50 protein-coding genes are annotated in these 47,980 nt (G+C 44.0%); 28 read left to right on the top strand and 22 right to left on the bottom strand.

The window, feature by feature from the left end; all coding sequences use genetic code 11:
* The first annotated feature begins 16 nt into the window (after window positions 1–16).
* The 3 genes from DWY79_RS18110 to DWY79_RS18105 all read left to right on the top strand — a co-directional run bounded on the left by DWY79_RS18110 (window position 17) and on the right by DWY79_RS18105 (window position 1,379).
* On the top strand, window positions 17–688 hold the full coding sequence (locus DWY79_RS18110; protein WP_036650939.1) for a sugar transferase: 672 nt from the start codon (window positions 17–19) through the stop codon (window positions 686–688).
* An 84-nt stretch (window positions 689–772) separates the two neighbouring features.
* Complete coding sequence (locus DWY79_RS23115; RefSeq protein WP_005862749.1) at window positions 773–922, top strand: hypothetical protein; 150 nt, start codon at window positions 773–775, stop codon at window positions 920–922.
* Window positions 894–1,379 carry a DUF6169 family protein gene (locus DWY79_RS18105; RefSeq protein ID WP_005862747.1) on the top strand — a complete coding sequence of 162 codons (486 nt, stop codon included), beginning with the start codon at window positions 894–896 and terminating at the stop codon, window positions 1,377–1,379. The genes DWY79_RS23115 and DWY79_RS18105 overlap by 29 nt, the downstream gene beginning before the upstream one ends.
* Before the next feature lie 32 nt (window positions 1,380–1,411).
* On the opposite strand, the gene DWY79_RS18100 is transcribed toward DWY79_RS18105, so the two are convergent.
* Window positions 1,412–1,858, bottom strand: coding sequence for an N-acetylmuramoyl-L-alanine amidase (locus DWY79_RS18100; protein WP_008772314.1), 447 nt, complete (start codon window positions 1,856–1,858; stop codon window positions 1,412–1,414).
* A 12-nt stretch (window positions 1,859–1,870) separates the two neighbouring features.
* Entirely contained in the window at window positions 1,871–1,966 is a 96-nt protein-coding gene (locus tag DWY79_RS22610) for a smalltalk protein (protein WP_005855736.1), read from the bottom strand.
* Window positions 1,967–2,038: 72 nt separating this feature from the next.
* On the opposite strand from DWY79_RS22610, the gene DWY79_RS23315 reads away from it, so the two are divergent.
* Window positions 2,039–2,173 carry a hypothetical protein gene (locus tag DWY79_RS23315; RefSeq protein ID WP_255420292.1) on the top strand — a complete coding sequence of 45 codons (135 nt, stop codon included), beginning with the start codon at window positions 2,039–2,041 and terminating at the stop codon, window positions 2,171–2,173.
* A gap of 38 nt (window positions 2,174–2,211) precedes the next feature.
* Here DWY79_RS23315 and DWY79_RS18090 read toward each other — a convergent pair whose 3' ends face one another.
* From DWY79_RS18090 to DWY79_RS18075, 4 genes are all read right to left on the bottom strand, one after another.
* Window positions 2,212–2,679 (bottom strand): HU family DNA-binding protein, encoded by a 468-nt coding sequence (locus DWY79_RS18090; RefSeq protein WP_005857915.1) that lies wholly within the window; start codon window positions 2,677–2,679, stop codon window positions 2,212–2,214.
* 300 nt (window positions 2,680–2,979) lie between these two features.
* Window positions 2,980–3,186: a DUF4248 domain-containing protein gene (locus tag DWY79_RS18085; RefSeq protein ID WP_057326494.1), complete on the bottom strand. Its 207-nt coding sequence runs from the start codon at window positions 3,184–3,186 to the stop codon at window positions 2,980–2,982.
* Between the two features lie 96 nt (window positions 3,187–3,282).
* A complete protein-coding gene (locus DWY79_RS18080) occupies window positions 3,283–5,121 on the bottom strand; it encodes a DUF3987 domain-containing protein (protein WP_122369989.1) in 1,839 nt (612 codons plus the stop codon).
* A gap of 36 nt (window positions 5,122–5,157) precedes the next feature.
* Entirely contained in the window at window positions 5,158–5,727 is a 570-nt protein-coding gene (locus DWY79_RS18075) for a BT4734/BF3469 family protein (RefSeq protein WP_122369987.1), read from the bottom strand.
* A gap of 194 nt (window positions 5,728–5,921) precedes the next feature.
* On the opposite strand from DWY79_RS18075, the gene DWY79_RS18070 reads away from it, so the two are divergent.
* From DWY79_RS18070 to DWY79_RS18015, 13 genes are all read left to right on the top strand, one after another.
* Window positions 5,922–6,275, top strand: a complete 354-nt coding sequence (locus DWY79_RS18070; protein WP_122369985.1) for a hypothetical protein — start codon at window positions 5,922–5,924, stop codon at window positions 6,273–6,275.
* Between the two features lie 83 nt (window positions 6,276–6,358).
* Window positions 6,359–6,487: a hypothetical protein gene (locus tag DWY79_RS23310; protein WP_255420384.1), complete on the top strand. Its 129-nt coding sequence runs from the start codon at window positions 6,359–6,361 to the stop codon at window positions 6,485–6,487.
* Window positions 6,488–6,567: 80 nt separating this feature from the next.
* A complete protein-coding gene (locus tag DWY79_RS18065; protein ID WP_122369983.1) occupies window positions 6,568–7,998 on the top strand; it encodes a flippase in 1,431 nt (476 codons plus the stop codon).
* A 3-nt stretch (window positions 7,999–8,001) separates the two neighbouring features.
* On the top strand, window positions 8,002–9,276 hold the full coding sequence (locus DWY79_RS18060; protein ID WP_122369981.1) for an O-antigen polymerase: 1,275 nt from the start codon (window positions 8,002–8,004) through the stop codon (window positions 9,274–9,276).
* A 2-nt stretch (window positions 9,277–9,278) separates the two neighbouring features.
* Window positions 9,279–10,169, top strand: coding sequence for a glycosyltransferase family 2 protein (locus tag DWY79_RS18055; RefSeq protein ID WP_122369979.1), 891 nt, complete (start codon window positions 9,279–9,281; stop codon window positions 10,167–10,169).
* A 5-nt stretch (window positions 10,170–10,174) separates the two neighbouring features.
* Window positions 10,175–11,359 carry a hypothetical protein gene (locus DWY79_RS18050; RefSeq protein WP_147431809.1) on the top strand — a complete coding sequence of 395 codons (1,185 nt, stop codon included), beginning with the start codon at window positions 10,175–10,177 and terminating at the stop codon, window positions 11,357–11,359.
* Complete coding sequence (locus tag DWY79_RS18045) at window positions 11,341–12,150, top strand: glycosyltransferase family 2 protein (protein WP_122369975.1); 810 nt, start codon at window positions 11,341–11,343, stop codon at window positions 12,148–12,150. Before DWY79_RS18050 ends, DWY79_RS18045 begins: the two co-directional genes overlap by 19 nt.
* Window positions 12,151–12,153: 3 nt before the next feature.
* On the top strand, window positions 12,154–13,533 hold the full coding sequence (locus DWY79_RS18040) for a phenylacetate--CoA ligase family protein (protein WP_122369973.1): 1,380 nt from the start codon (window positions 12,154–12,156) through the stop codon (window positions 13,531–13,533).
* A 12-nt stretch (window positions 13,534–13,545) separates the two neighbouring features.
* Window positions 13,546–14,823 (top strand): hypothetical protein, encoded by a 1,278-nt coding sequence (locus tag DWY79_RS18035; protein ID WP_005862725.1) that lies wholly within the window; start codon window positions 13,546–13,548, stop codon window positions 14,821–14,823.
* Window positions 14,824–14,964: 141 nt separating this feature from the next.
* Window positions 14,965–15,279, top strand: a complete 315-nt coding sequence (locus DWY79_RS18030; protein WP_008778387.1) for a nucleotidyltransferase domain-containing protein — start codon at window positions 14,965–14,967, stop codon at window positions 15,277–15,279.
* Entirely contained in the window at window positions 15,276–15,680 is a 405-nt protein-coding gene (locus tag DWY79_RS18025) for a HEPN domain-containing protein (protein ID WP_005857332.1), read from the top strand. The genes DWY79_RS18030 and DWY79_RS18025 overlap by 4 nt, the downstream gene beginning before the upstream one ends.
* Before the next feature lie 136 nt (window positions 15,681–15,816).
* Window positions 15,817–17,127, top strand: coding sequence for a UDP-glucose/GDP-mannose dehydrogenase family protein (locus tag DWY79_RS18020; protein WP_008772299.1), 1,311 nt, complete (start codon window positions 15,817–15,819; stop codon window positions 17,125–17,127).
* Between the two features lie 2 nt (window positions 17,128–17,129).
* Window positions 17,130–17,906 carry a glycosyltransferase gene (locus DWY79_RS18015; RefSeq protein WP_122144660.1) on the top strand — a complete coding sequence of 259 codons (777 nt, stop codon included), beginning with the start codon at window positions 17,130–17,132 and terminating at the stop codon, window positions 17,904–17,906.
* Window positions 17,907–17,976: 70 nt separating this feature from the next.
* Here the strand turns inward: DWY79_RS18015 and crcB are convergent, their stop codons facing one another.
* Entirely contained in the window at window positions 17,977–18,363 is a 387-nt protein-coding gene (crcB, locus tag DWY79_RS18010) for a fluoride efflux transporter CrcB (RefSeq protein ID WP_008779782.1), read from the bottom strand.
* Between the two features lie 71 nt (window positions 18,364–18,434).
* Window positions 18,435–19,454: a phenylalanine--tRNA ligase subunit alpha gene (gene pheS / locus DWY79_RS18005; protein ID WP_005857329.1), complete on the bottom strand. Its 1,020-nt coding sequence runs from the start codon at window positions 19,452–19,454 to the stop codon at window positions 18,435–18,437.
* Window positions 19,455–19,622: 168 nt separating this feature from the next.
* Here pheS and DWY79_RS18000 point away from each other — a divergent pair, with 168 nt between their 5' ends.
* A complete protein-coding gene (locus DWY79_RS18000; protein WP_005857328.1) occupies window positions 19,623–20,897 on the top strand; it encodes a hemolysin family protein in 1,275 nt (424 codons plus the stop codon).
* Window positions 20,898–20,906: 9 nt separating this feature from the next.
* Here the strand turns inward: DWY79_RS18000 and DWY79_RS17995 are convergent, their stop codons facing one another.
* The 6 genes from DWY79_RS17995 to DWY79_RS17970 all read right to left on the bottom strand — a co-directional run bounded on the left by DWY79_RS17995 (window position 20,907) and on the right by DWY79_RS17970 (window position 26,694).
* The gene (locus tag DWY79_RS17995) at window positions 20,907–21,629 is read right to left on the bottom strand and encodes a porin family protein (RefSeq protein WP_005857327.1); all 723 of its coding nucleotides are present in this window, start codon (window positions 21,627–21,629) and stop codon (window positions 20,907–20,909) included.
* Between the two features lie 4 nt (window positions 21,630–21,633).
* Window positions 21,634–22,200, bottom strand: coding sequence for a flavin reductase family protein (locus DWY79_RS17990; RefSeq protein WP_005862715.1), 567 nt, complete (start codon window positions 22,198–22,200; stop codon window positions 21,634–21,636).
* A 99-nt stretch (window positions 22,201–22,299) separates the two neighbouring features.
* Window positions 22,300–22,764 (bottom strand): aspartate carbamoyltransferase regulatory subunit, encoded by a 465-nt coding sequence (pyrI, locus tag DWY79_RS17985; RefSeq protein ID WP_005862713.1) that lies wholly within the window; start codon window positions 22,762–22,764, stop codon window positions 22,300–22,302.
* A gap of 12 nt (window positions 22,765–22,776) precedes the next feature.
* Entirely contained in the window at window positions 22,777–23,697 is a 921-nt protein-coding gene (pyrB, locus tag DWY79_RS17980; RefSeq protein ID WP_005857322.1) for an aspartate carbamoyltransferase, read from the bottom strand.
* Between the two features lie 74 nt (window positions 23,698–23,771).
* Window positions 23,772–25,472 (bottom strand): alkaline phosphatase, encoded by a 1,701-nt coding sequence (locus tag DWY79_RS17975; protein ID WP_022192594.1) that lies wholly within the window; start codon window positions 25,470–25,472, stop codon window positions 23,772–23,774.
* Window positions 25,473–25,515: 43 nt separating this feature from the next.
* Window positions 25,516–26,694, bottom strand: coding sequence for a Xaa-Pro peptidase family protein (locus DWY79_RS17970; RefSeq protein WP_057318726.1), 1,179 nt, complete (start codon window positions 26,692–26,694; stop codon window positions 25,516–25,518).
* 135 nt (window positions 26,695–26,829) lie between these two features.
* Here DWY79_RS17970 and DWY79_RS22820 point away from each other — a divergent pair, with 135 nt between their 5' ends.
* The gene (locus DWY79_RS22820) at window positions 26,830–26,970 is read left to right on the top strand and encodes a hypothetical protein (RefSeq protein ID WP_005857316.1); all 141 of its coding nucleotides are present in this window, start codon (window positions 26,830–26,832) and stop codon (window positions 26,968–26,970) included.
* 53 nt (window positions 26,971–27,023) lie between these two features.
* Here the strand turns inward: DWY79_RS22820 and DWY79_RS17960 are convergent, their stop codons facing one another.
* The gene (locus DWY79_RS17960; RefSeq protein ID WP_005857314.1) at window positions 27,024–27,473 is read right to left on the bottom strand and encodes a YhcH/YjgK/YiaL family protein; all 450 of its coding nucleotides are present in this window, start codon (window positions 27,471–27,473) and stop codon (window positions 27,024–27,026) included.
* Window positions 27,474–27,688: 215 nt separating this feature from the next.
* On the opposite strand from DWY79_RS17960, the gene DWY79_RS17955 reads away from it, so the two are divergent.
* The 3 genes from DWY79_RS17955 to DWY79_RS17945 are packed head-to-tail and all read left to right on the top strand — an operon-like array spanning window position 27,689 to window position 30,792.
* Entirely contained in the window at window positions 27,689–29,902 is a 2,214-nt protein-coding gene (locus tag DWY79_RS17955) for a cation-translocating P-type ATPase (RefSeq protein WP_005857312.1), read from the top strand.
* 15 nt (window positions 29,903–29,917) lie between these two features.
* A complete protein-coding gene (locus DWY79_RS17950) occupies window positions 29,918–30,124 on the top strand; it encodes a heavy-metal-associated domain-containing protein (RefSeq protein WP_005857310.1) in 207 nt (68 codons plus the stop codon).
* 17 nt (window positions 30,125–30,141) lie between these two features.
* Entirely contained in the window at window positions 30,142–30,792 is a 651-nt protein-coding gene (locus DWY79_RS17945) for a hemolysin III family protein (RefSeq protein ID WP_005857308.1), read from the top strand.
* An 80-nt stretch (window positions 30,793–30,872) separates the two neighbouring features.
* On the opposite strand, the gene DWY79_RS17940 is transcribed toward DWY79_RS17945, so the two are convergent.
* The 7 genes from DWY79_RS17940 to gadC all read right to left on the bottom strand — a co-directional run bounded on the left by DWY79_RS17940 (window position 30,873) and on the right by gadC (window position 40,402).
* Complete coding sequence (locus DWY79_RS17940; protein WP_005862700.1) at window positions 30,873–32,192, bottom strand: TldD/PmbA family protein; 1,320 nt, start codon at window positions 32,190–32,192, stop codon at window positions 30,873–30,875.
* 1 nt (window position 32,193) lies between these two features.
* Window positions 32,194–33,726: a TldD/PmbA family protein gene (locus DWY79_RS17935; RefSeq protein ID WP_048928449.1), complete on the bottom strand. Its 1,533-nt coding sequence runs from the start codon at window positions 33,724–33,726 to the stop codon at window positions 32,194–32,196.
* Entirely contained in the window at window positions 33,716–34,957 is a 1,242-nt protein-coding gene (locus DWY79_RS17930) for an anaerobic sulfatase-maturation protein (RefSeq protein ID WP_005862697.1), read from the bottom strand. The genes DWY79_RS17935 and DWY79_RS17930 overlap by 11 nt, the downstream gene beginning before the upstream one ends.
* A gap of 24 nt (window positions 34,958–34,981) precedes the next feature.
* Window positions 34,982–36,748 carry a glycosyltransferase family 39 protein gene (locus tag DWY79_RS17925; RefSeq protein ID WP_005862695.1) on the bottom strand — a complete coding sequence of 589 codons (1,767 nt, stop codon included), beginning with the start codon at window positions 36,746–36,748 and terminating at the stop codon, window positions 34,982–34,984.
* 98 nt (window positions 36,749–36,846) lie between these two features.
* Window positions 36,847–38,403, bottom strand: a complete 1,557-nt coding sequence (locus DWY79_RS17920) for a DUF4435 domain-containing protein (protein ID WP_005862693.1) — start codon at window positions 38,401–38,403, stop codon at window positions 36,847–36,849.
* Window positions 38,404–38,541: 138 nt separating this feature from the next.
* Window positions 38,542–38,754, bottom strand: coding sequence for a hypothetical protein (locus tag DWY79_RS17915; protein ID WP_005857296.1), 213 nt, complete (start codon window positions 38,752–38,754; stop codon window positions 38,542–38,544).
* A 160-nt stretch (window positions 38,755–38,914) separates the two neighbouring features.
* Complete coding sequence (gadC, locus tag DWY79_RS17910) at window positions 38,915–40,402, bottom strand: putative glutamine/gamma-aminobutyrate antiporter GadC (protein WP_005857294.1); 1,488 nt, start codon at window positions 40,400–40,402, stop codon at window positions 38,915–38,917.
* Between the two features lie 197 nt (window positions 40,403–40,599).
* Between gadC and DWY79_RS17905 the strand changes: the two genes are divergently transcribed.
* The 6 genes from DWY79_RS17905 to nhaA all read left to right on the top strand — a co-directional run bounded on the left by DWY79_RS17905 (window position 40,600) and on the right by nhaA (window position 47,925).
* Window positions 40,600–41,355, top strand: a complete 756-nt coding sequence (locus DWY79_RS17905; protein WP_048928450.1) for a potassium channel family protein — start codon at window positions 40,600–40,602, stop codon at window positions 41,353–41,355.
* A gap of 102 nt (window positions 41,356–41,457) precedes the next feature.
* The gene (uvrA, locus tag DWY79_RS17900) at window positions 41,458–44,313 is read left to right on the top strand and encodes an excinuclease ABC subunit UvrA (RefSeq protein WP_121961031.1); all 2,856 of its coding nucleotides are present in this window, start codon (window positions 41,458–41,460) and stop codon (window positions 44,311–44,313) included.
* On the top strand, window positions 44,310–44,531 hold the full coding sequence (locus tag DWY79_RS17895; protein ID WP_005857287.1) for a hypothetical protein: 222 nt from the start codon (window positions 44,310–44,312) through the stop codon (window positions 44,529–44,531). Before uvrA ends, DWY79_RS17895 begins: the two co-directional genes overlap by 4 nt.
* Before the next feature lie 3 nt (window positions 44,532–44,534).
* Window positions 44,535–45,134, top strand: a complete 600-nt coding sequence (locus DWY79_RS17890; protein WP_005862686.1) for a YigZ family protein — start codon at window positions 44,535–44,537, stop codon at window positions 45,132–45,134.
* A 107-nt stretch (window positions 45,135–45,241) separates the two neighbouring features.
* Window positions 45,242–46,450, top strand: a complete 1,209-nt coding sequence (locus tag DWY79_RS17885) for a cation:proton antiporter (protein ID WP_036611485.1) — start codon at window positions 45,242–45,244, stop codon at window positions 46,448–46,450.
* Between the two features lie 113 nt (window positions 46,451–46,563).
* Window positions 46,564–47,925: a Na+/H+ antiporter NhaA gene (gene nhaA / locus DWY79_RS17880; protein ID WP_005862682.1), complete on the top strand. Its 1,362-nt coding sequence runs from the start codon at window positions 46,564–46,566 to the stop codon at window positions 47,923–47,925.
* Window positions 47,926–47,980 lie beyond the last annotated feature (55 nt).

The following is a 47,980-nucleotide window of genomic DNA, read 5'->3' as shown; positions in this document are numbered from 1 at the left end:
TATTAAGTGAGAGAGTATGAGTGCTGAAAAAAAGAAAACTACACCATTAGGAAAAAGTGAGGGAGCGGAACCGGAGCGATTCATCCCGGATGGGATGGGTATGTTCCAACGTAATGTAAAACGTATAGGGGATTGTGCGCTGGCGTTTTTGGCCTTGATCGTATTCTCCCCGCTGTTTTTACTTTGTTATATCGCCGTAAAACGGGAGGATGGAGGCCCGGCGATCTTTAAGCAAGAGCGTATCGGTCGTTTCGGTCGCCCGTTCAACATCTATAAGTTCCGCAGTATGCGTTTGGACGCGGAGAAGTTCGGTCCGGCCCTTTACAAGGGTGGGGCAGATCCCCGTATGACCCGTGTCGGAAAATTCCTCCGGGTACATCACTTGGACGAGTTGCCCCAGTTATGGAATGTCTTCGTGGGCGACATGTCCTTTATCGGTCCCCGTCCCGAGCGTAAGTTCTACATCGACCAGATCATGGAGCGTGATCCCCGTTACCGTTACCTCTACCAGATCCGTCCGGGGGTGACCTCTTACGCCACGCTCTACAATGGGTATACGGACACGGTCGATAAGATGCTCCGCCGCTTGCGTTACGACCTGTTCTATCTGGAGCATCGCTCTTGGCTGTTCGATTTCAAGATATTGGTGAAGACCTTCTTGAATATAGCGTTCGGTAAGAAATTCTGATATTTCTGTAATATCTTGTGGTAAAACTTTGTTTGTAAGATAATATAGCTATCTTTGCGTAATAACATAAAAAACGAAACCTCTATGGATAACAAAAAAAAAGAAATGAGACCAGTGTCTGTCTTTCAAAAGATATTGGAAGACAAACGAATTATTCGAGAATGTATTCAAAAGGGAGGTGATATAAAAGAAATAGCACGACAACGTGGAATCAAGTTTGCCACTCCCTTATGATATAGTAGAGGAAAGTGATTGGAATTATTCATTTAAGACTAAGCATGGCATTGTTTATCATGCTTATTTTATAGATTTTTCAATATACCATCCGACATTTGATAATGTCTATACTTTTAATATAGAGCCGGAGTCAGATAGACCTCATCCGATAGATAATCGTATAGCGATGACCATAGTCTCGTTATTACGGATATTCTTCTCAAGGAACGACCATGCGATGATAATGGTTTGTGATAATTTAGATGGCAAAGAAAAAAAGCGCAGATTGTTGTTCTCTAAATGGTATTCTGCTTATAATGATGGAAGCATCATAAAATACGATGCTTCCACCCAAATCGATGATTACCTGCTTTACGTTTCTATTTATTTAAATAAAAATAATTCGAAACGTAATGTTTTAGTTCAAGCCTTCTATGAATTAGTAAAGAATAATTTATATCCAATAGATGAATGACGACTATTTTTTGTGGAGGCATAGTATGGCTTTCATAAGGTTTCATACTCCTTCCTTGCGTCAAAGCAAGGGCAAGCCTTCTTTATATAGGGGCTAAGCTGGTAATGCCCTAGAATACGTGCCTCCGGGTAGTCCCTTCGTAATTGCCGTAGCAGATCCATCAAGGTACAGCGCTGGGCGTAGGTCCGGGTATCGGCCGGACGGCCTTGTTCGTCGAGTCCTCCCTCGTAACATATACCGATACTTTTGTCGTTCCATCCGGCTGCGTGCGCCCCGATCTGGTTGACCGGCCGGCAGCGGTGCAGTTCCCCGTCCCGTGTGATATAGAAATGATACCCGATATCGGCGAATCCCCGTGCCTTGTGCGATGAACGGAGCGCCTCCACAGGAAAATCCCTGTCATATCGTGTGGCCGAGCAATGAATTACAAGGAGTCTGACCTCCCTATAATTCTGGTAGAAACAATAAGCCTTACCCATGATAATTGAAAATTAGAGAATACAGGATTGGATGCCAAGTGCTCCCGCGATGGCGGTAGCTACGGCGATGATCACTTTGATAATAGTACTCCATACGGACTTTTTCATGAATTATGAATTTTAAATTATGAGTTATGAATTAGGAATCCCGGCTGATATAAGAGGAAAGCTTCGCTTTCCTTGGGACGGCCTCAGCGGACGGGCGTCAAGCGAAGAGACCGCAGCGAGCGTGAGGAGCATCCCTGTCTGAGCGAAGCGAGTTGGGATGCGACAGCGAGCGTAGGTCTCGAAGTAGCCCGTCAGCGTCAGCCTTGACCTTTTGGTTACTTTTGGGTCAAGCCAAAAGTGACACATCAGATCTCATCAGGCGACTCAGAATCGGAACCGCCCCCTTCCTCCACCGGCGTCCCGAGTATCGTCACCTTGAGCAACGAAGTCTTCTCGCCCAGCAGCGAGTAGCGTCGTGCCCCGTTCAGTATGGTATAGGAAGGCGAGAATCCCGGTACGATAGTCCGTATATGCGTAGCCTTGACCTCGGGGGCGGTCGCTACCCCCTTCTCCGTGACGAAGCGGTTATAGACGGTTCCGAACCCCAGCAGTTCCACCTTGTAGCCTTTCTGCAGGTTCTTGATGACATACCGCTGATAACGATCCAATACGTTCAATACGTCACCCTTCGTGAGCGAGGACTCCTCGGCGATCTGGTCGGCCGCGTCTTGCGTGGACAGGGTACCGAAATAATAGGGAACCGGCTTGTACACCTCCTGCTTGGGATCCGTCTTGGGGATAAAAAACTTTCGTGCTTGAAATGCTTGTGGCATGGTAATTGAAAATTAAAAGTTGATAATAGAAAATTAATTGTTTGTTGATCAACGTTACAAAGATAGGTTCCGCCGTAAGAGGCGGTGATGCCGGTTGATGCCCGGGGCAGGGAATAACGATTAATTAACATGGGACACGGTGATAACCGCCGGTTTCTTACGCTGCCCATCGTAAGCCCCTTTGAATAGGCATTATAAGAAGCCTTGGATGGGCATTGTAAAGACCTTAGAATGCCTGTTCTAGTTGACAAGTGACAATAGGCCGTTTTAATTTACCGCTGTGCGTAACTGTCAACTAATTTACGGTTCACCAAGATAGAGTATGATCAACCCCACCTGTCGTGGCGTAAATATACGTTGCTCGGGGCGGTAGCCCGTCTCCCGCAGCTTATCGTACAACTCCGTGCATCGGATGATCCAACGGCGTAGACGGTTACAAGCTTGATGGGAGGCCAGCTCCGGGAAATAGGATGCCGCCAATGCGGACTTTCTTAATGGTAAGGACATTTGATTTATTGTTTATGGATTATGAATCTGGGAAAATGAAACTTGCGAACTTGCAAACTTGCAGTCGGTTCCATACCTCACACACATACATGTACATTATAAAGGGGATTGGGGTGTCTGGCGTTGTTTGGCCGTGAATATATATTCACCCCGTGCGTTCTTTTGGATCACGCCCTTTTCCAGCATACGCCGTAAGTGAGAGTCTAGGGTATCGGTACCCATGCCGATCCTCTTTGCCTCCCGGAGCGCCTCTTGGCGGTTGAAGGCGAGGGGGAGGGCATCGAATAACGCCTCCTGAGGTGTAGGTTCCCGTTGTTGCACGTCGGTGGCGGGCAGGATAGACAGGATGTGGCAAGCGTGCCGGTAAAGAGGCTCGGTGAGGTTGAGCACGGCCTCGAAATCAGCCTCTGTCGCTATCAAGTCCAGTTTCGGTACGATACCGTCTCGGACATTCTCTTCCGGTATGTCATCGGAAGGGGAGAGACCGGGGGAATTGAGAATGGAAAATTGAGAATTGAAAATTGTTTTGTGTGGCGGGAGGAGTTTTTCCGTGGCTCGTAGCAGGGCCACCACGCTTAGGATTCGGCAGATGTTGATGGCGATACGTGCCACGGTGCTTCTCATGGCTCCCCCATGCGTGAAACCCGCATGGCCGAAAAGTTGCGCGAAACGTTCGTTGAAACGGATTTTTTGCTCTTCGGACAGCTTGAGCTGAATGAGATTCACGGAAGTGCCGAGCCACTCGATGAACGTCTTCCACTGTTTGCCCCATCCGGTGAACCGGGAATCATAATCCTCATCGGACAGGTCGAACTGGTTTACCCATTCGGTGATGGAGGGCATATAGTAAAACATCTGGCGTGAGAACAATCCGTTCTCGGCCGAGGGAATGAGCGGTTTCACCTGTGCCGGTGTCCCGCTTAACAAGACACTGAGAAAAGATTTCATACATTCCAGATACTCATGATTCATACGCCGGTTAAAGGCTAGTCGGTCATGATCGTAGCATTTGCGCAAGGTATCGCTCCAATGGCCGTAATCCGTGCCGATGGCGGTGCTGACGGTATCCGCCTCGGTCTCACAGATCAGTCCCACGCCATCCGCCTCGATGAGGTTCTCTAATACGCCCGTTCCGGAGTTATCGCCGGCGATCAGGAACATCTTAGGCTTTGGCTCTTCCGGCTCAGGGGTTTTCGCCCGCTCCTTGCCTAGGGAACCCCACCGTGCCTTCTCCAGCCGGTATTCCTTGCGTAGGGATTTGAATTCCTCCATCATTGCCTCGTGGATCGGTTCGGCTAGGTGGCGTACCCAAGTGAGCGCCCCCTTTCCCGAGGCGGGAGGCGCCACGATGAAGGTTTGCAGGCAGGGATAATGGTATTTACGTCCGTAGAGTATGCGCAAGTGCTTGTTGAGGGTAGCGCCTAGTACGGTGACGGCACCTAGCAGCAGGATATCCCGTTGCGCCGGGGAGTCACCGCAGTCGATGAGCTGGTTCAAGAAAGGGGGCCAATCATAGTTTCCGAAGACGGGCATATTAATGTACGCCTCATGTGCGCAGGTGTGTGTGAGAGGATGAGCGGGCTGCAAGTTTGCAAGTTCGCAAGTTTCGGGCTGCTTCCCTGCGTAGCTCCGGGCGGTACCGGCCAGTTGCTTGTCGAGTTTCACGCCAGCGGTCTCTGCCCAGTGATAGACAGACCCGATTCCGTTTCGCCCGTTACCCCCTTTGAGGGCGTGGTCGAAGAGTCTGTCCGCCTCGTCGGACACATACTTTTCCGAGATACGGCAGATGCGATGGAACAACGACTGTCCCGCCTCGCCGCAATCGTTGGCGATAGCGAAGGCCAGCGGCATATACTCTTGATAGGTGGGAGCGACGTTCGCCCCCTGTTTCTCGATAGCGGCCACGAGCCGCTCTAAATCTTGAATAGTGTTCATGGTAATATATAATTTTCAATTTTCAATTCTCAATTTTCAATTGCCACGATTTCTCAGCTTGGCTGAAGAGTCGTGGCAGAGGAAACAAGCCCTTGACAAGTCGGCGTTTGAGGTATCGGCTTTCAGTCCGTATCTCCACTCAAGGTATTCCCAAGCCGATCGTCGTGCCTCGTCGAAGGCCCACTCGATCGTGGCGGTAACGGACAAACGATAAGGCACGAAGAGCTTTACGCCTGTGTTACTGGGGCTGATGAAGGCGAGGTCGGGGCGTAGTCGCTCGTCGGCGAACAGCGTGTCTCGCCACGTACAAGCCTCCTCGGGCGAGGCGAGATGATCGATATCGATAACCAGTTCACCCGAGGGAAAAAGCAACCGGTCCTCCTTTCGGTAGGAGAATACCCCGGCGGGCGTGACGTAGGGCAGGAGGCTTTGCTTCAACTGCTTGAAGCGTTTCTCGTCGTCCAGTGCGACACGTGTGCGGTCCGTCCGTTCCCGTAGCCATTCATTGGTGCTGATATAGGCATGCAATTGGATGATACTGACCACTCCGTTTGGCACTTGATTGGTAATCGGAGCGTTGTAAAAAGACATGATGGATTCTTCCATTGTGTTTGTTTTTTAATAAGGTTTAAACAATGATGATCCAAGGCTTTCGCTTCGGATCGCAGGTAAAGATATAGCCTTTGAATTTGTGGGTGGCGCACTCATGGGTGCGCCAATTTAAGAATATTATAACCTATTTTAATGTTTCTTCAAGGTTTTAGCGTTTCACCATGGAGAGATTTCCCCCTTGAGACGTAATGATCGAACCGCAAAGCTCGGATCTGAACCCTTGGATTCGTGTGGCGTCCTTCGAGGTATACCTCATCTTAGATCGTTGGGGTCTGTCCTCCGTGCGAGACGCTTCCGTGTTCTTGGGTATCAGCCGCCACACACTGTCGAAGTTGAGTCCAAGCCATCCGGATGGCAGTCTGCGGCTGGAATCACTAGACCGTGTCTACGCCACCTTCCTCCACTTGGTGTCCTTCCATTTCCCGGAGAAGGAGCGTGAGCCCGAGCGAAATGAACTCCGATGTTCCCGCAGCCGGATACTGGAGCTGAGCTATCCGCTATCGGGGAAGGTGCGGGAGAGGGTGGAGAAAGAGAGGGGTTGAGGAAGATAATCGCTTATTTTGAGGGGAAATGTTTGCAGCAAAGAAAGAAATGGTTTCTATATGTTCTTATAAAATAGCATGGTATGGCGATTACTATAAAAAATATTCCGGTTTTAGAAGGGGCTGTTGCTGAAGATTTCATTCGTAAAGCGGAATATTTGGCAAAAAAGAAGACCCCTACCTTATCTGAGCGTTCCCAAAAGCGTATTTAGGTCGTTTTGGAACGGTCAAAACACTTTAGATTCTAACTGTTTAATCAAAGGGCATGCCTTAAATCGGGCGCTTATTACTTATGTCACAACCTTCTATAAAGAAAAACTTCGCTTATAAAAGCGTACTGACTCTTTCCACTTATTTGATCAATTTCATTACGTTTCCATACGTGGCTCGGATGCTAGGTGTTGAACGTATCGGTTTGGTTAATTTTGTGGATAATACGGTGAATTATTTCTTATTGTTCGCTACAATGGGGGTTGGGCTCCTAGGCGTTCGAGAGATAGCGGCGGTAAAAGAGGATAAGAAACGTAGGGATCAAGTGTATTCAAGCGTGTTAGCCTTGAATCTGTTATTCACCTTGGTATCGTTGGGTATATATCTACTTTGTATATCTACAATACCTAAGCTGTGTCAATATGACGAGTTGTTTTATATAGGAACGGCAAAGATACTTTTTACCGTATTTCTAGTGGAATGGTTTTTTACGGGAGTAGAGAATTTCCGGTATATTACGTTGAGAAGTATCCTTATAAAAGTTCTTTATATAATCAGTGTTTTCCTATTCGTAAGAGATACGTCAGACTATCGACTTTATTTTATACTCACGGTAGGAGTGGTTGTGTTGAACGCTCTTATCAATCAATTATATATTCGACAATTCGTACGGGTTAGATGGAATAATATTCAATTATTCAAGTATCTTAAACAGAACGTGACATTGGGTATTTATACGTTGATGACCTCGATGTATCTCACCTTTAATGTGATGTATTTGGGACTGGTGTCTAATAACACGGAGGTAGGTTATTATACAACAGCGTTTAAGCTGTACTCCGTGATCTTGGGCTTTTTTACCGCATTCACGAATGTCATGTTGCCTCGGATGAGTTCCTTGCTGGCGAATGGAGAGAAGGATCGTTTCCAAGAATTGGTGAATCGTTCGTTCTCTGTGATGTCGACTTGCTGCATCCCCTTGATCCTCTGTAGTATGATAATGGCCCCTCAGATTGTTTATATCCTATCCGGTCCCGGTTATGAGGGAGCGATATTACCCATGCGGATTATCATGCCAGCGGCGTTCGCCGTAGGTGTGGCTCAGGTATTGGCAATACAGGTATTGATGCCGATGAAAAAGGATAAGGTGTTATTGGTAGCATCGATCATAGGAGCGGTTGTCAGTTTGTTGATTAATTTGCTGGTGGTACCTCACATGAAGAGCATGGGCTCCGCTGTCGTGTTGCTATGTTCGGAAGTAGTGGTTACGGGGACGTATATGTGGTATGTTTTATTTAAGGATTTAGCGGTTATTCCTATCAAGTTAACAGGGAGGAGTGTATTGTATTCTTTACCAAGTATAGTAGTTTGTTGGGAATGTGGTAGATGGATAAATAATGAGTTTGTTGGAGTGGTAGGTGCGGTGATATCGGCTGGGGGGATATGGGGGATGATACAAATGATTATAGGAACCCGTGTGGGAAAATGGATAAAAAGTAGAATTGGGTGTTGAGTTATGAACAATACGTGGAATAATATATTATTGGTATTTAATGTTTTGTTGTGGAGTATCACTTTTTTGATATATCAATGGAAGAGAAAGCAGTTTGGTGTGGGTAGCTGTATTTTGTTTTTATATACAAGTATATCTGTAATGAGTATTTTTCTATATTATAATCCTTATGCAAGAGGTTTATTTAAAGATTTATCATTAATTCCATATATATATTTGTATCTAATGATGATGTTGTCTTTTAAACCTTTATTTATGGTTGAAAACTCAAAAATAATCAAAATAAAAAAACCTACAAATAGTCTTTTTAATATAATATGTTATATAATAATATCTCTTTCAATTGTGGGATTTGTAGGCTTATTCCCAGAATTGAAAGAAAATTTATTTATGCTTTTTATAGATTCTGATTATGGAAGATATATGTATCAATATACAACAGATAAATTTATGAGTAAAACATCAAGTGGCATGGATGTGTTGAGTATTATAAGTAATATATTTATCGGAATATCACCTTTATTCTTGATTTATTATATGACTTTTAAAAAAAAGAATAAATTTATTTTGTATGGTTTGTTCTTCTCAACCTTAATAGGCCCATTGTATGCTGTATCAACTGGTGGAAGAACTGCTGTTGTTTTGTGTATACTGAAAATTGTATTTTTATTTTTGTTTTTGAGAAAGTTTATTGATTTCGAGCTTAGGAGAAAAATATCAATAACTCTAATTATTATTTTATTAGTTTTGTTTATACCATTTGCTTTATTGTCAATGAGTAGAAGTGCTGGTGATATAGATCGATTGATTTATACTATAGAAAGATACGGGAGTGAGAGCTTTATAAATTTCAATAATTATGGTTTAGATGCAAATGGTTGTAGATATGGAGATCGTACAGTTGTACTGTTTAAGGAAATATTAGGTTTAGATTCAGCTAAATATTTTGCGAATCGTCTATCTAAATACTCTTATATGAATATGAATGAATCCGTATTTTATACTTATGTTGGAGAGTTTACATTGGATTATGGCCCAATATTTTCTGTAGTTATATTTATAATTTCGTCGCTTTTTTTCTTTTATTCTTTGAATATAAAAAATAACTGTATGATGTTCTATCAATATATAATATATTATATATTATTATATGGGTGTTTGGGCTATTTTCATTTTCCTTGGTCAAATATAGATGGAAATTTACAACTGGTTACTTTATTGTTTTTGTCACTGATATTTAAAGTGGATAGTTTAAAAATAAAAAAATATAAAAGTTAGTTATGGATGTTTCTGTTATTATTGTAAATTATAATACTTGTAAAATGACAAGAGAATGTATAGATAGTATATTTGAGAATACTAAATATATTACTTTTGAAATTATTTTGATAGATAATGCCTCTATTGATGAAAGTAAGGTAGTGTTTGAGAAAGATGATAGAATAAAATATATTTATAATCAAATGAATATAGGATTTGGACAAGCTAATAATATTGGTCTAGAAATAGCAATAGGGCGTAATGTGTTATTCTTAAATTCGGATACATTACTTATTAATAATGCGATAAAAATTCTATCTGATTTTTTAGATGAAAATAATGATGCAGGAGCATGTGGGGGTAATATGTATAATCTACATCAAAAACCTTCACATTCTTTCGGACATTTTTATCCTTCTATATTGTGGGAGATAAATATATTGTCTTATAATTTTTTAGCAAAGATATTGTATGGGAAAAATGCTGATCATAATTTTTCGAATAGAATATTAGAAGTAGCGCATATTATAGGTGCAGATTTAATGGTTAAGAAAGAAGTATTAGAGAAAATAGGTGGATTTGATTCTCATTTTTTTATGTATAGAGAAGAAACTGAATTGTGCTATAGAATTTCGAATATGGGATATAAATTGTATTCTGTTCCTCAAGCAAAGATAATACACTTAGAGGGGAAGAGTGTGAAAAAAACTACTTTGGAGCATAAAAAAGTTAAATGGATGTTGGAAAGTAATAGAACTTTTTTGGAAATGTATCATAGTAAAGTATATGTTTATATTGCGATATCTATTTACAAGATAACGGTTTATACTCGTATTTTTATGTGTGGTATATTTAATAAAGATCGAAAAAACTATTGGTGTACAGTAAAAGATATTTTGAAATCAATATAATTGTTATGAAAAGAATTTTATACTGTGACTTAATTGCTTATGGAGGTATTCATTCAGAATTTAACTCTGCTTGTCTACAGGTTTTAATGCTTGCTTATCCGGATATTCAAAACGTTGAATTCTTTGCGGAGAAAAGACATTCTGAAATCTGTTCAATTCGATTGAAGAAATACCAAAATATAAAATATAATAATTATCGATTGAATTCTGAAAGGTTTATTGGAGGTTTTAAAACTCCTTTACGAGATTTGATAAGCTGTTTTTATTTATTACGTATATTTTTACAATCACGAAATAATGATTTAATATTTATAGCATTAGCTTATCCTATTGCTCAGAATTTTATTTTAGTATTACAATCTATATTTAAGCGAAATGTATATTTATGTCAACATGGTGAATTGGGAGTTTTTGTGAATTCTAGTCACTTTTATAAAAATAAATTTTATTATTCTTTAATAAGAAGAACGCTAAAATCGAAACTAATAAAGACAGTTGTTTTAGGTGCTCCTATATTTAAGAATGTTTCATATCTTTTTAATTCTAATTCAAATGTGATTGTGATAGATCATCCCTATGATTTTTCTTGCGAAAATGTTATTACTCATAATGATGATTTTTATCCACTTACTATTGGGCAAATAGGTACTGGTGGACTAGGTAAAGGAACGAATTATTTGTTTGAATTAGCTTTCCTGTTGGAAAAGGAGATAAGAAAAGGAATTGTAAAAATAAAATTAATAGGAGCATTACCATATAATCTGAGATATTTAGATAATGGCCTTGTTGAATATAGTGATATTCGATTGGATATTCGTGCTTTTGAAGAAGGAATAAAAAGCTTACATTATACTCTTCAACTAAAGGATAATGAAACAGGAAAGGCTGCTGCTAGTGGTAGCTTTTTTGATACAATAAAGTATAATAAACCGTTTTTATCATTTTATAATGATTATATATTGTACTATGTAAATAAATATTCTTCTGTTGGTCATTTTTGTCTTTCATTAAAAGATATGGCTGATAAAGTTAAAGAAATAGTGTATACTGATAGAGATGATCTTAAGAATGAATATTATAAATCTCTTATTGAAATTGATGATTTAAAGAAAACTATTTCTCTTAATGAGATAGCTAGATCTTTTAGATGTCAAGATTTAAAACTAAAATTATGGAGTCGAAAATATTAATAATAGCCGTTAATTATAATTCTTATAAAGAATTATATGCTTATTTGCAATCAATAGAAGAAGCAGTAGCTAATATGGCTATCGATTGTGAAGTAGAAGTTTATGTTGCTGATAATTCTTTGGTTAAAAGCGAAATAGATAAGCAGAGTTATCATAATTTTGAATTGAATATTGTATCACTGGATAATATGGGATATTTTGGTGCTGCTTTTTATGTAGTAAATAATTTAGTTTGTATTGATCAGTATAAGTATGTTATAATATCTAATGTAGATATTTCTTTAGAGAGAGATTGCCTACAAAAATTGCTGTGTTTAAATATACCAAATCATGTGGTGTGGTTATCTCCTTATAGATATTCGGAAAAGTATGATATACCATTGTGTGTGGAACGTGATAAGCGAATTCCAAAATGGAAAATACTTTTGTTTTTATTAGTTTATAAGTTTTATTTGTTTCAGATTATTCAATCTTATTTTACTATACATAAATATAAAAATAAGCGCATTTATCCTTTTACAAAAAGAATATATTCTGGATGTGGATCTTGTTTTATATTAACATCATATTTCTTTAAATATTATCCAAAATTAAGTTATCCTGTTTTTCTTTATGGTGAAGAAATATTTCTTGCAGAGCTTTTACGGGAAAAGGGTTTAGAAGCATATTATGTTCCATCTGTTAAAATAAGAAATATAGGATCTGTTTCTACTGGACTTTTGGGAAAAAAGAAATTGTGTTTATACAATTATAAAGCTATAAAATATTTGTATTATAGATTCTATAAGTGAGTTATGAATAAAATTACTATTTACTCTTCCCTCCCTTATTGGCTTCAAAATATAGCGATATCTCTTCACGGATACAAGCTAAAGAAACAGCGTTTTAACGATGACTTTTATAAGATCTTGGACTTCTTGAACTCAACCCATGGTTGGTCAAAAGAACAGATTCGTTCTTATAAAGAAGAACATACCTTTAAAATATTGGAACAAGCTTATAATCACTGTCCTTATTATCGAAAGAAATATACTGACGTAGGTTTATCCCCTTCTGATTTTAAGCAATTGGGAGACTTGCAAAAGTTCCCGATTCTGACGAAGGAAGAAATCCGTGAGAATTGGCTTGGCCTAGTCGCTGATAATATTTCCCGAAAGGAACTTATACGATTTAACACCAGTGGTTCAACGGGAAAAGCGTTGGACTTCTATTGGACTAAATATAGCGCAGCTTATTATTGGGCGGTAGACCAAAGGTATAAAAATAGGTTTGGTTTTACTTTGGGAAAGGCTTGCGTTAACTTTTCCGGTCGTCCTATCGTTCCTATTTCAACCTCAAAACCTCCTTACTGGAGATATGATCGTGTCTTGAACCGTTATTTTATCAATATGCATCAGCTGAATGAAGTGAAAATACGGGATATTGTAAATTGGATTAATTCAAAGTGTATAGAAATGTTTATAGGATATCCATCTATTATGGCAGCTTTCGCAAATGAGTTGACTAATGCGGAGATGGCTTTGGATTTTCCTCCTAAACACATATTCACGGGTGCCGAGAAGTTATACGAGAATCAGAAAAATATCTTACAGGCTGTTTTTAAAGGTGTCCAAATCCATGAGTTGTATAGTTTTTCTGAGCAAGCCGCTATCGCTACCCATTGTATCCACTCGGTTTATCACGAGGATTTCGAGATTGGTCATATGGAATTGGATCAAGCTGTTCCTACAGAGAGTGGGATGCAGGGTGAGATTTTGGCTACCGGGTTCGCTAATCTTGGTATGCCTTTTATTCGTTATCAAAATGGGGATACGGCAGTGTTCTCCGACCGGGAATGTGGATGTGGATTACATAGCCAAATTATAGAAGATATTGTTGGTCGCAATGAAGACTATATAGTTACACCAGAGGGGCTTCACATTCAGCGTCTGGATTATATTTTCAAAGATACGTCGGAGGTGAAGGAGTGTCAAGTAGTCCAAAAAGTATTTGGTGAAATGATTTTACGTATTGTGAGAAGGAATTCCTATAGTGTGGCTACGGAGAAGAAATTGTTGGTAAATATATCTCAATGGATAAGCCCTACCATAAAGGTAAAATTTGAGTATGTGGATGAGATTCCCCGTACAAAAGCAGGGAAGTTTAAGGCAGTTGTCTCTGAATTGAAAAAATAATCATGTTGATTTATGAATAAACTAGAATCTACCATCTATAACCTCGTCCGTAAAAATCCAGCCTTAAAGCAGTTCGTGCGGAATATGTATCAAGGCATATTTGATTTGCTGCCAAGGAAGAAGGAGTATTTCGCCTCTCCCTATCAATACCGGGAAGGCTTCTTTTTTGGATTTCACGATGTCACGCCTTTTTCTTTTGATGAGACCAAGCTATTGGCGAATCAAAATAGGTTGGATTTACGTATGCCTTTACCGTCTGATGGACTGGATGTCGGATATTTTGATTTGGAACAAGGCCCTATAAAGGACTTTCATAGGGTGGATACCTCTTACGCATGGAATTATCATAAAGGATGCAGGCTGCAATGGTTGGATAAGAACCGGATGATTTATAATACGGCGATAGCGAATCGGCTTGTGTCTAAGATTCATGATTTATCGACAGGGGAATACCAAGTAATAGACTGCCCGATTGATGCGGTCTATCATGATGGACAAAGATCTTTGGCCTCTTCTTTTAGTTATGAGCGCTTGGAGCGTTGTATGCCCGGGTATGGTTATCCTTATCGGGATGGAGGGAAATTGGATGATCCGGCACCTAAAGATAGCGGTTTGTTCTTGGTGGATTTAAAGGAGAATACTTCAGAGTTGCTTATCTCTTTGTCTGAGTTGGCACAGATGGAAGATGAATCCTATAGGCAGGGGTATATGCATTTTGTAACCCATTCGGAGTTCTCGAAAGACGGTCGGTATCTTTCTTTCTTATACCGAAAAATACCAACCGATGGGGATTATATGAGGCGGCATACCAAGATCATGATTTATGATTTGCGTGATCGGCGACTTATTACCTTACCTACTCAAGAGTCCGGTTCTCATTATGTATGGAATAACAGGAATCAATTGATAGCGTCTTGCATTATAAATGGTAACAGTTGTCATGTATTGTATGACATGAAAGATGTAGATCATTATCAAATAATAGCAGGGGATGTGTTGAATTCGGATGGTCATCAGTCCTTTATCTCGGATACGTCTTTTGTGGCGGATACTTATCCGGATAAATATAGGATGGCAAAAATCTATAAGGCTGATATCAATACTCAAAGTGCGGATTTGTTGCTAAGTATCTATTCTCCCAAAGAGTTTCAAACGAAAGATTTTAAATGCCATATAGCTTGCGATTTACATCCCAGAGTATCCCCTTCTGGAAAGTACCTATGCTTTGATTCGCCTCGTACTGGAAAACGGGGGTTGTATATAATGCCATTGTCGGTACCGGCTATGTAGGCAAGGTGTCTTATACGATAAAAATCAAGAAGAATATTTGTGGCCTAGCTAAAAGTAAGTATATTTGTGGTGGTAACTATCGTGCGATGGCTGTAAATCAATATGATCGATCGTATGATAATATGTTTATTTTGTACAACAATGAGGAAGGACGATATATTATATTCTCTTAGGGCTTTGATAAAGCAAGTGATGCCAGCTGGAACAAAGGTTTTTTTGTTTGGTTCGCAAGCCCGTGGAGATGTCCATGATGAATCGGATTGGGATATTCTAATATTGTTGGACAAGGAAAAGATAACCTCTGCGGATTTTGATACCTATGCCTATCCTTTAATCGACCTAGGATGGCAATTTGGCGAATATTTTAGCACTAAGTTATATACCTTTACTGAATGGATGAAACGTAAAGGTACTCCTTTTTTCAAGAATGTGGAATTAGATGGTATAGAACTATGAATCTAACAGATGAAGAACGGGAAGCCCTTGTTATAGCAAGAAAGGCTAGAGCTTTTGATACTTGGGAGGAAACCAAAGGGATCGTAGAGTGTGGTTATTGGCATGCGGCCGCTAATAGAATGTATTATGCTTGTTATTATATGACCACGGCACTGTTAATTAAAAATGGCTTTCAGGCTTCTACGCATTCAGGAGTGATTCGTTTATTAGGTCTTCATTTTGTAAGTACAGGAATAATCAGTAAAGACTTGGGACGTTTTTATAGTAAACTATTTGAGTTGAGACAAAGTGGGGATTATGATGATTGGATTGTGATCGATGCCAATGAGATTCTTCCCTTGATGGATTCTGTTGATAATTATTTGAATACCTTGCTTTCGTTGATAGAGGGAAAAGCATGAGGCTATCCTTGTCTTCTTTGCCGTAAATAGTTTAAAAAATTGAATATCGCATATCATTTGGCTTGGTATGCGTAATATACGTATACCAAAACTTGACTTCTCTATAGATTTCCTGAAATATATAATCTTATAACTTATGAATATCGCAATTATCGGCACCGGCTACGTAGGCCTGGTGTCCGGGACTTGTTTTGCCGAGATGGGGGTTGATGTCACTTGCGTGGATGTCAACCGGGAGAAAATAAATGGCTTGTTGGAGGGGAATATCCCGATTTATGAGCCGGGGTTGGAAGAGATGGTATTGCGTAATTCCAAGGAAGGCAGACTTCATTTTACGACGGATCTGGCCTCTTGTCTGGATAACGTGGATATCGTTTTTAGCGCCGTGGGTACGCCACCGGACGAGGATGGTAGCGCCGACCTGCGTTATGTGTTGGAGGTCGCTCGTACGTTTGGCCAATATATTAAGAAATATACGGTATTGGTAACCAAGAGTACGGTTCCCGTGGGTACGGCACGGAAGGTAAAGGCTGCGATTCAAGAGGAGTTGAGTAAACGTGGGATGGATATCCCCTTTGATGTGGCCTCGAATCCGGAGTTCTTGAAGGAGGGTGCGGCCATCAAGGATTTCATGAGTCCGGACCGGGTAGTGGTCGGTGTGGAGTCGGAGAGGGCGAAGGAGATGATGAGCAAGCTCTATCGTCCGTTTCTCCTGAATAATTTCCGGGTGATCTTTACGGATATTCCCTCGGCGGAGATGATTAAGTATGCGGCAAATTCCATGTTGGCTACTCGTATCTCGTTCATGAATGATATAGCGAATCTTTGCGAGTTGGTTGGCGCTGACGTGAATATGGTCCGGAAGGGGATCGGTTCGGACAGTCGAATCGGTAATAAATTCTTGTATCCGGGATGTGGCTATGGAGGCAGTTGCTTTCCGAAGGATGTGAAGGCTCTTATCAAGACGGCGGAAAAGAATGGCTATCCGATGGGAGTGCTAAAGGCCGTGGAGGAGGTGAATGAACGTCAGAAGACGATCCTTTATACGAAGCTTAGAAAACATTTTGACTCTTTGGAGGGGAGAACGATCGCTCTCTGGGGCTTGTCTTTCAAGCCGGAGACGGATGATATGCGTGAGGCTACCTCTTTGGTGATGATTGATCTTTTACGGAAAGCGGGTGCCGTGGTCAAGGTGTTTGATCCTGTGGCGATAGGCGAGTGCAAACGTAGAGTTGCTGATCGGGTTGTTTACGCGAAGGATATGTATGAGGCGGTAATCGATGCAGACGCATTGTTGTTGTTGACCGAGTGGAAACAGTTTCGCTTGCCAAGTTGGGCCGTGATCAAGAAAGTGATGAGGCAACCTTTGCTGCTGGATGGTCGCAATATCTATGATGCGAAGGAATTGGGTGAGCTAGGCTTTACCTATGAATGTATCGGAAAATAGTTATGGATAATTTCGGTTTGGTCTCCATTATTACTCCTTCTTATAATTCTTCGTCTTTTATAGCGGGAACCATTGAGTCGATTCTTTCGCAGACTTATCTTAATTGGGAACTGTTGATTACTGACGATTGCTCTACGGATCGTTCTGTTGAGATCATAGAGCGGTATATTCAAAAGGATTCCCGTATTAAGTTGTTCCGGTTAGAAAAGAATTGTGGGGCGGGTGTTTGTAGGAATCGCTCTATCTCGGAGGCCAAAGGACGATTTATCGCTTTTTGCGATAGTGATGATCGATGGTGCCCGGAAAAGCTGGAGAAACAGTTGGCTTTTATGCGAGAGAAGGATTGTGCCTTATCTTATACCTCGTATATGACTTGCGACGAGAGTAGCAAGATTTCCAGCATTGTTATCGGAAAAAGAAGGGAGACCTATTTCTCTATGCGGTGTGATAATAGAATTGGCTGTCTGACCGCAGTTTATGATACGGAGAAAGTGGGAAAAGTATTTATGCCGGAATTACGTAAACGGCAAGATTGGGGGTTATGGCTTACCATACTCAGGCGTTGTGAGGTCGCTTACGGCTTGAAAGAGCCGTTGGCGATTTACCGGATTCACTCGAATTCGATCTCAAGGAATAAGGGGGCTCTTATGAAGTATAATGTAAGTGTTTATAGAACGGTTCTCGGATACTCCCCGATGGCTTCGTATCTGTATTTCTTTATTCTGTTTTTACCTTCTTATTTTTCTAAGAAAGTATTCTTGAGGTTAGTAAATAGATAATTTGGAAACAGCTTTATTCGATATAACACGGCCTTGTCATGACTGACTTGTGCCGTGTTTTTTTATTTATTTACTTGATCATTGTAATGATATTCTTCCCAAGTATGATCCCAAGGAAGACCGCTATCAAACCAAGGATATTACTGGCAAGTACATTGAGTAGTGCCATCTTGTATTCTCCGGTACGCATAAGTACCATCGTGTCGAGAGCGAAAGAAGAGAAAGTCGTGAAACCACCGAAAAGACCAGTGAATAGGAAAGCTCTTGTATTGATAGAAAAATTATAGGCTTCCGCTATACTCCAGCAGAAGCCGATTAAAAAGGAGCCAATCACATTGACCGACAAGATACCAAAAGGAAAGGAGTAAAGCATCGATCGTTGCACCCACGTGGAAACTCCGAACCGTAGCGCAGATCCGATAGCTCCTCCTATTATTAAAAGAAAAACCTTTATCATAATTAACCTAGTGTGTTTCCCCCGGGCTAGGTTAAGGCCCGGGGAGATGGTAAATGATTTAGGTTTTCAATTTAATTGGCCGACTCAAACTGTCTCAAGAAACGAACATCGTTTTCCGAGAACATGCGTAAGTCTTTTACTTGGTATTTCAAATTGGTAATACGCTCGATACCCATTCCCAACGCATAGCCTGAATAAACCTTGCTATCGATACCGCAGTTCTCAAGCACGTTCGGGTCTACCATACCGCAACCGAGGATCTCTACCCAACCGGTTCCTTTACAGAAGGGGCAACCCTTACCTCCACAAATGTTGCAGGAGATATCCATCTCGGCGGATGGCTCCGTGAACGGGAAGTAAGAAGGACGCAAGCGAATTTTTGTATCCGGACTGAACATTTCCTTGGCGAAGAACAACAAGGCTTGTTTCAAGTCGGCGAATGAGACATTCTTATCTACATATAACGCTTCTACTTGATGGAAGAAACAGTGAGCACGATAAGAGATAGCCTCATTACGATATACACGTCCCGGACAGATGATACGGATAGGCGGTTCTTGCTTTTCCATTACTCGGGTCTGTACGGAAGAAGTATGTGTGCGAAGCAATACATCCGGGTTATGCTGGATAAAGAACGTATCTTGCATATCGCGGGCAGGATGGTCCTCGGCGAAATTCAAGGAAGAGAAGACATGCCAATCGTCCTCGATTTCCGGTCCCTCAGCGATGCTGAATCCTAACCGTCCGAATATATCGCAAATTTCTTTCTTTACAAGTGATAGAGGATGACGAGTGCCTAGTTCGATCGGGTAAGCCGTACGAGTCAAATCGATATCATCGTTTGCGGTCTGTACATTCTCAAAGCTTTCTTTTAATTCGTTGATCTTGCTCTGGGTTGTTTCCTTCAGTTCGTTCAAGTATTTACCAACCTCACGTTTTTGATCAGCCGCTACATTACGGAAATCATTCATCAACGCCGATATCTCGCCTTTTTTGCTGAGATACTTTATACGTAAAGCTTCTAGTTCCTCGGCATTTGCCGCTTTCATATTCTCTACTTCTTGAAGCAGAGCCTTAATTTTATCGAGCATTTCTAATCACACTTTGTATTTGTCATGCAAAAGTACGCCTTTCTTTTGAAACCGCAAGGGATTCGTAAGGTTTTTTAGTTAAATGTAAGCGCAGACACTTAGGTGTCTTGTTTTATATATTAAAGTATTTATATATCTTCGCAGCATAATCAAACTATAAATTAATTAATGGAAATAGTCATTATTATTGGCCTTATCTTACTGAATGGAATTCTTGCGATGTCGGAAATCGCCTTGGTCTCAGCCCGGAAGGCTAGGTTGGAAACCGAAGCGAAACGTGGTAATAAATCTGCGGGCACTGCTTTGAAGCTGGCAAATGAGCCGGATAAGTTTCTCTCAACCATCCAGATCGGAATTACCTTGATCGGTATCTTGACCGGTTTGTACTCTGGCGAGGCGTTAGCTCATAATTTCGCTGTTATAATAGCGCAAATACCGGCCCTAGAACCGTATGCGTTGGGGATCGCTAAAACGACGATCGTTATTATCGTGACGTATCTTACACTTATATTCGGAGAGTTGGTACCGAAGCGGATCGGCATGGGGTGTGCCGAGAAGGTCTCTATGTTAGTTGCTAAACCCATGAATTTTCTTTCCTTGATATCCTCTCCTTTTGTTTGGCTACTTTCAAAGAGTACGGCGTTGGCTGTGAAGATGACGGGCGTGGATACGAAAGAGGAAAATAGGGTAACAGAGGAAGAAATCAAGGCGATCGTGAAAGAGGGCTTCGACGGTGGCGAGGTGCAAGAGGTAGAGCAGGACATCGTAGAGCGGGTCTTTAATCTGGGAGACCGTAACGTGGGTTCTATCATGACGCATCGTAGCGAGCTGGTTTGGCTGGATGTGACGGATAGTACGGAGAAGATTCGGGAGAAAGTGGAGGAGAACTTATTTAATATATATCCCGTGGCTTCGGAGAAGTTCGATAATATAGTAGGAGTCGTTTATCTGAAAGATTTGTTCGGAAGGATCGACCAACCGGATTTCTCGATCAACCAAGTACTTCGCCCGGCACAGTTCGTTCCCGAGAACCAGAGCGTATATAACGCCTTGGAATCTTTCAAGCAGACACACGTGAAATATGGACTCGTTACGGATGAGTTCGGAGGCATTCAAGGCATCGTAACCTTGAAGGATATCATGGAAGGCTTGATCGGGCAAGTACCGGAAGTCGGAGAGGAGTCCGAGATCATACAACGTGAGGATGGTACTTGGTTGGTGGACGGCCAATATTCTTTCTATGATTTCTTGGAATATTTCGACATGGAGGATTTGTATGCCGAGCATGATTATAATACCTTGAGCGGCTTGATCCTAGAGATATTGGAACGTGTACCGAAGACGGGTGAGAAATTAAAGTGGCTGGACTTTGAGTTCGAGATCGTAGATATGGATGGCGCCCGGATCGATAAGGTTTTGGTCAAGTACTTGAAAAATGGGTAAAATGTCTTTTTAGAAGAGTACGCCGAGTGAGATACTCATCACGTTCGTTCGCTTGTCAATATTGATATCATAATTAATCTCGGGAACCGGGTTGTTGACTTTCTCGAAATCGGATTCCACTTGATTCAATCCGAACTCATAGACAAAGTCGAAGAATAGCCGTCCGATGCTAACCCCTACGCCCGTAGCGATATTGACTCCGAACGGGGTGTTGTCATTCACGTATTCTACGTGCGTGGTGGAAGACTCTACCGTATAGGCGATCTTATAGTTGTATTTTAATTTGGGGCCGACCATAAGGCTAAGTCCGTAAGGCCCTTTCTTCACTAGGTTATAGCCTACCATTATGGGAACCTCTAAGGAACTGGTTTTCATCATCAAGAGGTCGGTAGTTGCCGATGTATTGGACATCATATTATTTTCCGGCAAACTTTGAGGTATGGAAAAACGGATATTTCCCTCAGAACGATGCCATGAGAAACTAGGCTGGAGGAAGAACCGTTCGATATTGACCCGGCAAAAGACCGCGGCCAGATAACCTACCTTATATTCGATGTCTATATTCTCCGCTTCCTTCCCATTGATGGAAAGGGAGTTTATGACTGGGAAAGTGGCGTTGAATCCTACTTTGGCTCCAAAGTTGAATGCTTTGTCCTCGAAACGCATGAAGCTCTGGGCTTCTGCTAACAGACCGAAAGATAGCAACGCTCCTATAAGGTAGACTTTTTTCATACCGTTATTTTTTCTTTTTCACGGACCAGCCGAATTTACCGACAAATTCACCTAACCCGTAATACTTACCATGCGAGTAAGCCAAAAGATCCGCTTTCTGCATATCAAAAGCCCCTGTCTCTGGGTCTAGATATCGGTCATCGGCCTGTACGTTTACGACATCAGCGATAAACATATCATGACTTCCGAGAGCGATTACCTCTTTTACCCGGCATTCGATACAAAGCGGAGACTCGTCTATCGTAGGGGCGTTAACGACGGTCGCTTTTCCGGGAGTGAGCTTCATCTCCTCGAATTTATGATGGTCTTTCCCTGAGTTTACCCCGCACCAATCCGTGGCGTAGGCCAGCTCACGATTCGTCAAGTTGATGACGAATTCCATATTCTTCTTCAAGATCGGATAAGAGAATCGTTCCGGACGTACGGATATATAACACATCGCCGGATTCGTACAAATCGTACCGACCCATGCGACTGTTATTATATTGTATTCGGAAGGCTCATTCCCACAACTCACCATTACGGCAGGCAATGGATAGATCATGGTTCCCGGTTTCCAATCGTGCTTCATAATAAAAACTGCGTTTTTATAATTGAAAGTTGAGAATTGAGAATTAAAGATTCCGTAAAGCTAATTCTCAATTCTCAATTCTCAATTCTTAATTTTCAATTATCTAATGATTATGTCCTCTTTATTAATCTTACGTTCGCAATAATGACATTTAATGGTTCCCTTCTCCTTGTCGATCACGTGGAAGCGGGAAAGCATCGGCTCATTATTGGTGATACATTTCGGATTGTTACATTTGACCAAGCCAATCAGCTCGTCGGGTAAAGTAACCGTCTTCTTCTCTACAACCTCATAATCACGGATAATGTTCAAAATAATATTCGGGGCGATCATGGCGATACGGTTGATCTCGTCCTCCTCGAAAAACTTGTCGGCGATCTTGATCATACCCTTGCATCCCATCTTGTTGCTATGGAAATTATTGCCGATCGTGATCGTATTGTTCATTTTCTCCAGTCCCAGTAAAGAGGCTACCTTGAATAATTGGCTGGGAGGAATATGGTCTATGGCGGTACCGTTCTCTAAAGCGGCTACCTGCAACTCTTTTTTCTTTTCTGCTGACATAAAACTTCGTTTTTATTCGTCGATAGATATACCTAAAACTTCGCAAATGATAGCTTGGCGTGCGAACAGCCCGTTGCGTGCCTGCTGGATGTAATAAGCCTTTGGATTGTCATCTACATCGTAAGCTATCTCATTCACACGGGGTAGCGGATGTAAGATACGCAGGTTCTCACGGCTGTTTCTCAGCATGTCGTTACGCAGGATATACACGTTCTTTACCCGCTCGTACTCTTCCAAGTCTGTGAAACGCTCACGTTGTACACGGGTCATATAAAGGATATCCGTCTGGTTGATGATATCTTCCGTGAAATCGGTATGCTCCTCGTATTTGAGTCCGTGCTTGTCGCAGAAGTTCTTTTGCTCGTCCGGCATGCGTAGCTCGTTCGGTGCGACGAAGTGGAAGGTCGGATGGAAGTGAGACATTCCCACGATCAAGGAGTGAACCGTACGGCCATACTTCAAATCGCCGACCATCGTGATGGTGAGGTTATCCAGTTTGCCTTGTGTCTTGCGGATGGAATACAGGTCCAGCATGGTTTGCGAGGGATGTTGGTTTGCCCCGTCACCAGCGTTGATGATAGGGACATCCGTCACCTCGGAAGCATAGCGGGCGGCTCCTTCCAGATGATGTCTCATAATGATCAAGTCCACGTAATTGCTTACCATCAAGATCGTATCTTTCAAGGTCTCGCCCTTGGAGGAACTAGTCGTGGAAGCGTCCGAGAAACCGATCACCCGTCCACCTAAACGGTTTACAGCTGTCTCGAAACTCAGTCTCGTACGTGTAGAGGGCTCGAAGAACAGGGTGGCGGCGACTTTGCCTTCCAGTAATTTCCGGTTCGGATTCTCCTCAAACTTCCTTGCGTTATCCAGAATACGAAGAATGTCCTCTTTGGAACATTGATCGATAGAAACTAAACTTTTACTTTTCATAGGTTGTGTATATTCTGTCTTATGTACGCGAATGTATAAAAAAAGCGGAGACCGAAGGGCCTCCGCTTTATATTTTATTTTAAGAAATCAACTAGACTTGCCGGAAGATAGAACGTGTTATTTTTATCGACATAAACGACGACAGAGTTTAACCGTATCTCATCTTGGCCTTTCTTCCCGGACTTCACGATATTGGAGAACGGGGTGATCGTTAGCTGTTTTTTCTTATCTTTCTTGTTCTTAACGATCAAGGTTGGAGAACCTTTCTCGTCGGCGGCAGGGACGATCTCGCAAGTGTAATCCTCGAATACGTCCGTGTGGCGTGCGAAGTTCTTGTTTGTAAGATCTTCCAAGTTTTCGTGTGTCAATCCGAACAAATTGCATAAGTACTCATTCAGCTCGATGTTCGTATTCATACCTAGGGGTAAGGTTCCTTGCGGATGGTAAGCGGCTAGGAATACTTCCTCGCCCGTATGGCCGCCGGTCGTGAAACCGAAGCAAGTGCGGGAAGTGATGATATGCGCCATCAATCCGGTTAACGAGCCACTGTACATGGAGGAATTATCTTCCGGTTTGCGTTGGTCTTCCGGTATCGGGCTATTCTTATAATCCTTGCAATTGTTTAACGCGTTCATCTCTTCCGGAGTCAGCTCGAAGCCGGCGTAGGTGCGGAATACGTTTTGCACTTCTGAGTTAGGAACGCTGTTTACCTTGTTGGCGAAACCCTCGGCGGTCAATTTATACAGGGAGAATTGGTGGAACAATTGGTCTTTCGTCAATTTATCGTAACCTTTACAATCTCTTCTACCTAAGCTGATACCGCTGTTTCCGTGGTCGGGTACGATGACAACGGCAGTCTCGCCGTTATTGCGTGCGAACTCCAATGCGGCACCGCAGGCACGATCGAATGCCAAGAAATCGGTAGCCATACCTACCGGGTCATTGCCATGAGCGGCCCAGTCTACCTTACTGCCTTCTACCATTAAGAAGAAACCATTCGGGTTCTTGGATAATTTGTCGATCGCCTTACGAGTCATTTCCTCGATAGAAGGTTGCTCTTCCGGATTGCGGTCGATATCGTAAGCCATTTCCTTGTTGCCATATAAAGCCCACATCTTCTGATTATTATCGGCACGCATACCTTTCAAGTCATTTTTATAAACATTGTATCCGTTCGCCAATAGATAATCTTCCATATCCTTTGTAAGGATAGAAACTCCACCACCGATAACGACATCGATATCATTATGAACCATCTGCGGAGCGATCCAGTCGTATTTACCACGATTGTAGCTATGAGCGGAGCAGTCCGCCGGGGTAGCGTGTGGGAATTCGCAAGTGAAAACCAATCCTGTAGCTTTGCCCTGCAACATCTTGCCAGCCTCCAATACGGTGGTAAGCGGTTGGAAGGCACGGGCCGGGTCGGTCGGGTAGATATCGTTATCACCGTCGTTCTCCGGGTAAGTGGATACATAACCCGTACGGCTCGGCTGTCCGGTCATGTAGCATGATGTAGTAGGAGCGGAGTCGCCGATAGGGGCGTTAGAAGAATGCGTACGCACCGTTCCGCACAAATACGGGTCGATGTTCAATTTCGGTTTGCTGGGATCTTGGTACCATTGTAACCAACGGGCGATAGAGATAGTCGCCAATGAGGTTCCGTCCGGGATTAAGAGAATCACGTTCTTGACAGGCTTCACGTTCTCCTTTTCCACGGCATTGGCCGGCATAATGATAATAGCCAGCAAAAGTAGAAAAGCTAATGTTTTTTTCATGTGCTTTAATTTAATAATGTATAACAAATTCTTCTATTAAATCCTAATTTCCAAGTGGGATGATCTCCTCGTTGAACCGTGTCAACTTCTCCACGCCCGTCTCCGTTACAAGGAAACTGTTCTCGATACCCACGGCACCGACACCCGGGATCACGAATTTGGGCTCCAAGGCGAACACCATATTCGGTAAAAGCTCCTCTTTCGAGCGAGGGGTAAGCACAGGTAGCTCATTGATCTGTATACCGATGCCATGTCCTACGAATTTAGCCTGTTGCTCGGTTCCCATAAAGTTAGCCGAAAGACCTTCTTTCTTAGCGATATTCGCCGCTATATTATATAAATCCGAACAAGCGGTTCCCGGGCGGGTAGCGTTTTCTACCTCCTGCTGTATCGTAAGGGCCACTTGATGCGCCCGATAAGCTTCCTCCGTCAGGCGCCCTACGGAGAAGACACGGGTCATGTCCGTCATATAAGCCGTATAATTGCCGGCCATATCCACCATGATAGCGGTGCCTTCTTTTAATAACGTACCGTTAGCGCCTAGCGGACAAGAAGCGTCTATGCCGCCTCCACCCAAGGCGAAATCAAAAGGGGATGGGGTCTCGGCGTTTTCCCCGGCGAGAATACTACCCATATAGATATCCATATTGGCTCCGAAAGCACGGAAAAGACCGATCGAGCCGTTCTTGCGCATACGTTTCTCGATCTCGTACTGAAACTCCAAGTCTGTCATACCGGGACGGAAACATTCCGGGATCTCGCTATAAGTAGCCTCGTGCTTGCGGGCGGCGATACGGAATTGCCCGATCTCCCAAGGGGTTTTTACCCGGCGAAGGTTTCGCATGAAAGCGGTGGCGTTACCGGCCTCCTCCGGTTGGAATACCTTATCTAAACGGATGTATTCATTATAAGTTAACTCATCTGCCTCTAACAAGAGCTTTTTGGGCATCTTAATCCCTCGTTCCGCAAATAAGGGTGGGATGTCTTCCGGCTTACGGATGTATTCCACTTGATGTCCTGAAAGCCCGTTCGGTCGCTTGATTAGGAACCACGGCTCACCGTCTACCGGCAAATAAAAATAACCACTATAGATTTGTCCTGTCGTATAATAAAGATTTACATCTACGGTAAGCAAACAGGCATCCATACCCATTTTTGCCATACCATCTCTCATCCGATCCCATTTTATCTTTAGGTCGTTCTTCAATTCTTCTGAAATCATCTTCCTTTGTATTACTTTTATTTTGTACCGGGCATCAAAGGTAACAAGAATTTACGAGATTTAAGTGGATTTGAGGTGAATAAAGTATTACAAACGCATATATGCGAATATACGGTTGAACAGGGAAATCTTCTTATGAATAAAGATAATCGTATCTGTATCTATTCCTTGATTCTCGTCGTGAATCCTATAAACCACGGCGTGGTCTTTACAGATCATGGCGTGGTTTACAAAGACCACGCCGTGGTTTGTAGAATAGAAGTAGATCCGATATAGAATATATAAGTATTCAGCTGATTATTCTTGCGGAACAGATAGGGTATTCGATACTATTGGACCGGGATCTTGATAACCACCTTCCGGATATTCCCTTGGCCGATACCCGGGGCGTGCCCGTCTTCCGGGAAATAAATGGCGAATTGTCCGGGATAGATTTTCGTATAGGCGGTAGGTTTGTCGATATAAAAGGCGATATCTTGCTCCTCGTTGTATGGAACGGACTCCTCTAGTAATTGATCTCCCGGTTTCCATCCGATTTTCTCTACGCCCAATAAGGGGAATTGGATATCGATAAATTTCTTGTGGGTCTCGATGGCCGCTTCCGACTTCTCCTTTCCGAAGAGGCTGGCGATGCTAACCGTGAAACCAGCGTCCGCTATATCGTATTTACCATCTTCCATTTTTGAAAAATCAGTAGACTTAACATAGTCAAAAGCCTGCTTAAACAGCGGATGGATACATTCGATCCGCTTAGAGTTCTCAAGTGAGTCTAGAATCATATTGTTATTAAGTTTTAGTAATTGGTTTGAAAATCGTTACAAATGTCGGGTATTTCCCTGTTAAATAATAGTCATATTTCTCAAATAAATCTATTAAGTTCCTAGGTTTCTTAACGTACGTAAATACTGTTTCGTAAAGTTTGCAATCTGGTTGCAATCATATTTATCGTATCTTTGTTATTCATTTATATATAACTAAACAGGTGATACGATCTATGAAAGATTTGGAGACAATTATACTACCGGTTCTCGAGATGAGTTGTGCCGTATGTGCCAATAACGTAGAGAATACGGTGAAGGGACTTCCCGGCGTGGAGGAGGCATCGGTGAATTTCGCGGCGAATACGCTTTCCGTCAAATACCATCCATCCTTGATTACTCCTCAGAAAATGAGAGAGGCCGTGCAGGAGGCCGGATACGATTTGGTCGTGGAGGTAGAGGATCCGACGGCGGTACAGGAAGAGATGGCACGAGAGCATTACCGGAAGCTACGCCGGAATACGATCGGGGCGTGGGTACTTTCCATTCCGCTGGCCCTGCTGGGAATGGTGTTTATGCATACGCCCGGCGGTAACTGGATCATGATGGCGCTGGCCTTGGTGATTATGATCGTGTTCGGGCGGTCGTTCTACGTGAACGGCGTGCGCCATGCGTTGCACGGTAGCGCCAATATGGATACGTTGGTGGCGTTGAGTACCTCGATCGCTTTCCTGTTCAGTTTCTTCAATACCGTATATCCGCGGTTCTGGTATGAGAAAGGATTGGAGCCGCATGTTTATTATGAGGCATCCGGCGTGATCATAGCGTTCGTTCTGTTGGGTAAACTTCTGGAGGAGCGGGCGAAGAACAGCACTTCTTCCGCTATCAAGAGCTTGATGGGATTGCAGCCTAAAACCGCCCGTCGTGTGCGGGATGGACAGGAGGAAGAGGTCTCTATCTCGTTCTTGCGGGTGGGAGATCTTGTCAGTGTCCGTCCCGGTGAGAAGATCCCGGTGGACGGCACGGTGTCTCAAGGTTCCTCTTCCGTGGATGAGAGCATGTTGAGTGGCGAGCCGATCCCTGTCGTGAAATCACAAGGTGACCGGGTCTTGGCCGGGACGATCAACCAAAAGGGCGCTTTCTTGATGGAGGCGACCGGGGTGGGGAGCGCTACCGTATTATCGCAAATCGTACAGATGGTACAAGCCGCTCAAGGAAGTAAGGCACCCGTGCAGCGTATCGTTGATAAAATAAGTGGTATATTTGTACCGATCGTTGTCGGATTGGCGATACTCACTTTTATCGTCTGGCTGGTAGTAGGAGGAAGCGGGTACTTCTCGTACGCTCTCTTATCGGCGGTATCGGTATTGGTGATCGCTTGCCCTTGCGCGTTGGGACTTGCTACGCCAACTGCCTTGATGGTCGGGATGGGTAAAGGCGCCGAGCATCATATATTGATCAAAGACGCTTTTGCCTTGGAAAACCTTTGTAAGGTGGATACCGTCGTGCTGGATAAGACCGGGACCTTGACCGAGGGCGTGCCCGAGGTGACAGACTCTTTCTGGATATCGGAGGCGAGCCGGGATATGCTGGATATCCTTTATACCGCCGAGATGAAGTCTGAGCATCCTTTGGCGTCCGCTATCCTCTCATGGTTGAAAGGAACGGAGGCTGCGGAGATCGACGCTGATAGTTTCGAGAGCGTAACGGGGCGTGGTATCCAAATGCAGGTACATGGCGTGACGTATTGGGTAGGAAGCAAAGGCTTTTTGGAAACCTTCAAGGCGATGGTTCCGCCCGAGGCTGGGCGGGAAATCATCCGGTGGGAAGAGGATGGCAAGAGTATCGTTTATTACGGTTGGGAATCGGAATTGCTTGCGGTCATGGCTATTTCGGATCGGTTGAAACCTACGTCGGGAGAGGCGGTAGAGGCCTTGAAAGAAATGGGTATCGAGGTTCATTTATTGACCGGCGATGGGAAACGGACTGCCGAGACTGTTGCGGCCATGCTGGATATCCGTCATTATAAGGCGGATGTCTTGCCGAGCGATAAGGAGGAGTATATCCGTTCCTTGCAAGCCGCCGGAAGGAAAGTGGCTATGGTTGGGGATGGTATCAACGACTCGCAAGCTTTAGCCCGTGCGGATGTGAGCATTGCGATGGGTAAGGGAACGGATATCGCCATGGATGTGGCGATGGTCACGTTGATTACTTCGGATTTGATGTTATTGCCGGATGCGATCCGCTTGTCGAAACGTACGGTTCGCTCGATCCATCAGAATTTATTCTGGGCATTTATCTATAATTTGATCGGAATCCCATTGGCGGCGGGTGTCTTATTCCCGGTGAACGGACTGTTACTGAACCCGATGTTGGCTAGCGCCGCGATGGCTTTCAGTTCCGTGTCGGTGGTATTAAATAGCTTACGGTTGAAATGGAGTAAACTTTAAATAATAAATAGAGATATGGCAACATTAAAATTTAAGACAAACGCTAAATGTGGCGGATGCGTGGCGGCTATCGGTGCTAAGTTGAATAAATTAGTAAAAGAGGACGCATGGTCGATCGACTTGAAATCCCCGGATAAAACATTGACTATAACAACCGATCTTCCGGCGGAGACCATTCTTTCAGCCGTATCGGAGGCCGGTTTCAAGGCCAGCGCCTTGTAGTCGTAGCGATCGGATGGATGAGAAAACAAAGACAGACTCATGGTGAGGAAGTAGCGAATGTGCTTACGCATGGCGCGGGCATGTTGTTCGGCTTAACGGCGATTGTCGTCTTGATGATCGCCGGGATTCGTACAGGTGATCCGTGGGTGATCGGTAGTTTCGCCGTTTATGCGTTGTGCATGACTTCCTCGTATGTGACATCTACCTTTTACCACGCCGCTTCCGATCCCAAGCGAAAATGCCAGTTGCGCCGTTGGGATCATAGCGCTATTTATTTGCATATCGCGGGTACTTATACGCCATTTACCTTGGTGGCTCTCCGCGACGAGGGTTTCTGGGGCTGGGGATTATTTATTACGGTTTGGCTGGCCGCGGTTATCGGCGTATGGTTTAGTTTCCGTCGGATGAAGAAAAAGGATAATCTGAAAACGGTTTGTTATCTGCTGATGAGCTGGGTGGTGATTATCGCTTTCAAACCTTTGATCGATGTTTTCCAGCGTACGGATTCGATGTATGTCTTATATTGGTTGATCGGAGGAGGCTTGTTCTATTCCTTAGGAACGATTTTCTTCTTTCTGGATAAATATAAATATATGCATTCCGCATGGCATTTATTCGTTCTCGGGGGAACGGTTTGCCATTTTATAGCGATCTATAATTTGGTGTAAGGAAAAATAAAGAAGCCGGAACTGTGTTTAGCGGTTCCGGCTTCTTTTATTCTTGTTCTTCCGGATGTTGTTTCTTGTATTTATAATCCGCTAAAATCAACCCCATTGAAAAGCAAGGAAGGGATTCGCCAGCTGGAGGATAGGCGGGGGTCGTTTCCGACTTCCGCTAGGTTACTCCATAGGGAGAGCATATTACCCGTGGCGTTCATCTCGGAGATCGGTTGGGATAGCTTGCCTCTCTCGATCAAGAAACCTTCCACGCCATACGAGAAATCGCCGGTCGTGCTATTGCAGTTTCCACCGTTGAAGCCGGTCACCAATATACCTTTGTCGATAGAGGCGATCAATCCGTCCAGATCCTTATCACCATTCCGCATGGTAAGAATCGAGGGAGAGCCGATCGTTTGTTCCATGCCCATCTTGTTGGCGGAATACGTATCGATATAATACGTTTTCAATATACCCTGCTCGAATACCGGAAGACGTTTCGTGGCAACACCCTCGCTATCGAAATAACGTGCGCCGGAAGCCTTTACCAAATGAGGCTCATCTATCAAGGTCATCTTGTCGCTCGCTACCTTTTGGTCGATCTTATCCAACAAGAAAGAGTTCTTTTGCTGGATGGAGGAACCGTAAATGGCTCCGATTACTGGAGAAAGCAGACGACTGGAGTTCATGTTATCCACGATCATGGTATATTTACCGGACGCCACTTTCCGCTGTCCCAGTTTTCGAAGCACCCGTTCCAGCGCTTTCGTACCGATACCGGTCTTCACCAGCTCGTCATAATACAAGGAAGAGTCGTACCAATAAGACTCGGGACGGGCGTCACCCTCCCCACGGATGCTGACACTCCCCACCAAGCCATAAGAGGAACCAGAAGCCTCGCCTTCGAAACCGTTGCTGGCTACCATGTACTTAAAGTCCTTCTCGTCGCTGTAGGAAGCGTTGGCGGAGATGATCCGGTCGTCCTTGCCCATGATTTCCTCACAGACGCTCATGGCCAACGCTACCTTGTCGTCCGGTTGCACGGAGTCGAAATTCGGGTCGACCAATCGCAAGTCCGCCGCCCCACCTTTATAATACAAGGAAGCGTCCGGCAGCGTGCGAGCCTTGTCCTCGGCGAGGAAACGAGTGGCGGCGATACCATCCTTGATGAACTTCTCCAGCTCTTTCTTATCCAAGCGATTGGTAGAGTAGGAGCCGTAACGGCCGTCCACGAACAAATGAACCACCATGCTGTTCTCGGACGCCTGTTGCAGACGGTCTATTTTCATATCCCGTATCTCAAACGAACTGCTGGAACCATTGTAAAGCGTGACACGTGAAGATTGGCAACCATTCTTCAAGGCATATTCCATGGCCCATTGAGCCAATTTCTTATTTTCGTTTGTTATCATATTAGTTTTCTCCTCCTACTGTAAGTTTGCTGACTAAGGCCGACGGCATACCGCAGGTTACCGGGCAAGACTGTCCATCCTTACCGCAGGTCCATGTGCCGTTATCCATTTTGTAATTATTACCCACCATCGTGATATCCGCCAACGCTTTCGGGCCGTTACCGATGATATTGATATCCTTGATAGGTTGGGTAAGCTTGCCGTTCTCGATCAAGTAACCATCCTTCACGAAGAAGGTAAAATCGCCTGCGCCGATCTGTACCTGCCCGTTCGTGAAGTTGGCGGCATAGATACCTTTCTTTACGGTAGAGATGATCTCCTCTTCCGTCACGTTGCCCGCTTCCATATAAGTGGCACGCATACGGGGGATAGGCATCTGACGGAAAGACTCCCGGCGGCCATTGCCCGTAGAGGGGATGCCGTAATGTTTCGCGCTGATACGATCGTGCAGATAACTGGTCAAGACTCCCTCCCGTACGATATAGGTTTTTTGTCCGTCCACACCCTCGTCATCGATATTGACCGAGCCCCGGTTGAAAGGAATCGTGCCGTCGTCCACCACGTTGATATGCTCGTTGCAAACTTTCTTGTTCAGTTGATCAGAGAAAATAGAGGTGTTCTTACGGTTGAAATCCGCCTCGAAAGCATGGCCGATCGCCTCGTGCAATAAGATGCCAGAGCCACCGGCACCCATGACAACGGGCATTTCCCCGCCTTTTGGCTTGATCGCCTGAAATAAGATAGAGGTCTTATCCACCGCCTCTTGGGCAAGCTCGTCGATCAGGTCGTCCGTCAGGAATTCCGCTCCCATACGAAAAGCCCGTGCGGCGTACGAGTTCTCGATCTTCCCGTTATCCTCCATGATGCAGACGGCGCTCAAGGCGCTCATCGGGCGATAATCGTAATAAATCTGCCCTTCCGAGTTACAGAATAAGATATGAGAGGTCGTGTCTCCCAAAGAGGCCATCACCTTGGTGACCCGATTGTCCTTGGCGAATATCTGATCGTTCAGTTTCTGCAAGAAAGGCATCTTGTCATTAATGGCTATCTCGTCCCAAGGTGTTTGTACGCTATAGAAATTGTTCGTATGCTTTTCTTCCGTTAAGTTGATAGGAGCGGTATTCGCTGATCCGGTGGCGATACGCGCGGCCGTACGAGCCGCCTTTAGCATCTCGTCCAAGCTGACGTTCTCCACGTAGGCATATCCCGTTTGGTCGCCGGACAAAACACGTACGCCCATCCCAAAATCGATGTTAGATGAGGCACGGTTTACGGCACCATCCTGCAACCCTACGTTGTTCCTGTATGAATGCTCAAAAAACAAATCGGCATAATCCCCGCCTTTCTCCAAGGCTGCCGCCAATACTTTCCTCAAATCCCCCTCACTCACCTTGAAATAATTCATGGCGAATGAAATACCGGCTGCTTTATCACTCTCACTACCGGTGCAACTTCCTAGTAGGGAAGGAGCCGCTAATGTTCCAAGCATAACCATACTTCCTGTTTTAATGAAATCACGTCTGTTAATATTCATGTTGTTGTTGTTTAGCCCAATCCATCACGTTTGCGGGTGGACGTTGATTCAATAACTCTTTTTTCATAAAATCCATGTAAGGAGCTACGTGCTTGAAGAATTTCTTGTATCCCTTACATAGATAATTTAGTCCCGGCTCTCCATTCGGCGTATGGAGGAACCGGTTTTTCGGGCATTCCCCATGGCAAGCGAAAAGATATTCGCATTCCTTGCATTGCGTAGGGAGCTTATCTTCTTTATCCGTTCCAAACTTTTGTTGTACCGGACTGTACATCATCTCCGTTAATGTCTTTGTTTGGATATTCCCGAGTTTGTATTCCGGGAATACGAAATGGTCGCAAGCGTACACGTCGCCATTGAACTCCATTACCCCGGCGTGACCGCAATGGCGGGCCAAGGAGCAAACTCCGGGTTGCTCGCCTACCCAGTTCGCCAAGGTGGAATCGAATAATTGGATGTAGAACTTGCCGACATCCTCTTTCAGCCACTCGTCGAACAAGGCGCAAAGGAAATCCCCCCATTTCTCGCTATCTACCGAGAACGGAGCTAGCTCGATCGCTGCGTCTTGCTCCTCGGGAGAAGATAGCTTGGTACCTTCCTTGTGCCGGCCGATACGCTCCACGATCGGGGCGAATTGGATGAAACGGCAATCCAGTTCCTTGAAGAAATTATAGAATTCCAGCGGATAATCCACGTTATAATCATTCACGACGGCCATGGCGTTATATTCTACCCCATGTTTTTTCAGCAACTCGATTCCCTTCATCACTTTATAGAAAGAGGGGAGTCCCTGCCGGTTCCTACGGTATTCGTCGTGGAACTCTTGCGGGCCATCGATAGATACACCCACCAAGAAATTATTTTCCTTGAAAAATTGGCACCACTCATCATTCAATAGGGTACCATTGGTTTGGATACAGTTATCTATTTGCCGTCCTCCCGCATACTTACGCTGCAACTCCAAGGCTTTTTTATAGAAGCTGATCGGCCGCATCAGCGTCTCGCCTCCATGCCATGTAAACAAGACTTCTTGCATGGTTTGGCATTCCATGTATTCCTTGATGAACTTCTCGAGTATCTGATCCGTCATGATGTGATTCTTCACGTCCGGATAGAACTTACTTTTCTCAAGGTAATAACAATACTCGCATGCCAAATTACAAACAGAACCAACCGGTTTCAACATGATGTAGACCGGCTTGGCGAAAGGGGAAATATAGGAACTATTCATGGTATACTATTAGATATTACATTTCTATTTCAACTCGAACTCGCTAAGCACGATTTTTTGTTTTAGCTCGCTGAACGTTTGATCTGACTTAGTCAGTGTACGGAAGGTATATTTATCCCCGTATGTGGAAAGTACCTTTTCCATCTCATTTTCTCCGATCAGGAAATAACCTTTGGCGGGTGTTTCTTTATCGAAGTCATGGAAGATATTTCCCATATAGAAGTTTAACCCGTACAGATTCCGATAAATCCGAAGGTTATTTACGACATATACATTCTTTTTATTCAATGGATATTCTTTCAGGATACGTTCAGCGAAAACACGGCAAGAATCCCCTTCACGAATACCTCTCATAATGACACCATCAATTAATAAATTAACCGAGAATGTCAAGGCTATCGTAGCGTAGAGAATCTTGATATTTATTTTCTTGAACATCTGGTAATAGACCGTTCCTAATATCAATAGATTTATGAAGATAATACAGATCGTAAGCGTACTGGGGTGAACTAATACTTTTGATACCATTTGTACCATGTCCAAGGTCGATGCGTTTTGTGTATATTGACCGACGATACCAACAGGATCAATAATACTGAATACCGTAAGCAAGATCGCTATCATGACGACACTTACTACGGAAGCTAAAAAGGCAGCGAATACCCGAGTTACTTTCGTACGGTATTCTGTAATATATAAGGCATACTGAGCCAAGAACAAGGCAATGAACGGATAAGCCGGCATTAAATATACGCTTCGTTTACTGGAAGGGATCGAATAGAAGAAAAGGATGCCGACTAAAGCAACCAAACTAAATAAACGAACTTTTTCCATGGAGCGGATACGTTTCCACGTATTCTTTAAGATCTCTTTAATAGGTTGCTCAGGCTTACTAAGTTTCAGCCCGAATAAAGAGAAGAAAAAGAAAATAGTCCAAGGTATAAAGCCTGCCGCCAACGTCATGAAATTGTACCAAACACCATTCTCATGCCCCAGATCATAGGAAATTTCAGGAGTGTTTAGGTGTAAGAAACGAGCGAAATTCTCCGCTAATACGACATTAAGGAACTCATCTCCACCCTGCTTCCATGCAGCGGTATACCACAACATCGGTAGGAATAAAGAGGAAATTCCCGCATATAATAAAGTCTTGAATATGGTGAGATAACTGTATTGACCTAACATTAATAGATAAATGCCGAATACGAATAGGGGCAATACTACGCCTACCGGTCCTTTGGTCAGAACGGCGCATCCTAATAATAAAGGTATGAATATGGGAAGTCCTTTCAGCTCTAATTTATCTTCCCATCGATATAGCTGGAAAAGCCCTATGACGATGAAAGTAGTGAGCAACATATCCACCCGAGTCGTCATGGCCGCCCGATGTATCTCTACGCAGGTGACCAATAGGAGGGTCGCTATGAATGCCTCCTGAAACTTTACGATTCGTTTACCGAAAAAGACCAATACGAACCCGATCAAGGTAATAAAGGCTAAAGCCGATGGCAAGCGGGAGGTGAACTCGGAAACATATCCCTGTGGATAGGAGAAAGCAGCCATTAACCAATGCGCCATCGGTGGCTTAAAAGCGAACTCGTTCGCGTAAGATTGTGGCAAGACCCAATTACCTGTCTCGAGCATGGAGATCGCTACGGCCGCTTCCCGAGGTTCCCCTTTGGTGGAAAAGTCGCCGAGGCCAATCCAAGGTAACACAGATATAATACAGATTACTACCATCATGGTTACCGGCTTTTGCAAGTAAAGATATTGAAGTGTAGGTGTACGCATATGACAATTAATATATAGGGCTTTGGCCCATTAATGTTATAAAACAGTTTGCAAAAGAACAATTTTTTATGGACTTTCCCCGCATTTTTAGAAACTTTTTATGTGCCCAATGAATGTTTGATAGCCTTTCGTATCGCTTCCGCATCCTCCTTGTTTTCCTTTAATATGGAGAGAATCAGGTTTAAATAACTCTCTTTGTTACTGATACCGCAGATCGCGCATAGGCGGCTCTGTGGTAACATCCCTTTTTGATTATAAACACGGAGGATGCTTTTGTAGTTCTCCGTTTCTATATAAGACTCGAACTCTTCTTTTATGTTTTTGTATATTTCTTCCGCATGGATGTTCAGACGGATACTCTCTACATGTTCGGTTAATTGCTCCACCGTCGTTATCTTGCGATCAACGGTAGTCTCCAGTTTTTTACGGACTTGATGTTTGGCATGAAGGATTACTTGCGAATCCAGTTCTTTTTGGAAAAGACGTACTACGTTTTCTTTCACTTGCTTGAAAACATCGTCCGGATCTTTCATCAACCGTTTGGCGACCGTCTTGATCACATCCTCTATCATCAATAGGTTCTCCACTTCCGCTACGTCCGGTACATAAATATGTTGTTCCCGTAGATAGTTTATTTCTCCTTGCGTACGCCTATCACGATCTACGATACCTTTGCTATCTAATGTATGGAAGTCTTTCAGTTGGCCGAACGCTTTGGTTGTCTCGATTACTTTTTGGCAACCACCCATCGGTTTCACCAAATAATCGGGGAATATGAAGGGGTAAAGCTTGCTGTCGATACTGTTCGTGTCGGTCCCTTCGATAAACAAGATCGGTTTCCGGCTGCCAAGTATTTCCATATATACTTCTTCCGGGAAACTTTCATTACTCTCGATCAACTCGTAATCCCATACGGAATGATCCGCATCGTAAGAACGAATCCAGATCCGTTTGCTGTCGGAGCGGGAGGTGGCGAAATCAATGTCATGTGTGAGATAAACAAACGTACAGTCCGGACGTATCGCCTCAATCTCGTCCCAAAGCTGGTTCTTTATGGAGTTGTGGAGAAGGGTTTCCGGCTCTTCGATCACGAGCAAGGCGTTCGGGCATGCGCATAATGCGGCCCCAATCAAGTAGAACACCAGTTTCTCGCTATCGCTCATGCGTCCGGCGGTGTAGGAATTTGAATCACGCCCCGTGGATACAAGCTCGATAAATCCCGACTTTCGTATCAGACGATTATGCGGAAACATCTTTTCCCAGATCGCTTGTATAATATCTATCTTGGTGATCGGAGGATCTACTTCGTTATTAGTCTTGCAGGCTTCCTTGAAATTGACTGCCGCCTCGAACTCCTCGCTCTGGAGTTGCAAAATCAGTTTCTCGTATTCAGAAATACGTGGCATGAACAGTCGTTCTTTGATCATAGACTGTAAACGTGCGAATTCATTGGAGGCCGATAATTTAGATTCGTCATCGCTGATGAATAAGGCATGTATACCGGATATTCTTTTCGCTTGACCCGCATATCTCTCCAATAAATCTCTGCCAAAAGAGCTTTTTCCCGCACCGTTCGCTCCGATCACGACTAATATCTTCGTGTCTAGCATGATGGGATGTGTCACATTAACTTTCGTTGGGAGTGTTAGTTCCATACATGTTATTGATTAGGTTTTCAAAGATAAGCTTTTTCTTTGAAAGTTCGCACGAGACCTGAAAAATAAAGTGCCTTTCCCGAAACATCCTTAAAGACGGGAAAGGCGCTTTTATTAAAACCTTAGCAGAGTTTTTTCTTATTTGCTCTTCTCCAAGATAACGCGAGCGAGGCGAGCTTGTATTTGCATTAATGTATTAACATCCTCGTTCTCGAAATTGATGTCAGCTACTTTTAAACTTCTTTTGGAGACTACCGGAGCCGATTTAGCAGCCATTAATTCTTGTACTAATTCATCTACTTGCTCTTTGATTTTCTCTGCCTTTTTTGAATAATCTACTGTACGTGCCATAGTTCTTTTGATATTTTATTTTATGAATACTATCGCAAAGATAATTACATTTTTATAATACACATAATAAAACGTAAATATTCTGTGCTATTTTTACGAAAAAGTCCGAGCTGCAATATTTTCGCAGCCCGGACTAGGTAATTATCGAGATGAATGTGTGTTATGCTTTTGTCGTATTCGTCTCGGATACGTCATTTTTTACTTCCCAATGGAACGGTTCGAATTCAGTGTTCGGATCTACCCAAGATGCTTTCTTAGACGCATAGATAATAAACGGTGCCGCAACGACAACAATTACACCGATGAAGAGAACGGCGAACCAAACCGTATTATTTCCTGTAGAAATCTGGCTAGGAGGAATGAAACTTAATACGAACGCTAATAAGGAACCACAGAATCCTAAACCTCCGATCAACCACATCAAGCCATTGCCACCTTTTCCGATACGGAAAGGACGACCTGCCTTTTTCATCTTATAACGTAATGCGATCGCTCCGGAGAACATCAACATATACATTATTAAATATAAGATCACCGTAAGCTGTGATAAGATCTGATAAAAGCTTTGTACGGATGGCATTACCACGAATAATAAGCTAAGAAGTGTAACAGCCGCTCCTTGGATATAAAGGATGTTTTTCTGTACGCCGATCTTATTGGTCTTCTGGAAGAACGGGGGCAGATAACCTGCTTTACCAACTGCGAATATACCTTTGGAAGGACCAGCGACCCATGTCAATACTCCTGCTAATACGCCAAATGCCAAAGCGATAGCGATAATTGGGGATAACCATGAGGCATGAATGTACTTGAAGTAATTGTCGAATCCCACTAATAAACTTTGCGTAAGATTGATGTCTTTCTCTGGGATAATAATACCCAACGCAAAAGTTCCTAGTACGAAGATTACAACGGTGATCAAGGCACCGATAAATACAGCTTTCGGATAGTTTTTAGAAGGATTGTCAACGTCTTTCACGTGAATACCGCCCATTTCCATACCTGCGTAAAAAAGGAAGATACTTGCGGCTAAGACTAAGTTGTCGAATTTACTGAAGTCGGGGAAGAAGTTACTGTGGAAATCCATATTGGAATGCCCGCCAGTCGCTAGATATACGATACCTAAAATGATGAGTAACGCCGCCGGGATGATAGTACCTACCATACCTCCAATTTTCGCTACTTTTCCAACCCAACTCAATCCCTTTAGTGAGATAAATGTAGCCAGCCAATAAATAATTAACACGATCGCTAACGTGTAGTATTTGTTATTCGCCAGCAGCATATCTTCGGGATGATCCATACCGATGAAGGCGATGGATACGGCTCCAAAAGTTAATACTGTCGGATACCAGATCGTACTTTCAATCCATTGAACCCAGATAGCCAGAAAGCCTAGACGTTTTCCATAGGCCTCACCTACCCAACGGAATACACCACCTTGTTTGTCTTGGAACATTGCCGCTAATTCCGCTGCCACCAAAGAGGTCGGGATTAAGAATACGATTGCCGCGAATAAGTAATAGAAAGCCGAACTTAGTCCGTATACGGCTTCTGCTGGCAGTCCGCGTAAAGATACTACTGCCGTCACGTTCATGATTGCTAGGGTAAACACACCTAGCTTTACTGTCTTGTTGATATTTGCCATAGATTTATGTTTTAAAAATGAGAATTACTTCTCTCGTTTAAGTCTGAGTTTATAACAGCGAATCAAAGAAGATGTTTTGTTTTTGCTACGTAAAACTTGGTTAATTAACACATTTCGCTGTTTAAACAAATGGTATATGAGGTTTGTTGTCATAAACCAAAATGAAAAGGATTATAATTAAATAAATAGTAACGCTTATGAAAATGGCCGTATTTGATTTCGCATTGAGAAAGAAGGGGGTATATGGTGTGTTACATATCATTATACTATTGTTGTCGCTGTTCTTGGTTATCAGTATCTCCATCGATACATTTAAGAATATTCCCTTTTACACGCAAACTTCTTATAAGAAGATTCAATTATGGATCTGTTTGTTTTTTCTTTTCGATTTTGTTTTGGAACTTTTCCTATCGAAAGATAAATTACGTTATTTGCGAACGCACTTTATTTTCTTGCTCGTAGCGATCCCTTACCAAAATATAATAGAATATTATCATATTATCACCTCACCCGAGCTTAGTTATTTCTTACGTTTCGTTCCTTTGGTACGGGGCGGGTATGCGTTGGCGATCGTGGTGGGATGGTTATCGTATAATAAGGCATCCGGCTTGTTTGTTTCTTACTTGACGATGTTGTTGGCCACGGTTTATTTCTCAAGTCTTATATTTTTTGTCTTGGAGCATAAGGTGAACCCGTTGGTGGCTAATTATGGGGACGCTCTATGGTGGGCGTTTATGGATGTGACGACGGTTGGCTCTAACATATCCGCTATTACGGTTACGGGACGAGTCCTCTCAGTCGTATTGGCTGCTTTGGGCATGATGATGTTTCCAATATTTACGGTATATGTGACAAGCCTTGTCCAAAAAAGTAACGAGGAGAAAAAGAGGTTTTATGAGAACATACAGGCTCCTTCTCCCCAGCCAGAGGTGAAGGACAAAGGGAGTAAATAGGCGGAAGGAAGTGGCTGAGATTACACTATGATTTGCTGGAAAGTTTGATTGGCTTCTGTTTTTTTCGTATCTTTACGGCCCCTAAAACCAGATAGGTAAAAGATGATAAAAGATAAGCAGGCATTGGAAGGCGGGCGCATATCCATACTTGGCGCACGTGTTCATAATCTGAAGAATATAGATGTAGAGATTCCGAGGAATAAGTTGACGGTGATTACCGGCATGAGTGGTAGCGGCAAGTCATCATTGGCGTTCGATACGATTTTCGCTGAGGGACAAAGGCGGTATGTGGAGACATTCTCGGCTTACGCCCGGAATTTCTTAGGGAATATGGAGAGACCCGATGTGGATAAGATAACGGGTCTGAGTCCGGTTATCTCCATTGAGCAAAAGACAACCAATAAGAATCCTCGTTCCACCGTCGGTACGACTACCGAGATCTATGACTTTTTCCGTTTGCTTTACGCTAGGGCGGGAGAGGCCTATTCCTATTTGAGCGGGGAGAAGATGGTGAAATATACCGAGGATCAAGTCTTACGGCTGATCTTGGATGAGTACAACGGGAAAAAAACGTATCTCTTGGCTCCGTTGGTCCGTAATCGTAAGGGGCACTATAAGGAACTTTTCGAGCAGATACGTAAAAAAGGATATCTGAACGTCCGTGTCGATGGCGAGTTGAAAGAGATCTTCCATGGGATGAAGCTGGATCGTTATAAGATGCACAGCATCGAGGTGGTGATCGATAAGATGATTGTCTCCAAGGCAGACGAGCGTCGTTTGAAAGAGAGCTTGAAGATCGCCATGAAGCAAGGCGATGGCCTTGTGCTGATACTGGATGCCGAGACTAACGAGGTTCGCCATTATAGTCGTCGCTTGATGGACCCGGTGACTGGATTGTCTTACAGTGAGCCGGCTCCGCATAATTTCTCGTTCAACTCCCCTCAAGGAGCGTGTCCGAAATGTAAAGGCTTAGGACAGGTCAATTTGTTGGATATGGACAAGATCGTTCCCGATCCATCCTTAAGTATATATAGCGGTGGCATCGTCGCTTTGGGTAAATATAAGAATTCGTTGATATTCTGGCAGATCGAGGCGCTTTGCCAAAAGCATGGCGTGACGATCAAGACGCCTATACGGGATATTCCCGAGGAGGCGATGGACGAGATCATGAACGGTACGGACGAGCGGTTGCAGATCAAGAATGACTCGTTAGGATCGTCTAACTATTTCTTGTCGTATGAGGGAGTCGCCAAGTATATCTTGATGCAACAGGAGAGCGAGGCATCCGCCTCGGCGCAGAAATGGGCGGGACAATTCATCAAGATGGCCACTTGTCCGGAATGTAACGGCTGGCGGTTGAATAAGGAGGCGTTGAGCTACCGGATAGCGGGAAAGAATATCGCCGAGTTGTCGGCCATGGATATCTCGGAATTATACGAGTGGCTGGAGGGTATCGAGGAGAAGCTGGACCCGAAACAGCTTCGGATCGCTACGGAGATATTGAAGGAGATACGCTCCCGCCTGCGCTTCTTGCTGGATGTGGGATTGGATTATCTTTCCATGAACCGGGGTTCCGCTACCTTGTCCGGTGGCGAGAGCCAGCGTATCCGTTTGGCTACCCAGATCGGAAGCCAATTGGTGAACGTACTTTATATATTGGATGAGCCGAGTATCGGTTTGCACCAGCGGGACAACGTCCGTCTGATTAACTCCTTGAAGCAATTGCGTGATACGGGAAACTCCGTGATCGTCGTGGAGCATGATAAGGATATGATGCTGAGTGCCGATTACGTGGTGGATATGGGGCCTAAAGCGGGTCGTCTGGGGGGTGAGGTCGTCTTTGAGGGAACGCCCAAGGAGATGCTGCGTGTAGATACCTTGACCTCTTCCTATCTGAATGGAAACACGGAGATAGCCGTTCCTGCCGAGCGTCGGAAAGGCAACGGGCAGTTTATTACGATCAAGGGAGCCAGCGGCAATAACCTGAAGCATGTGGACGTGTCTTTCCCCTTGGGTACTCTTATTTGCGTCACGGGTGTGTCGGGTAGCGGAAAGTCTACCTTGATAAACCGCACGCTGCAACCGATCTTGAGCCAGCATTTCTATCGCTCGCTGGAAGACCCCTTGGCATACGACGCCATCGAGGGAATCGAGCATGTCGATAAGATCGTGAATGTGGATCAATCTCCGATCGGTCGTTCCCCCCGGAGCAACCCGGCTACCTATACGGGGGTATTCTCGGATATCCGGAATCTGTTCGTGGAACTTCCGGAATCGAAGGTGAGAGGGTATAAACCGGGACGTTTCTCTTTTAACGTATCGGGCGGACGGTGCGAGACCTGTAAGGGAAATGGCTATAAGACGATCGAGATGAATTTCCTTCCGGACGTGCTGGTGCCTTGCGAGGATTGTCACGGCAAGCGATATAACCGGGAAACCCTAGAGGTTCGTTTTCGTGGGAAATCAATTGCGGATATCTTGGATATGACGATTAATATGGCAGTGGAGTTCTTCGAGAATATCCCGACTATCTTATCCAAGATCAAGGTCCTGCAGGATGTAGGTCTGGGATATATCAAGTTGGGGCAACCCTCTACTACCTTATCCGGTGGCGAGAGCCAACGTGTCAAGCTGGCTACCGAGCTGGCGAAGCGGGATACGGGAAAGACGCTTTATGTATTGGATGAACCTACCACCGGTCTGCACTTCGAGGATATCCGGGTCTTGCTGGGGGTATTGAACAAGTTGGTGGATAAAGGCAACACGATCATCGTTATCGAACATAACCTCGATGTTATCAAAAGCGCCGATTACTTGATCGATATGGGCCCCGAGGGCGGTCGCCGTGGAGGTAACGTCCTTTTCACCGGGACTCCGGAGGCTTTAGCGAAGAGTGGCGTCGGGTTTACGGCTCCGTTCTTGAAAGAAGAGTTAGATATAGCAAATAAGAAAAAATGAAGAATCCTATACAAATGATCAAGCAGTGCGTGGAGAAGGAGGAACCTTACTTCGTGCTGAGAGGGCAGGACGTATGTGCGTTGGCTGCCATAGAGACCTATTATGAGGAGGTGAGGAATAAGGTGAAAGATCCTTATTTCATCGAGGAGATCGAAGAGATCATGAAAGATTTCCGGGCGTACCGGGAGGAAGTGTCTAACACTAAAATACCGGATTGATTTATGGCAGACGACAGTTACAAGACCATCAAGCAAGTAGCCGAGGGATATTATACCGAGAAGCGCAGCCGCTTTATCTCGTATGCTATCCCCGTGCGTACGGTGGAAGAGGTGAAGGAGCAACTGGAGAAATACCGTAAACAATATTATGATGCCCGCCATGTATGCTGGGCGTATATGTTAGGTCCAGAGCGGCAGACGTTCCGGGCCAACGATGACGGGGAGCCTTCTTCCACGGCCGGGAAACCGATCCTCGGACAGATCAACTCGAATGAGCTGACCGATTTATTGATTGTCGTAGTACGTTACTTTGGTGGAATCGAGTTAGGAACCAGTGGGCTGATCGTCGCTTATCGCACGGCCGCCGCCGAGGCTATCTCCGCCGCAGAGATCGAGGAACGTACGGTAGACGAGGACATCACGGTCGTTTTCGAATACCCATACCTGAACGGGATCATGCGTATCGTAAAAGAGGATAACCCCGCTATCATCTCACAGAAGTTCGAGATGGATTGCGAGATGACGCTTCGTATCCGTAAAGGAGAGGCTGAACGCCTCAAAAATCGTTTGTTAAAGGTTGAGACCGCTTATCTAAAAGAGTAGCAAGCGATCAACTAATTCAATTTTCAATTGTTTTTTGTAGAGACAAGGCTCATGAGGAACCCTGCCCCTGCATTTTATTGTGTAAATATTAATATAGTTTTATCTGAATGAAAAAAGTTCTTTTATTCTCTCTTTTTCTAGTGTTGGGTTTGGTCGTGTCGCAAATGCTTCCCGCTATGGTGGGGGAACAGTATTCGCTGGTAAAGACGATCTCTAATACATTTTTGTTTATTTGCCTTGCGTTTATCATGATTAATGTGGGGCGTGAGTTCGAGATTGATAAGACCCGGTGGAAGTCTTATACCGAAGATTATTTCATAGCGATGGCTACGGCTGCGTTTCCGTGGATATTCGTGGCTTTATATTATATGTTTGTCTTGCTTCCGGGCGATTTATGGGGAAGTTGGGACGCTTGGAAGGAGAACCTGTTGCTAAGCCGGTTCGCCGCGCCTACCTCGGCGGGTATCTTGTTTACGATGTTGGCCGCCGCCGGGCTAAAAGCCTCTTGGGTATATAAGAAAGTACAGGTATTGGCGATCTTCGACGACTTGGATACGATCCTGTTGATGATCCCGTTGCAAATCATGATGATCGGCTTGCGCTGGCAATTGGGGGTCATTATTCTGGTTGTGGTATTGCTCTTGATCCTGGGCTGGAAGAAAATGGGATATTATAATGTACGTCAAGACTGGAAAGCCATCTTGTTCTATGCCGTCGTGACGTTTGGTATCACGCAAGTGATTTATCTGGTATCGAAACATATGTACGGGGAGGAGGCTAGCATCCATATCGAGGTACTTTTACCTGCGTTTGTCGTAGGTATGATCATGCGGCATAAGCATATCGATACCAAGATCGAGCACCAAGTGTCCGATTTTATCTCTTATCTCTTTATGTTCCTTGTCGGAGTGAGCATGCCGGTGTTTATGGGCGTGGATTTCGCTCAGCAAGCGGCGGAAGTAACTACGGTGACAGGTTCCCAGCCGATGATGTCATGGTCGATGATCGCTTTACACGTCGTAATCGTCTCATTCTTATCCAATATCGGTAAACTATTTCCTTTGTTTTTCTACCGTGACCGGATGAAACGGGAGCGTTTGGCGCTGTCTATCGGTATGTTTACCCGTGGAGAGGTAGGAGCCGGCGTTATTTTCATAGCCTTGGGATATGGATTAGGTGGCCCTATGTTGATAATTTCTGTGTTAACTATTGTGTTTAATTTAATTTTAACTGGTATCTTTGTCATCTGGGTAGAGAAACTCACACGCAGCGCTTATAACCTGGAGCAAGCAGGAAAAGCCAAAGCAGTCAATTAATAGAAAAAACACTTGAAGGTATTTCAAGATGATATCCCGTTTCCCTCTTGGGAGGGAACGGGAATAGTCATAGTACGATCAATTGTTGAAGACCTTCATCTAACTTATTATTTATGGACCGTACGATTAATGTTATCCTTAAACCGTTGCGTCGCTTCGCTATACAGAAGCCGAACGCCAGTCTTTTACTATTCGCCGCCACCATCATCGCTATGGTCTTGGCCAATTCGCCTTGGGCACATAAGTATCATTTATTATTAGCTTTTCCAATCGATCTGCAAGCCGGGCAGTTTAACTTCTTCGCGCATCATGGCGAGACCATGTCTATGCTGGCTTTCGTGAACGACGCCCTTATGGCGGTTTTCTTTTTCGTGATCGGTCTGGAGATCAAGCAAGAGGTTTTGATCGGTGAGTTGAGTTCCGTGCGGAAGGCGCTATTGCCTATTATCGCCGCCTGTGGTGGAATGATCGTGCCGGTCTTATTTTATATGTTAGTATGTAATACGCCTCCCGAGGTAAACGGGGCGGCTATTCCGATGGCTACGGATATCGCTTTCGCCTTGGCCGTATTGGGCTTGTTGGGGAAGCGGGTGCCGTTGAGCATGCGTATTTTCTTGACCGCCTTGGCTGTGGTGGATGATATTGGAGGTATCATAATTATCGCCCTGTTTTATAGCGGGCATATCGCTTTCGAGCCTTTGTTGATATCCCTGATAGTCCTCGCTTTGTTGTATGTGGGAGGAAAGTTCCGGGTACATAACCGATTGTTTTTCTATATCGGTGGCTTTATCGTTTGGCTGCTATTTCTGGAGTCAGGAATCCATCCGACAATCGCCGGCGTGTTGATCGCCTTTACGGTTCCAGCCCGTCCGGTTGTTAAGCTAGATGATTTCACGTGTGATATGACCGGGTATTTGAATATGCTGGACTATACCGAGGTTCGTCAGTCCCGTAAAGCGGAAGTACTTACACCTACACAAATTCAGGTATTGAATAACATCCATACGTTGGCGGATAAAACGATCAGTCCGTTGCAGACCATCGCTGATAAGTTGCATCCTTTGGTAAACTATGTGATACTTCCTTTATTCGCTTTCGTGAATGCCGGTGTGACATTCGGGGATATCCAACCCCAGACATTAGTTAATGTACCGTTGGCGGTGTTCGTGGGCCTATTTGTAGGAAAGACATTAGGTATATTCTCTTTCTCTTACTTGTTCGCGTGTACGCCATTTGCCTCCATGCCTACAGGGATGAGCAAGCGTAATTTATTTGGAGTATCCATGTTGGGAGGAATCGGTTTCACGGTAGCCTTGTTCATAGCGAATCTTTCCTTTGACGGCAGTACGGCGGCGGGTGCCGATCTCTTGAATCAGGCGAAGCTGGGTGTATTCACGGGATCGTTTATATCCGGTCTTTGCGGTTATCTGGTATTGAAATGGGTTTTACCTAAAGAAAAAGTGGAAACGATCTAAATAAAAGAAGGTGTCTGAAAAGGATACCTTCTTTTTTGTTATGCTGCCCGTTCAT

Origin of the sequence: Parabacteroides sp. AF27-14 (assembly GCF_003635425.1) — a bacterium.
GTDB lineage: Bacteria > Bacteroidota > Bacteroidia > Bacteroidales > Tannerellaceae > Parabacteroides > Parabacteroides distasonis.
This window is presented reverse-complemented; position numbering and strand designations above follow the sequence as displayed.

What these genes read in the sequence shown, in the direction of transcription:
- DWY79_RS17930 (WP_005862697.1), bottom strand. Translation starts at nt 34,957, where the DNA reads ATGAATAGTTCCTATATTTCCCCTTTCGCCAAGCCGGTCTACATCATG.
- pheS (WP_005857329.1), bottom strand. Translation starts at nt 19,454, where the DNA reads ATGCTCGATAAAATTAAGGCTCTGCTTCAAGAAGTAGAGAATATGAAA.
- pyrI (WP_005862713.1), bottom strand. Translation starts at nt 22,764, where the DNA reads ATGTCAGCAGAAAAGAAAAAAGAGTTGCAGGTAGCCGCTTTAGAGAAC.
- DWY79_RS18070 (WP_122369985.1), top strand. Translation starts at nt 5,922, where the DNA reads ATGATCGAACCGCAAAGCTCGGATCTGAACCCTTGGATTCGTGTGGCG.
- pyrB (WP_005857322.1), bottom strand. Translation starts at nt 23,697, where the DNA reads ATGAAAAGTAAAAGTTTAGTTTCTATCGATCAATGTTCCAAAGAGGAC.
- DWY79_RS23115 (WP_005862749.1), top strand. Translation starts at nt 773, where the DNA reads ATGGATAACAAAAAAAAAGAAATGAGACCAGTGTCTGTCTTTCAAAAG.
- DWY79_RS18090 (WP_005857915.1), bottom strand. Translation starts at nt 2,679, where the DNA reads ATGCCACAAGCATTTCAAGCACGAAAGTTTTTTATCCCCAAGACGGAT.
- DWY79_RS22610 (WP_005855736.1), bottom strand. Translation starts at nt 1,966, where the DNA reads ATGAAAAAGTCCGTATGGAGTACTATTATCAAAGTGATCATCGCCGTA.
- DWY79_RS17905 (WP_048928450.1), top strand. Translation starts at nt 40,600, where the DNA reads ATGAAAATGGCCGTATTTGATTTCGCATTGAGAAAGAAGGGGGTATAT.
- DWY79_RS17995 (WP_005857327.1), bottom strand. Translation starts at nt 21,629, where the DNA reads ATGAAAAAAGTCTACCTTATAGGAGCGTTGCTATCTTTCGGTCTGTTA.
- DWY79_RS18075 (WP_122369987.1), bottom strand. Translation starts at nt 5,727, where the DNA reads ATGGAAGAATCCATCATGTCTTTTTACAACGCTCCGATTACCAATCAA.
- DWY79_RS18045 (WP_122369975.1), top strand. Translation starts at nt 11,341, where the DNA reads ATGGAGTCGAAAATATTAATAATAGCCGTTAATTATAATTCTTATAAA.
- DWY79_RS17945 (WP_005857308.1), top strand. Translation starts at nt 30,142, where the DNA reads ATGAGAAAACAAAGACAGACTCATGGTGAGGAAGTAGCGAATGTGCTT.
- DWY79_RS17915 (WP_005857296.1), bottom strand. Translation starts at nt 38,754, where the DNA reads ATGGCACGTACAGTAGATTATTCAAAAAAGGCAGAGAAAATCAAAGAG.
- DWY79_RS18015 (WP_122144660.1), top strand. Translation starts at nt 17,130, where the DNA reads ATGGATAATTTCGGTTTGGTCTCCATTATTACTCCTTCTTATAATTCT.
- DWY79_RS18035 (WP_005862725.1), top strand. Translation starts at nt 13,546, where the DNA reads ATGAATAAACTAGAATCTACCATCTATAACCTCGTCCGTAAAAATCCA.
- DWY79_RS18040 (WP_122369973.1), top strand. Translation starts at nt 12,154, where the DNA reads ATGAATAAAATTACTATTTACTCTTCCCTCCCTTATTGGCTTCAAAAT.
- crcB (WP_008779782.1), bottom strand. Translation starts at nt 18,363, where the DNA reads ATGATAAAGGTTTTTCTTTTAATAATAGGAGGAGCTATCGGATCTGCG.
- DWY79_RS17970 (WP_057318726.1), bottom strand. Translation starts at nt 26,694, where the DNA reads ATGATTTCAGAAGAATTGAAGAACGACCTAAAGATAAAATGGGATCGG.
- DWY79_RS22820 (WP_005857316.1), top strand. Translation starts at nt 26,830, where the DNA reads ATGAATAAAGATAATCGTATCTGTATCTATTCCTTGATTCTCGTCGTG.
- gadC (WP_005857294.1), bottom strand. Translation starts at nt 40,402, where the DNA reads ATGGCAAATATCAACAAGACAGTAAAGCTAGGTGTGTTTACCCTAGCA.
- DWY79_RS18060 (WP_122369981.1), top strand. Translation starts at nt 8,002, where the DNA reads ATGAACAATACGTGGAATAATATATTATTGGTATTTAATGTTTTGTTG.
- DWY79_RS17960 (WP_005857314.1), bottom strand. Translation starts at nt 27,473, where the DNA reads ATGATTCTAGACTCACTTGAGAACTCTAAGCGGATCGAATGTATCCAT.
- DWY79_RS17940 (WP_005862700.1), bottom strand. Translation starts at nt 32,192, where the DNA reads ATGATAACAAACGAAAATAAGAAATTGGCTCAATGGGCCATGGAATAT.
- DWY79_RS18000 (WP_005857328.1), top strand. Translation starts at nt 19,623, where the DNA reads ATGGAAATAGTCATTATTATTGGCCTTATCTTACTGAATGGAATTCTT.
- DWY79_RS18050 (WP_147431809.1), top strand. Translation starts at nt 10,175, where the DNA reads ATGAAAAGAATTTTATACTGTGACTTAATTGCTTATGGAGGTATTCAT.
- DWY79_RS17950 (WP_005857310.1), top strand. Translation starts at nt 29,918, where the DNA reads ATGGCAACATTAAAATTTAAGACAAACGCTAAATGTGGCGGATGCGTG.
- DWY79_RS23310 (WP_255420384.1), top strand. Translation starts at nt 6,359, where the DNA reads ATGGCGATTACTATAAAAAATATTCCGGTTTTAGAAGGGGCTGTTGCT.
- DWY79_RS17890 (WP_005862686.1), top strand. Translation starts at nt 44,535, where the DNA reads ATGGCAGACGACAGTTACAAGACCATCAAGCAAGTAGCCGAGGGATAT.
- DWY79_RS18100 (WP_008772314.1), bottom strand. Translation starts at nt 1,858, where the DNA reads ATGGGTAAGGCTTATTGTTTCTACCAGAATTATAGGGAGGTCAGACTC.
- DWY79_RS18020 (WP_008772299.1), top strand. Translation starts at nt 15,817, where the DNA reads ATGAATATCGCAATTATCGGCACCGGCTACGTAGGCCTGGTGTCCGGG.
- DWY79_RS17975 (WP_022192594.1), bottom strand. Translation starts at nt 25,472, where the DNA reads ATGAAAAAAACATTAGCTTTTCTACTTTTGCTGGCTATTATCATTATG.
- DWY79_RS17885 (WP_036611485.1), top strand. Translation starts at nt 45,242, where the DNA reads ATGAAAAAAGTTCTTTTATTCTCTCTTTTTCTAGTGTTGGGTTTGGTC.
- DWY79_RS18065 (WP_122369983.1), top strand. Translation starts at nt 6,568, where the DNA reads ATGTCACAACCTTCTATAAAGAAAAACTTCGCTTATAAAAGCGTACTG.
- DWY79_RS17895 (WP_005857287.1), top strand. Translation starts at nt 44,310, where the DNA reads ATGAAGAATCCTATACAAATGATCAAGCAGTGCGTGGAGAAGGAGGAA.
- DWY79_RS17990 (WP_005862715.1), bottom strand. Translation starts at nt 22,200, where the DNA reads ATGAAGCACGATTGGAAACCGGGAACCATGATCTATCCATTGCCTGCC.
- DWY79_RS17920 (WP_005862693.1), bottom strand. Translation starts at nt 38,403, where the DNA reads ATGGAACTAACACTCCCAACGAAAGTTAATGTGACACATCCCATCATG.
- DWY79_RS18110 (WP_036650939.1), top strand. Translation starts at nt 17, where the DNA reads ATGAGTGCTGAAAAAAAGAAAACTACACCATTAGGAAAAAGTGAGGGA.
- DWY79_RS18030 (WP_008778387.1), top strand. Translation starts at nt 14,965, where the DNA reads ATGAGGAAGGACGATATATTATATTCTCTTAGGGCTTTGATAAAGCAA.
- uvrA (WP_121961031.1), top strand. Translation starts at nt 41,458, where the DNA reads ATGATAAAAGATAAGCAGGCATTGGAAGGCGGGCGCATATCCATACTT.
- DWY79_RS17955 (WP_005857312.1), top strand. Translation starts at nt 27,689, where the DNA reads ATGAAAGATTTGGAGACAATTATACTACCGGTTCTCGAGATGAGTTGT.
- DWY79_RS18085 (WP_057326494.1), bottom strand. Translation starts at nt 3,186, where the DNA reads ATGTCCTTACCATTAAGAAAGTCCGCATTGGCGGCATCCTATTTCCCG.
- DWY79_RS18025 (WP_005857332.1), top strand. Translation starts at nt 15,276, where the DNA reads ATGAATCTAACAGATGAAGAACGGGAAGCCCTTGTTATAGCAAGAAAG.
- DWY79_RS17925 (WP_005862695.1), bottom strand. Translation starts at nt 36,748, where the DNA reads ATGCGTACACCTACACTTCAATATCTTTACTTGCAAAAGCCGGTAACC.
- DWY79_RS18080 (WP_122369989.1), bottom strand. Translation starts at nt 5,121, where the DNA reads ATGAACACTATTCAAGATTTAGAGCGGCTCGTGGCCGCTATCGAGAAA.
- nhaA (WP_005862682.1), top strand. Translation starts at nt 46,564, where the DNA reads ATGGACCGTACGATTAATGTTATCCTTAAACCGTTGCGTCGCTTCGCT.
- DWY79_RS17935 (WP_048928449.1), bottom strand. Translation starts at nt 33,726, where the DNA reads ATGAATATTAACAGACGTGATTTCATTAAAACAGGAAGTATGGTTATG.
- DWY79_RS18055 (WP_122369979.1), top strand. Translation starts at nt 9,279, where the DNA reads ATGGATGTTTCTGTTATTATTGTAAATTATAATACTTGTAAAATGACA.